The organism is Kitasatospora sp. MAA4 (assembly GCF_029893355.1).
In the GTDB taxonomy this organism is placed as follows: Bacteria; Actinomycetota; Actinomycetes; order Streptomycetales; family Streptomycetaceae; genus Kitasatospora.
Genome location: NZ_JARZAI010000025.1, coordinates 57,672 through 113,068 on the forward strand (window position 1 = coordinate 57,672; position 55,397 = coordinate 113,068).

The 55,397-nt window shown below is 73.7% G+C and carries 53 protein-coding genes, 1 tRNA gene and 1 riboswitch (1 of these 55 only partly in view); of the genes, 29 read left to right on the forward strand and 25 right to left on the reverse strand.

All coding sequences use genetic code 11. The features are described 5' to 3' along the window. From P3T37_RS28230 to P3T37_RS28255, 6 genes are all read left to right on the forward strand, one after another. On the forward strand, positions 1-1,108 hold the 3' portion of the coding sequence (locus P3T37_RS28230) for a non-ribosomal peptide synthetase (RefSeq protein ID WP_280726730.1). Its footprint begins 5,885 nt before the window's first position; 1,108 of the gene's 6,993 nt are visible here — the last part of the coding sequence; the start codon falls outside the window, past its left edge; the stop codon is at positions 1,106-1,108. A 4-nt stretch (positions 1,109-1,112) separates the two neighbouring features. Beyond that, positions 1,113-2,399 carry an MFS transporter gene (locus P3T37_RS28235; RefSeq protein ID WP_280726731.1) on the forward strand — a complete coding sequence of 429 codons (1,287 nt, stop codon included), beginning with the start codon at positions 1,113-1,115 and terminating at the stop codon, positions 2,397-2,399. 37 nt (positions 2,400-2,436) lie between these two features. Then, positions 2,437-3,267, forward strand: a complete 831-nt coding sequence (gene ddaH / locus P3T37_RS28240; protein ID WP_280726732.1) for a dimethylargininase — start codon at positions 2,437-2,439, stop codon at positions 3,265-3,267. A gap of 62 nt (positions 3,268-3,329) precedes the next feature. Further along, on the forward strand, positions 3,330-4,067 hold the full coding sequence (locus P3T37_RS28245; protein WP_280726733.1) for a 4'-phosphopantetheinyl transferase superfamily protein: 738 nt from the start codon (positions 3,330-3,332) through the stop codon (positions 4,065-4,067). 180 nt (positions 4,068-4,247) lie between these two features. Continuing rightward, the gene (locus P3T37_RS28250) at positions 4,248-5,306 is read left to right on the forward strand and encodes a hypothetical protein (RefSeq protein WP_280726734.1); all 1,059 of its coding nucleotides are present in this window, start codon (positions 4,248-4,250) and stop codon (positions 5,304-5,306) included. Positions 5,307-5,442: 136 nt separating this feature from the next. Further along, entirely contained in the window at positions 5,443-8,427 is a 2,985-nt protein-coding gene (locus P3T37_RS28255) for a BTAD domain-containing putative transcriptional regulator (protein WP_280726735.1), read from the forward strand. Between the two features lie 8 nt (positions 8,428-8,435). Here P3T37_RS28255 and P3T37_RS28260 read toward each other — a convergent pair whose 3' ends face one another. The 3 genes from P3T37_RS28260 to P3T37_RS28270 all read right to left on the reverse strand — a co-directional run bounded on the left by P3T37_RS28260 (position 8,436) and on the right by P3T37_RS28270 (position 10,104). Next, positions 8,436-8,660: a hypothetical protein gene (locus tag P3T37_RS28260; protein WP_280726736.1), complete on the reverse strand. Its 225-nt coding sequence runs from the start codon at positions 8,658-8,660 to the stop codon at positions 8,436-8,438. A 148-nt stretch (positions 8,661-8,808) separates the two neighbouring features. Beyond that, on the reverse strand, positions 8,809-8,973 hold the full coding sequence (locus tag P3T37_RS28265) for a hypothetical protein (protein ID WP_280726737.1): 165 nt from the start codon (positions 8,971-8,973) through the stop codon (positions 8,809-8,811). 303 nt (positions 8,974-9,276) lie between these two features. Then, positions 9,277-10,104, reverse strand: a complete 828-nt coding sequence (locus P3T37_RS28270) for a PhzF family phenazine biosynthesis protein (protein ID WP_280726738.1) — start codon at positions 10,102-10,104, stop codon at positions 9,277-9,279. A 132-nt stretch (positions 10,105-10,236) separates the two neighbouring features. Between P3T37_RS28270 and P3T37_RS28275 the strand changes: the two genes are divergently transcribed. The 4 genes from P3T37_RS28275 to P3T37_RS28290 all read left to right on the forward strand — a co-directional run bounded on the left by P3T37_RS28275 (position 10,237) and on the right by P3T37_RS28290 (position 12,884). Then, the gene (locus tag P3T37_RS28275; protein ID WP_280726739.1) at positions 10,237-10,875 is read left to right on the forward strand and encodes a methyltransferase; all 639 of its coding nucleotides are present in this window, start codon (positions 10,237-10,239) and stop codon (positions 10,873-10,875) included. Then, positions 10,872-11,462, forward strand: coding sequence for a TrmH family RNA methyltransferase (locus P3T37_RS28280; RefSeq protein ID WP_280726740.1), 591 nt, complete (start codon positions 10,872-10,874; stop codon positions 11,460-11,462). Before P3T37_RS28275 ends, P3T37_RS28280 begins: the two co-directional genes overlap by 4 nt. A gap of 44 nt (positions 11,463-11,506) precedes the next feature. Then, positions 11,507-12,280, forward strand: coding sequence for a glucose 1-dehydrogenase (locus tag P3T37_RS28285; RefSeq protein ID WP_280726741.1), 774 nt, complete (start codon positions 11,507-11,509; stop codon positions 12,278-12,280). A 148-nt stretch (positions 12,281-12,428) separates the two neighbouring features. Then, entirely contained in the window at positions 12,429-12,884 is a 456-nt protein-coding gene (locus tag P3T37_RS28290; protein ID WP_280726742.1) for a helix-turn-helix domain-containing protein, read from the forward strand. A gap of 10 nt (positions 12,885-12,894) precedes the next feature. On the opposite strand, the gene P3T37_RS28295 is transcribed toward P3T37_RS28290, so the two are convergent. Further along, entirely contained in the window at positions 12,895-13,956 is a 1,062-nt protein-coding gene (locus P3T37_RS28295; RefSeq protein WP_280726743.1) for an enoyl-CoA hydratase/isomerase family protein, read from the reverse strand. A gap of 104 nt (positions 13,957-14,060) precedes the next feature. On the opposite strand from P3T37_RS28295, the gene P3T37_RS28300 reads away from it, so the two are divergent. The 3 genes from P3T37_RS28300 (at position 14,061) to P3T37_RS28310 (ending at position 18,778) form a co-directional block, all read left to right on the forward strand. Then, positions 14,061-14,810, forward strand: a complete 750-nt coding sequence (locus tag P3T37_RS28300; RefSeq protein ID WP_280726744.1) for a beta-phosphoglucomutase family hydrolase — start codon at positions 14,061-14,063, stop codon at positions 14,808-14,810. Next, on the forward strand, positions 14,807-17,218 hold the full coding sequence (locus P3T37_RS28305; RefSeq protein WP_280726745.1) for a glycosyl hydrolase family 65 protein: 2,412 nt from the start codon (positions 14,807-14,809) through the stop codon (positions 17,216-17,218). The genes P3T37_RS28300 and P3T37_RS28305 overlap by 4 nt, the downstream gene beginning before the upstream one ends. 318 nt (positions 17,219-17,536) lie before the next feature. Next, positions 17,537-18,778, forward strand: a complete 1,242-nt coding sequence (locus P3T37_RS28310) for a S53 family peptidase (RefSeq protein ID WP_280726746.1) — start codon at positions 17,537-17,539, stop codon at positions 18,776-18,778. Between the two features lie 53 nt (positions 18,779-18,831). On the opposite strand, the gene P3T37_RS28315 is transcribed toward P3T37_RS28310, so the two are convergent. Next, positions 18,832-19,707 (reverse strand): hypothetical protein, encoded by an 876-nt coding sequence (locus P3T37_RS28315; RefSeq protein ID WP_280726747.1) that lies wholly within the window; start codon positions 19,705-19,707, stop codon positions 18,832-18,834. Between the two features lie 42 nt (positions 19,708-19,749). Between P3T37_RS28315 and P3T37_RS28320 the strand changes: the two genes are divergently transcribed. Further along, on the forward strand, positions 19,750-20,442 hold the full coding sequence (locus P3T37_RS28320; RefSeq protein ID WP_280726785.1) for a terpene synthase family protein: 693 nt from the start codon (positions 19,750-19,752) through the stop codon (positions 20,440-20,442). Positions 20,443-20,487: 45 nt separating this feature from the next. Here the strand turns inward: P3T37_RS28320 and P3T37_RS28325 are convergent, their stop codons facing one another. From P3T37_RS28325 to P3T37_RS28335, 3 genes are read right to left on the reverse strand one after another with little or no spacing between them, the layout of a single operon-like run. Next, positions 20,488-21,219 carry an HAD family hydrolase gene (locus P3T37_RS28325; RefSeq protein WP_280726748.1) on the reverse strand — a complete coding sequence of 244 codons (732 nt, stop codon included), beginning with the start codon at positions 21,217-21,219 and terminating at the stop codon, positions 20,488-20,490. Positions 21,220-21,267: 48 nt separating this feature from the next. Further along, positions 21,268-22,029, reverse strand: a complete 762-nt coding sequence (locus tag P3T37_RS28330; RefSeq protein ID WP_280726749.1) for a hypothetical protein — start codon at positions 22,027-22,029, stop codon at positions 21,268-21,270. Positions 22,030-22,086: 57 nt separating this feature from the next. Continuing rightward, positions 22,087-22,731: a hypothetical protein gene (locus tag P3T37_RS28335; protein ID WP_280726750.1), complete on the reverse strand. Its 645-nt coding sequence runs from the start codon at positions 22,729-22,731 to the stop codon at positions 22,087-22,089. 98 nt (positions 22,732-22,829) lie between these two features. On the opposite strand from P3T37_RS28335, the gene P3T37_RS28340 reads away from it, so the two are divergent. Continuing rightward, a complete protein-coding gene (locus P3T37_RS28340) occupies positions 22,830-23,459 on the forward strand; it encodes an XRE family transcriptional regulator (RefSeq protein ID WP_280726751.1) in 630 nt (209 codons plus the stop codon). Positions 23,460-23,476: 17 nt separating this feature from the next. Next, entirely contained in the window at positions 23,477-23,644 is a 168-nt protein-coding gene (locus P3T37_RS28345; protein ID WP_280726752.1) for a DUF6126 family protein, read from the forward strand. Between the two features lie 5 nt (positions 23,645-23,649). Here the strand turns inward: P3T37_RS28345 and P3T37_RS28350 are convergent, their stop codons facing one another. Further along, a complete protein-coding gene (locus P3T37_RS28350) occupies positions 23,650-25,107 on the reverse strand; it encodes a PLP-dependent aminotransferase family protein (RefSeq protein WP_280726753.1) in 1,458 nt (485 codons plus the stop codon). 50 nt (positions 25,108-25,157) lie between these two features. Here P3T37_RS28350 and P3T37_RS28355 point away from each other — a divergent pair, with 50 nt between their 5' ends. Genes P3T37_RS28355 through P3T37_RS28365 form a run of 3 tightly spaced genes read left to right on the forward strand, consistent with a single transcriptional unit; the run spans position 25,158 to position 27,230 of the window. Beyond that, entirely contained in the window at positions 25,158-25,643 is a 486-nt protein-coding gene (locus P3T37_RS28355) for a carboxymuconolactone decarboxylase family protein (protein WP_280726754.1), read from the forward strand. Continuing rightward, on the forward strand, positions 25,640-26,479 hold the full coding sequence (locus tag P3T37_RS28360) for an isocitrate lyase/phosphoenolpyruvate mutase family protein (protein ID WP_280726755.1): 840 nt from the start codon (positions 25,640-25,642) through the stop codon (positions 26,477-26,479). The genes P3T37_RS28355 and P3T37_RS28360 overlap by 4 nt, the downstream gene beginning before the upstream one ends. Before the next feature lie 22 nt (positions 26,480-26,501). Continuing rightward, complete coding sequence (locus P3T37_RS28365; protein ID WP_280726756.1) at positions 26,502-27,230, forward strand: MgtC/SapB family protein; 729 nt, start codon at positions 26,502-26,504, stop codon at positions 27,228-27,230. An 86-nt stretch (positions 27,231-27,316) separates the two neighbouring features. On the opposite strand, the gene P3T37_RS28370 is transcribed toward P3T37_RS28365, so the two are convergent. The 7 genes from P3T37_RS28370 to P3T37_RS28400 all read right to left on the reverse strand — a co-directional run bounded on the left by P3T37_RS28370 (position 27,317) and on the right by P3T37_RS28400 (position 33,321). Next, complete coding sequence (locus P3T37_RS28370) at positions 27,317-27,481, reverse strand: hypothetical protein (RefSeq protein WP_280726757.1); 165 nt, start codon at positions 27,479-27,481, stop codon at positions 27,317-27,319. A 51-nt stretch (positions 27,482-27,532) separates the two neighbouring features. After that, positions 27,533-28,504, reverse strand: coding sequence for a hypothetical protein (locus P3T37_RS28375; protein WP_280726758.1), 972 nt, complete (start codon positions 28,502-28,504; stop codon positions 27,533-27,535). 146 nt (positions 28,505-28,650) lie between these two features. After that, complete coding sequence (locus tag P3T37_RS28380; RefSeq protein ID WP_280726759.1) at positions 28,651-30,915, reverse strand: SpoIIE family protein phosphatase; 2,265 nt, start codon at positions 30,913-30,915, stop codon at positions 28,651-28,653. 127 nt (positions 30,916-31,042) lie between these two features. Continuing rightward, positions 31,043-31,285 (reverse strand): hypothetical protein, encoded by a 243-nt coding sequence (locus P3T37_RS28385; protein WP_280726760.1) that lies wholly within the window; start codon positions 31,283-31,285, stop codon positions 31,043-31,045. A gap of 242 nt (positions 31,286-31,527) precedes the next feature. Continuing rightward, positions 31,528-32,100, reverse strand: a complete 573-nt coding sequence (locus tag P3T37_RS28390; protein WP_280726761.1) for a TetR-like C-terminal domain-containing protein — start codon at positions 32,098-32,100, stop codon at positions 31,528-31,530. Then, the gene (locus P3T37_RS28395; protein ID WP_280726762.1) at positions 32,100-32,978 is read right to left on the reverse strand and encodes an alpha/beta hydrolase; all 879 of its coding nucleotides are present in this window, start codon (positions 32,976-32,978) and stop codon (positions 32,100-32,102) included. Before P3T37_RS28395 ends, P3T37_RS28390 begins: the two co-directional genes overlap by 1 nt. A 52-nt stretch (positions 32,979-33,030) precedes the next feature. Then, the gene (locus P3T37_RS28400; protein ID WP_280726763.1) at positions 33,031-33,321 is read right to left on the reverse strand and encodes a YiaA/YiaB family inner membrane protein; all 291 of its coding nucleotides are present in this window, start codon (positions 33,319-33,321) and stop codon (positions 33,031-33,033) included. A gap of 250 nt (positions 33,322-33,571) precedes the next feature. Continuing rightward, positions 33,572-33,734, forward strand: a riboswitch (cyclic di-AMP (ydaO/yuaA leader). Between the two features lie 11 nt (positions 33,735-33,745). On the opposite strand from P3T37_RS28400, the gene P3T37_RS28405 reads away from it, so the two are divergent. Further along, positions 33,746-34,747: a M23 family metallopeptidase gene (locus P3T37_RS28405; protein ID WP_280726764.1), complete on the forward strand. Its 1,002-nt coding sequence runs from the start codon at positions 33,746-33,748 to the stop codon at positions 34,745-34,747. Here P3T37_RS28405 and P3T37_RS28410 read toward each other — a convergent pair. Next, positions 34,744-35,655, reverse strand: coding sequence for a hypothetical protein (locus P3T37_RS28410; protein WP_280726765.1), 912 nt, complete (start codon positions 35,653-35,655; stop codon positions 34,744-34,746). The two genes, P3T37_RS28405 and P3T37_RS28410, sit on opposite strands and share 4 nt — an antisense overlap. Positions 35,656-35,706: 51 nt before the next feature. Between P3T37_RS28410 and P3T37_RS28415 the strand changes: the two genes are divergently transcribed. The 5 genes from P3T37_RS28415 (at position 35,707) to P3T37_RS28435 (ending at position 39,120) form a co-directional block, all read left to right on the forward strand. Next, positions 35,707-36,282, forward strand: a complete 576-nt coding sequence (locus P3T37_RS28415; protein ID WP_280726766.1) for a GNAT family protein — start codon at positions 35,707-35,709, stop codon at positions 36,280-36,282. Between the two features lie 65 nt (positions 36,283-36,347). Beyond that, entirely contained in the window at positions 36,348-37,007 is a 660-nt protein-coding gene (locus P3T37_RS28420) for a sensor domain-containing protein (protein ID WP_280726767.1), read from the forward strand. Positions 37,008-37,057: 50 nt separating this feature from the next. Next, entirely contained in the window at positions 37,058-37,765 is a 708-nt protein-coding gene (locus tag P3T37_RS28425) for a hypothetical protein (protein ID WP_280726768.1), read from the forward strand. Then, on the forward strand, positions 37,750-38,451 hold the full coding sequence (locus tag P3T37_RS28430) for a tyrosine-protein phosphatase (RefSeq protein WP_280726769.1): 702 nt from the start codon (positions 37,750-37,752) through the stop codon (positions 38,449-38,451). The genes P3T37_RS28425 and P3T37_RS28430 overlap by 16 nt, the downstream gene beginning before the upstream one ends. Positions 38,452-38,478: 27 nt before the next feature. Next, positions 38,479-39,120 carry a TNT domain-containing protein gene (locus tag P3T37_RS28435; protein ID WP_280726770.1) on the forward strand — a complete coding sequence of 214 codons (642 nt, stop codon included), beginning with the start codon at positions 38,479-38,481 and terminating at the stop codon, positions 39,118-39,120. Between the two features lie 4 nt (positions 39,121-39,124). On the opposite strand, the gene P3T37_RS28440 is transcribed toward P3T37_RS28435, so the two are convergent. The 6 genes from P3T37_RS28440 to P3T37_RS28465 all read right to left on the reverse strand — a co-directional run bounded on the left by P3T37_RS28440 (position 39,125) and on the right by P3T37_RS28465 (position 45,550). Beyond that, positions 39,125-40,195: a hypothetical protein gene (locus tag P3T37_RS28440; protein ID WP_280726771.1), complete on the reverse strand. Its 1,071-nt coding sequence runs from the start codon at positions 40,193-40,195 to the stop codon at positions 39,125-39,127. Positions 40,196-40,591: 396 nt separating this feature from the next. Continuing rightward, positions 40,592-40,665: transfer RNA gene (locus P3T37_RS28445), tRNA-Met, on the reverse strand. A gap of 54 nt (positions 40,666-40,719) precedes the next feature. Then, complete coding sequence (locus P3T37_RS28450) at positions 40,720-41,676, reverse strand: PrsW family intramembrane metalloprotease (protein WP_280726772.1); 957 nt, start codon at positions 41,674-41,676, stop codon at positions 40,720-40,722. An 85-nt stretch (positions 41,677-41,761) separates the two neighbouring features. Beyond that, positions 41,762-42,661 (reverse strand): tRNA (guanosine(46)-N7)-methyltransferase TrmB, encoded by a 900-nt coding sequence (trmB, locus tag P3T37_RS28455; RefSeq protein WP_280726773.1) that lies wholly within the window; start codon positions 42,659-42,661, stop codon positions 41,762-41,764. Between the two features lie 44 nt (positions 42,662-42,705). Continuing rightward, complete coding sequence (gene lhgO / locus P3T37_RS28460; RefSeq protein ID WP_280726774.1) at positions 42,706-43,941, reverse strand: L-2-hydroxyglutarate oxidase; 1,236 nt, start codon at positions 43,939-43,941, stop codon at positions 42,706-42,708. Between the two features lie 73 nt (positions 43,942-44,014). Beyond that, on the reverse strand, positions 44,015-45,550 hold the full coding sequence (locus P3T37_RS28465) for an MFS transporter (RefSeq protein WP_280726775.1): 1,536 nt from the start codon (positions 45,548-45,550) through the stop codon (positions 44,015-44,017). A gap of 854 nt (positions 45,551-46,404) precedes the next feature. On the opposite strand from P3T37_RS28465, the gene P3T37_RS28470 reads away from it, so the two are divergent. The 3 genes from P3T37_RS28470 to P3T37_RS28480 all read left to right on the forward strand — a co-directional run bounded on the left by P3T37_RS28470 (position 46,405) and on the right by P3T37_RS28480 (position 50,195). Then, on the forward strand, positions 46,405-48,747 hold the full coding sequence (locus P3T37_RS28470; protein ID WP_280726776.1) for an asparagine synthase-related protein: 2,343 nt from the start codon (positions 46,405-46,407) through the stop codon (positions 48,745-48,747). 120 nt (positions 48,748-48,867) lie between these two features. Next, positions 48,868-49,431, forward strand: coding sequence for a universal stress protein (locus P3T37_RS28475; protein ID WP_280726777.1), 564 nt, complete (start codon positions 48,868-48,870; stop codon positions 49,429-49,431). Positions 49,432-49,511: 80 nt separating this feature from the next. Continuing rightward, complete coding sequence (locus tag P3T37_RS28480; RefSeq protein WP_280726778.1) at positions 49,512-50,195, forward strand: DsbA family oxidoreductase; 684 nt, start codon at positions 49,512-49,514, stop codon at positions 50,193-50,195. Between the two features lie 21 nt (positions 50,196-50,216). Here the strand turns inward: P3T37_RS28480 and P3T37_RS28485 are convergent, their stop codons facing one another. Then, positions 50,217-52,394 (reverse strand): sigma-70 family RNA polymerase sigma factor, encoded by a 2,178-nt coding sequence (locus tag P3T37_RS28485; RefSeq protein ID WP_280726779.1) that lies wholly within the window; start codon positions 52,392-52,394, stop codon positions 50,217-50,219. 351 nt (positions 52,395-52,745) lie between these two features. Continuing rightward, positions 52,746-53,591 (reverse strand): helix-turn-helix domain-containing protein, encoded by an 846-nt coding sequence (locus P3T37_RS28490; RefSeq protein WP_280726780.1) that lies wholly within the window; start codon positions 53,589-53,591, stop codon positions 52,746-52,748. Positions 53,592-53,996: 405 nt separating this feature from the next. Here P3T37_RS28490 and P3T37_RS28495 point away from each other — a divergent pair, with 405 nt between their 5' ends. Continuing rightward, complete coding sequence (locus P3T37_RS28495) at positions 53,997-55,361, forward strand: FAD-dependent oxidoreductase (protein ID WP_280726781.1); 1,365 nt, start codon at positions 53,997-53,999, stop codon at positions 55,359-55,361. The last annotated feature ends 36 nt before the right edge of the window (positions 55,362-55,397 follow it).

Genomic DNA, 55,397 nt, shown 5'->3' on the forward strand with positions numbered 1-55,397 from the left:
GGCCGAGGAACTGCCCGGCTACATGGTGCCGGCCGCCGTCGTGGTGCTGGACGCGATGCCGCTGAGCGTGAACGGCAAGGTGGACCGCAAGGCGCTTCCGGCGCCGGACTACGCGGCCGTGTCCTCGGGCCGGGCCGCCAGGACCCCGCGCGAGGAGCTCCTGTGCGGGCTGTTCGCCGAGGTGCTCGGGCTCGACTCGGTCGGGATCGACGACAGCTTCTTCGGTCTCGGCGGCCACTCGCTGCTCGCCACCCGGCTGCTCAGCCGGGTGCGTTCGGTGCTCGGCGCCGAGCTGGGTATCCGCGAGCTGTTCGAGTCGCCCACGGTGGCGGAGCTGCTGGAGCAACTGGACGCGGGCGGCTCGGGAGACCCGCTCGACGTACTGCTGCCGCTGCGGCCGGGAGGCACGGGTGCACCGCTGTTCTGCGTGCACCCGGCCGCCGGGATCAGCTGGGTCTACTCCGGCCTGCTGCGGCACGTCGACGCCGCGCACCCGGTCTACGGCCTTCAGGCCAGGGGCCTGAAGGGGGCGCCCCCGGCGAGCGTCGAGGAGATGGCCGACGACTACCTGCGGCAGATCCGCTCGGTGCAGCCGCAGGGCCCCTACCACCTGCTCGGCTGGTCCTTCGGAGGCGTGGTCGCCCACGCGATGGCGGTCCGGCTGCAGGCCGACGGCCAGCAGGTGGCGCTGCTCGCCCTGCTGGACGGCTACCCCGCCGTAGCGGCGGAGGTCCGCCAGGACCTCGCGGACGAGCCCTCGGACAGCCTGGCCGCCCTGCTGACCTCGCTGGGCCACGACCCCGCCGCATCGCGGGGATTCGCCGGCCTGGAGGCCATGCTGGGCGAGGCGGCGCACTCGCTGCCCGGCGTCTTCACCGACAACCACCGACTGCTGAACGAGCACGTCCCCGGGCGCTACCAGGGTGAGGCCGTGTTCTTCGGCGCCACCTCGGACAAGCCCGCCGACTGGCCCTACGAGGAGGCCTGGCGGCCCTACCTCACCGGCCGGATCGAGAGCCACCGACTCGCCTGTGACCACGGCGCGATGACCCAGCCGGACCAGATCGGCCTGATCGGGTCCGTCCTCGCCGAGAAGTTCGGAGCGTAGTGCGATGACACAACTGTCCGTAGCACCGGCCGTGGCGAAACCGGTGGCCGCACGCGGCCGTTGGGGCCTGTGGGCCGAGCACGACTTCCGCAGGCTGTGGATCGGCGAGACGACGAGCGGTCTGGGGACCGCCGTCGGCCATGTCTCGCTCTCCCTGGTGGCCGTGGTCGTCCTGAACGCGAGCCCGGTCATGATGGGAGTCCTGACGGCGGCAGCCTGGATACCGTGGCTGCTCATCGGCCTGCCGGCCGGCGCCTGGGTCGACCGGTGGCCGCGGCGCCGGGTGATGCTGGTCAGCGACCTGGCCCTGATGCTGCTCTTCGCCAGCGTGCCGCTGGCCGCCTGGCTGGGCGTCCTGACGATGACTCAACTGCTGCTCGTGGCGGTGGCGGCCGGTACGGCGAAGGTGTTCTTCACCACCGCCTACGGCGCAGTCGTCCCCTCCCTGGTCGCCGAGTCGGACCTGCTGGAGGCGAACACCAAGCTGCGCAGCGGCGAGTCGGCCGCGGACGTGGCCGGCCCCGGCGTCGCGGGCGTGCTCTCGCAGGTGTTCGGAGCGGTCAGCGGGCTGCTGCTGGACTCCGTCACGTACCTGGTCTCCGCGCTCTGCCTGCGCTCGATCACGGCGGTCGAGGAGCAGCGGGCGCCCGCCGAGCGGCGCGGGATCGGCGGCGAGATCGCCGAGGGCATCCGGTTCGTCGCCCGCGATCCGTACCTGCGCACGCTCACCTGCTTCGCCACGCTGGCGAACCTGGGCCTGAACGGCATCCAGGCCGTGCAGGTGGTGTTCCTGGTCCGCAGCGTCGGCCTGCAACCGAGCGCTGTCGGCGCGGTGTTCGCGGTGGTCAGCGTCGGCGGGCTGGCCGGGGCGATGTTCGCCCGCAAGGTCGCCCGCCGATTCGGCACCGCCCGCGGACTGCTGCTCTGCCAGCTGGTCATCGCGCCCTTCATCGTCCTGCTGCCGTGCGCCGGGCGGGGCCTGCCGCTGCCGCTGAGCGTGCTCGCCTGGGCGGTCGCGGTCGGTGGCGTGGTCTGCGCCAACGTCATCGCCGGGAGCTTCTACCAGAGTTACTGCCCGCCGGAGATGCTCGGCCGGATCCGGGCGAGTGCCTCGACCGTCAACTACGGGTCGATCCCGTTCGGCGCCCTGCTGGGCGGCTATCTGGGAGAGCTCATCGACAGCAGGAACACGATCTGGGTGATGTCCCTGGTCCTGCTGACCGCCGGCCTCGTCCTGCTGGCCGGCCCGATCCGCACCCTGCGGGACTTCCCGCGCCGCACCGAGGCGTGAGTCCTTCTCCATCCGTACCTATCTTGGGAGTTGTTCTATGAGCCAGACCACGCAGGTCCGGACCCCCCGTCCGCGCCGCTACCTGATGTGCCGCCCGACCTACTTCGACGTGACGTACTCGATCAACCCCTGGATGGACCCCGCCAAGCCGGTGGACTCCGGCCTCGCGGTCGCCCAGTGGGAGAGACTCCGGGCGCTGTACCAGGAGTTGGGCTACCAGATCGACCTGATCGACCCGCTGCCCGGCCTGCCCGACATGGTGTACGCGGCGAACGGCGCGACGGTGGTGGACGGCAAGGTGCTCGGCGCCCGGTTCCGCAACCCGGAGCGCGCCGCCGAAGGCCCCGCCTACCTGGAGTGGTTCCGCGAGCAGGGCTACCAGGTGACGCACGACCCGATCCACGTGAACGAGGGCGAGGGTGACTTCCTCACCACCGCGAGCTGGCTGCTGGCCGGCAAGGGCTTCCGCAGCGTTCCCGACGGACACGCCGAGGCCCAGGAGCTGTTCGGGCGCCCGGTGGTCGGGCTGGAGCTGGTGGACCCGCGCTTCTACCACCTCGACACGGCGCTGACCGTGCTGGACGGCGACGAGATCATGTACTACCCGGAGGCGTTCTCGCCGGGCAGCCAGGCCGTTCTGCGCCGGCTCTTCCCCGACGCGATCCTGGTGGCCGAGGAGGACGCCGAGGTGTTCGGGCTCAACGCGGTCAGCGACGGCTTCCACGTGGTGCTGCCCGAGGCCGCCACCGGTGTGATGGAGCAGCTGCGCGAGCGCGGCTTCCAGCCGATCGGGATGGACCTGTCCGAACTGCTCAAGGGCGGCGGCAGCGTGAAGTGCTGCACCCTCGAAATCCGCGACCGCGCCTGAGTGTTGACCCGCACCACCTGACCAGCTCGACCCGTGAACCCGTGTACCGACCGCGAGGCCTGATGTCCACAACGCTCCGGCGAGACCATGCACCAGGACATGGATCGCTCACCCCGCTCACCCCGCTCACCCTCGGCACCGCCCCGCTTCCGGCGGGGCTCGCCGTGCCCAGCGGCGGCCCGCACCTCTGGCAGTTGTGGGCCTCCGAGCACCGCGCGTCGATCGCCGACGGGTACCGGACGCTCGACGCCGCCGAGCGCGCCCGGTACGCCGCGTACCGCAAGACCGCGGACCGGGAGCTCTACGCCAGCGCCCACATCGGCCTGCGGCGGCTGCTCAGCGGGTACCTCGGCACGGACCCGGCAGCCGTCGTCTTCGGCCGGGAGCCCTGCCCGCTCTGCGCCGGACCGCACGGCCGGCCCGCCGTGCCCGGCGCCGACCTGCACTTCTCGCTCGCGCACAGCGGCGACCTCGTGCTCTTCGCCTTCGCCGCGACTCCGGTGGGGGTCGACGTCGAGCGTCTGATCGAGGTCGAGGTGGCCGACGAGATCAGCACCGCCCTGCACCCGCGCGAGCGCCTCGAACTGGCCGCGCTCGCGGACGCCGAGCGGCCCGCGGCCTTCGGCCGGTGCTGGTGCCGCAAGGAGGCCTACCTCAAGGGCACCGGCACGGGACTGGCCGTCCCGGCCGCCGAGGACTACGTCGGAGCCGGACCCTGGCCGGCCTACCTGCCCGGGTGGACGCTGACGGACATCACCGCACCGCCCGGCTACGCGGCGGCCGTCGCCGTCGCCACGTAGGACCGTCGCAGCGCAGCGCCGTCGCCACGTAACGCCGTCGCCACGTAACGCCGTTGCCGCGGCATAGAGCCGGGGGATATCGGGCGTGGATCCCGTGCGTATCCCTTTCCTCTTTCCTTGACCCAGGAGGCTTCTGCCACCCGTCCATGTACTTCCGCCCAGCTGAAACAGGAGCACCGCATGCGTGTGCGGCCGAGTGACGACATCTGCCGGACCGGCGCCGCAGCGACCTGTGCGCAGACCGAGGCCGAGGCCCGTGCCGCCTTCCTGTCGCGCGCCAGCGGCGCCGAGCTGGACGCCGCGGAACTGCTCGACCGCGTCGTGGCGGCGCCGGCCCCCCGCACCGGGCCGCTCGGGCCGCTCGGGCTGCTCGGGCCGCTCGGCTCGCTGGGCGAGGGCGGGCTCGCCCAGTTCCCGCTCCGGGCCTGCCAGGCCACCGTGGCCGACCCCGACCTTCCCGCCGGGGCGCCGACCGCCGCGGTGACCGGCTACGGAGGCGACCGCGACGCGGCCCGCCTGGCGGCGGCGCTCGCGGGTCTCGCCGCGTACGGGACGCTCGCCGCCGACCGCAGCCGGCCGGCGCAGGCCGAGGGCGAGCCCACCGTGTGGGGGATGGACCTGGTCACCGGGGCCCTGCGCCGGGTGCCCGCCCGGGAGGCCTTCCCGGCCCCGGACCGTCGGACGCCGTACCGGGCGCCGATCGGAGCGGCAGCCGGACTGACCTGGGTGGACGCGCTGGAGTCCGCGCTGGCCCAGCACGTCGAAGCGCTGCTCGCGCGGCGGCTCGCCGACCCCGGGACCCGGGTGCCCCGCCTCGACCTGCGGGCCTGCGACGCCGACGACCGCGGCGCCCAGGTCCTGGGGATGCTGCACTCGGCGGGCGAGATGGCCGCCCATGACCTGTCCGGGCTGCTCTCCGTCCCCGCCTGCGCGATCCGGATCGGCCCGCACACGGTCATCGCGACGGGTGCCACCCCCGCCGGGGCCGTCCACACCGCCACCGAGCGGGCGCTGGCCGCCTGGCAGTCCCACACCGCGCTGCCCATCGCGAAGATCACACCGGAGCAGGAGTCCCCGGCGGTCGCGCACCAGGATCCGGCCGACCCGGTCCGCTGGGCGCACCCCCACGAAGCGCTGCGGGGTCAGGGCAGGACACCGGTCGCGGTCCTGCTCGACCATGATCCGCGGGTCGTGCGGATCATGCCGTATCTGGTGCAGGTGGTGCTGATCGACGAATAGGGACGTCTCCAAATCTCCACCACCTTCTCTTCACCCAGCTCGCAGGCCATGTCACAATCGGTTTTCGGTCGCCAAGATGTCGAACAGTGCAGCTGTCTGCGGGCGCCACAACCGGGGCGAAGAGAAAGCAGGGGGCATGAGCGCGGAGATCCGGTTCAGCGTGCTCGGAGCCGTGCGCGTCTATCGGGGCGAGACCGTGCTCCCCACCAGGTCTCCACAGCAGCAGGCGCTGCTCGCCGCGCTGCTGCTGCGCTCCGGCCGGGCGGCGTCCGCCCATGACCTGATCGCCGCGATCTGGGGTGTCGACGCACCGGACTCCGCCCTCGCGAGCCTTCGGACCTACGCGTGGCGGCTGCGCCAGACCATGGAGGAGGACCGCGCCGCTCCCAAGATCCTGGTGTCGCTGCGCGACGGCTACCAACTGCTGGTCCCGCCGCTCTCCGTGGACGTGCACCTCGCCGAGCAGCTGGCCGCCGATGCCGGACGGGCCCGCGCGGCGGGCCAGGACGACGAGTGCGGCCGGCTGCTGACCGAGGCCGTCAACCTCTGGCAGGGCGAACCGCTGGCCGGGGTGCCGGGGCCGTTCGCCGAGCAGCAGCGCTCCCGGCTCACCGAGATGCGTCTCGGGCTGCTGGAGGAGCGCTTCGAGCACGACCTGCGGCGCGGGCGGCACGTGTACGTCATCCCGGACCTCACCGCGTTCACCCAGGAGTACCCGCTTCAGGAGCGGCCCTACGGCTTCCTGATGCGGGCGCTGTACGCCTCGGGCCGGCAGGCCGACGCGCTCGCGGTGTTCACCCGGGCCCGCCACGTGCTGGCCGAGGAGCTGGGCGTCGATCCCGGCCCGGAGCTGACCACGCTGCACGAACGGGTGCTGGCCGGCGACCCGCTGCTGTCCGTCCCGACGCAGCCGCGCGACACCGGTTCGGCGCGGCCGAGCGCTGCGAGCGAGCTCGAGCCGGCTGCTCCCGCCGCCCCGCCCGCTGCTCCTAGACCGGCCCAACTCCCTGCGGACACCGCTGACTTCACGGGCCGGGCGAGCGCCGTGGAGCGACTCTGCGAGGCGCTCACCAGCCCCGGGCGCACCTCACTGCCGGTGGCGTCGGTCACCGGCATGGGCGGAATCGGCAAGACCACGCTGGCCCTGCGGGTCGCCCACCAGGCCAAGCAGGAGTTCTCCGACGGTCAGCTCTACGCCGACCTGCGCGGCAACGGACTGGACCCGGCCGACCCCGGCACCGTGCTGGGCAGCCTGCTCACCGCGCTGGGCGTCCAGGGGCATGCCCTCCCCACCATGACGGAGGACCGCGCACGGCTCTTCCGCTCGATGCTCGACGGCCGCCGCATCCTGCTCCTGCTGGACAACGCCAGGGATCCCGCGCAGGTCAGACCCCTGCTGCCGGGATCCGCCGACTGCGCGGTGATCATCACCAGCCGGGCCAGACTCGTCGGGCTGACCACCTCCGTCCGGGCCGACCTGGACGTCTTCGCCACCGACGAGGCGATCGCCCTGCTCACCGCGATCGTCGGCGAGGCGCGGGTCGCCGAGGAGCCCGAGGCAGCGGTCGAGCTGGTCACCGCCTGCGGGCACCTGCCGCTCGCGGTGCGGATCGTGGCCGCCCGGCTCTCCGCCCGGCCGCAGTGGCGCGTCGAGACCATGACCGGCCGGCTGGCCGACGAACGCCGTCGCATCGGCGAGCTGCGCGCCGGCGACCTGGCGGTGGCCGCCGCGTTCGAACTCGGCTACCACCAGCTGACCGAGGAGCAGGCCCGCGCGTTCCGGCTGCTCGCCCCGGTGACCCAGCCGAGCATCGGGCTGGTCGCCGCGGCGGCGGCGCTCGACCTCAGCGAGGACGACGCCGAGGACCTGCTCGAATCGCTGGTCGACGCCGCCATGCTGGAAGCCCCGATGCCCGGCCGGTACCGGTACCACAACCTGGTCAGGGCCTTCGCGCTCCAGCTCGGCGGGGACGTCGCGGCCGGCACCCGGGCGCTGGGGCGGTTCCTGGACTTCCTGCTGGCCGGCGGGTGTTCGGCCTTCCAGCACATGGTGCCGGGCGATCCGGCCGGCGCCTTCCTCACCGTCAGCCCCGTTCCCGGCCCGCGCCTGATCGACCTGGCCGACGCACGCGCCTGGGTGACCGCGGAGTTCGACTGCGTCGCCAACGCGGTGATGCTGGCCGCCAGGACCCCGATGGCCGGCGACTCCCGGATGCTGCGCGCGGCCACCGACCTGCTCATCGCGCTCAGCCCCTTCGGCAAGGACATCCCGTACGGGCAACTCGCGGCGGCCGCCCGGACGGTGGCCGAGGCGGCGGCGCTGCGCGGCGACGACCACGCGGAGGGGCGGGCCCGCTTCGTCTGCGGCAACGCCGCGCTGCAGAACACCCGGCTGGCGGAGGCCGAGACGCAGTCCAGGCTGGCGGCGCAGGCGTCCCAGCGGGCCGGCGACACCGTCATCCTGCGGCAGACCCTCAACGACCGCGGTCTGATCGCGCAGTTCCAGCACCGCCACGAGGACGCGGTCCGCTACTACGACCAGGCGATCGTGCTGGCCAGGGAGTTGGGCCAGCGGTCCGGTGAGCTGGCGACCATGCTGAACGCCGCGCAGGCCAGGCTCAGGAGCGGGCGCGCCGAAGAGGCGCTGAAGGTCTGCGAGGAGGCGCTCGCGGCACTGCGCGAGATCACCAGCCAGCACGGCATCGCGTACGCGCTCTATGTGCAGGGCCTGGCCCTGCACCAGCTGGATCGCCACGCGGAGGCCCTCACGAGCTATCGGCAGTGCCTGAACATCTGCGCGGCCGCGAACATCCGGGGCCAGGAGGCGCAGGCTCGGATCCGTCTGGCGGAGACACTGCGGGTCATCGGCGAGGCCGATGAGGCACTGGAACAGGCCGGGCTGGCGCTGGTCCTGTGCGAGGAGTTGGGCGCCGAACGGGACCAGGGGTACTCCCTGCTCGCTCTGGGGCGCGCGCTGTCGGATCTGGGCCGCCACGAGGCGGCACTGGGCCGGGCCCGCCAGTCGTACGCGGTCTTCACCCGGCTCGGGCTTCCCGACGCCGCACAGGCGAAGGAACTGATGGCGGTTCTGGAGCCGGCCGAAGAGACCGAGGCCGGCTGAGCCTCGTCTCAGCCGCCCGTGCTGTTCCACTCGTCGAGGCCCTGGGTGCCGCCGCTCGTCTGAGCCGGCGGGAGCACCGTGCCGGACGCCAGCGCACTCACGGTCGTACCGGTCGGCCGGGCCTCGACCTCGGCCGCTGCCACGGTGATGACGCCGGCCAGCGCGGCGGCGCATCCGACGGCGGCCACGGCGGCGGCGGTGCGGACGATCAGGGACTGGAGGGAGAGCTTCATGGGGAGACGCCGTTTCACTCGGTGGGCTCTGTTGAGTGAGACTCTTGCAACCGTCGATCTACGCTCGATAGACAGCCGATCAGTCCGTAGTGGGGCAGTGCGGAAAGCCCAGGCCAGAGAGTCTCTGACCTGGGCTTTTCGCTGCGTGCTACTGCTGGGCTCGGGAGAGGAGCACCCAGAGCGTGACAACCTCCACGCAGGCCAACGCCCACAGGGCGATCTGGGACGGACCGTGGCTGCGGCCCGCGAACGCGCCGGTCGCCAGGATGACGACGGAGAGCAGGGTGAGGTAGGCGGCGTTGCGTTGTGTCATATCTGGTGCGAGGTGGCGATTACCGGGCGCATTGCAGCCCTGTCCGCACCCCGTCCCCCCCTTTGGAATCGGATTGAGTGGTGCCCGGGAAATCGATGCGCGCGGCTGTCCGGCACCCCCGTCCCCCGCATCCCCCGCAGCGTCTCCCGACAGGGTTTCCGCTGCTCAGAACAGGGTGCACCGCCCGGTCGCAGCGCGTCAACCCCGGATCGGCGGACTGTGAAATGGTCCATGAACTGCGTCGGGCGAGGGATTTCCGAAGCCTGTTTTAGATATTTCGACAATGCCGCCGGAATCCCGCCGTCAGGCGTGCGGCTCGGCGTGCAGGGTGCCGGTCAGGACGGTGGTGGCGCGGCCGGTGATGACCACGCGCTCGGGGTGGACGGTGGCGTGGACGAGTCCGGTACGCGCGGAGGCCTGTAGGCCGGTGAGGCTGTCGGTGGCCAGGCGGGCGCCCCAGAAGGGGGCCAGCACGGTGAAGGCGCTGCCGGTGACCGGGTCTTCGGGGATGCCGGCGGCGGGGTCGAAGACCCGGCAGACGAACTGGTGGGGTGCGCCGGGGTCGGCGCCGCGCGCGGTGACGATCGCGCCTCGGGGGGCGGTGCGGGCGATCGCGGGGAGGTCGGGGCGCAGCTCGCGTACGGTCCGCTCGTCCGCCAGCTCCACCAGGAGGTCGCCCAGCGTGCCGGTGTCGTGGACCGAGACGGGGTCGGCCCCGAGCGCCGCGGCGAGGCCGTCGGGCGGCGGGATCTCGGTGAGGCGCGGGCGGGGCAGGTCCAGGCCGATGGTGCCGTCGGGGCGCGCGTCGGCGAGCAGCAGGCCGCTGCGGGAGGAGAACCGGATCGTGCCGGCGGCGGCGGCGCCGGTGGAGCCGAGCAGGTGCGCGGCGGCCAGGGTGGCGTGTCCGCACAGGCCGACCTCGCGCAGCGGGCTGAACCAGCGCAGCGCCCAGTCGGCCGCGACCGGGTCGTCGGCGCGGCGCACGAAGACCGTCTCGGAGAGGTTCAGCTCGGCGGCGACCTGCTGCATCCAGCTCTCGTCGGGCCACCGGTCCCCGGGGACCAGGCAGACGGCGGCCGGGTTGCCGGTGAAGGGCCGGTCGGCAAAGGCGTCGATGATCTGCAGCTGCATGCGGCGAGCCTAGGGGCGGAGGGAAGCAGGCGGGCACCGGTGCGAGGGTACGATCGGGGGTGAACATCCAGGATTCGGCCATCGGTTCCTCCTGATCAAGACCCCCGAACCCGATCGACCACGAGGGAACGCATGTCCGGCTCGCACTACTTCACCAGTGATCCCGACGCCGTCAGCGAGCGCCGCGAGATCACCGTGACCCTGCCCGACATCTCCCTCGAACTGACCACTGACGCCGGTGTCTTCTCGCGCGGCAAGCTGGACCCGGGGACCAGGGTCCTGCTGGAGCACGCGCCGCCGCCGCGGGTGCGCGGGCCGATCCTGGACCTCGGGTGCGGGTACGGCCCGATCGCGCTGACCTGGGCCTCGCGCCGCAAGCGCAGCGCGGTGTGGGGCGTCGACGTGAACAGCCGCGCGCTGGACCTGCTCACCCTGAACGCGCAGAACCTGAAGCTCGGCAACGTGCAGGCGGCGCTGCCCGACGACGTTCCGCAGGACCTGGTCTTCGGCTCGATCTACTCGAACCCGCCGATCCGGGTCGGCAAGGCCGTGATGCACGAGATGATGCACCGCTGGCTCGGGCGCCTGGCGCCGGAGGGCTCGGCCTTCCTGGTCGTGCAGCGCAACCTGGGCGCCGACTCCTTCATGAAGTGGCTGAACGACCAGGGCTACCCGACCACGCGTTTCACGTCGGTCAACGGGTTCCGCATTCTTGAAGCACATCCCCGTCCCGACGGCGCGGGGTCAGACACTGGACGAGGTACATCGTGAAGCAGCTCCGCGGGACCGACCTGAAGCGCCAGCACCGGGTGTGGCGCCGGGCGAACGACTTCCGGCTCGCCATCATCATGGAGAACCTCCAGTCGCCGTTCAACGTGGGGTCGATCGTCCGTACGGCGGCCGCGATGGGGGTGGAGCAGCTCTACCTGACCGGTGACACCCCCTCGATCAGGTCCTCCGGCGCGCAGAAGGCCGCGATGGGCACCGACCGGTACCTCAAGGCGCAGCACTTCGAGACGATCGCCGAGGCGGTCGCCAAGGCCCGGGCCGACGGCTACCGGATCGTGGGGCTGGAGCTGGCGGACGACGCGGTGCCGCTGTTCGGCGCCGAACTGACCCCGGCAGCCTGCCTGATGGTCGGTCACGAGGACCGCGGCATCACGCCCGAGGGCCTGGCGCTCTGCGATGTCGTCGCGTTCGTCCCGCAGTTGGGCCGGGTCGGCTCGCTGAACGTCTCCTCGGCGACGGCGGTCGGCTGCTACGAGGCCCGTCGGCAGGGCTACGCGATCACGGGCCTGCCGGACGGCGTGGACGCCGGAGAGCTGGACGGCGACCTGGGGTTCGACGACGTCGAATAGGTCCGGTATAGAGCGCAGATGATCTTGCGTGGCACACTGCCGCCATGGATGCTAAGAGCGGGATTCTGGCCGACCGGATTGCACTTGTCACAGGCGCGAGCAGCGGTATCGGCGCCGCCGCCGCACGGGTCTTCGCCAAGGAGGGCGCGACGGTCGTCCTGATCGCGCGCCGGGAGGCCGAGTTGGCCGCCCTGGTCGAGGAGATCGAGGCCGCCGGCGGTCAAGCAGCCTACCTGGTAGGCGATGTGTCGAAGCCTCAGGACGCCGCCCGGGCGGTCGACTTCACCGTCGAGCGCTTCGGGCGCCTGGACGCCGCCTTCAACAACGCGGGGATCGGCGGCGACCAGACCCCGATGCACCTGATGGGCGACGACGTCTACGACGCCATCATGGACACCAACGTGCGCGGGGTGTGGAACTGTCTGCGCCACGAGATCCGGGCGATGCTGGAGACCGGGACCGGCGGCGCCATCGTCAACAACGCCAGTGTGGGCGGGCTGGTGGCGATACCGGCGGCCGCGCCGTACATCGCCTCCAAGCACGCGGTGGTCGGGCTGACCCGGGCGGCCGCCGCCGAGTACGCCCGCCAGGGCATCCGCGTCAACGCGGTGGCGCCCGGGACGACGCGCAGCGAGATCACCGTCGACTGGTTCGCGCGCAACCCCGGGCTCGAGGAGATGGTCCACGGGATGACCCCGCAGGGGCGCACCGCCGCGCCCGAGGAGATCGCCGAGGCGGCCGCCTGGCTGTGCAGCGACCGGTCCTCGTTCGTCACCGGGGTCGCGATGCCGGTGGACGGCGGCTTCTGCAACCAGTGACGTCCTCGGCGGGCCGCCATGCGCGCGGGAGCTGCACGGGTCTTCCACCAGTGGTCTGCATCCGACGCGGGAGTGGCAACTACTATGGCCCAAGCGGCGAGGACCATCCGTCTGAGCTGCTCCGACGCGGAGCGGAAGGAGCGAGCGGATGACCGACACGGCCGAGCCGTCGGCACTCTCGGAGAAGATCGACGCGCTGTTCCGGACCGTCCGCCGCCCCAACCGCGAGCAGTACAGCCACGAGGAGGTGGCGAAGGCCTGTCGCGAGGTCACCGGCGAGAGCTTCTCCGCCACCTACCTCTGGCAGCTGCGCACCGGCCGCCGCAACAATCCGACCAAGCGTCACCTCGAAGCCCTGGCCCAGTTCTTCCAGGTGCCGCCGGCCTACTTCTTCGACGAGGAGCAGGGCGGCGAAATCGCCAAGGAGATCGCCCTGTTGGGCGCGCTGCGGGACGCTGGGGTGCGCAGCCTGGCGCTGCGGGCGATCAACCTCTCGCCCGAGGGGCTGGACACCGTGAGCGACCTCATCGACTCCATCGCGCGCCGGGAGGCCTCTCGCGAGGCCTCCCGCGAATCCTCGAAGGGCCGCCGCGAGGAGTCCTAGCGCACTGCGCTCAGACCCCTGCGGCCAGGCCCAGTTCGGCCTCGCCGAGCTCGGCGAAGTGCCGCTCGACCTCGGCGGGGGAGACCTCGGCGAGGGTGGCCGGGGACCAGCGCGGGTTGCGGTCCTTGTCGACGACCTGGGCCCGGACGCCCTCGACCAGGTCGGGCGATTCCAGGCCCGCCCAGGAGACCCGGTACTCCTGGTCCAGCACGGCCTCCAGCGAGGGCAGCCGGCGCGCCCGGCGCAGCGCGGCCAGCGTGACCTTCAGCGCGGTCGGCGACTTCGCGAGGATCTGCTCGGCCGCCTCCTTCGCCTGCGGCAGCCCGCAGTCCAGCAGCCGCTCCAGGATCTCCTCGACGGTGTCGGCGGCGTAGCAGTGGTCGATCCACTCGCGCTCGGCGGCGATCGCGGACTCGGACGGTTCGACCGGCACAGCGAACTCGCCGACGGCGTCGGCCGGTTCGACGGACGCCAGGGCCCGGGTGAAGGCCGCCAGCCGGTCCGAGGGCACCAGGTGGTCGGCGAAGCCGCAGTACACCGCGTCCGCGCCGGTCAGCCGTCCGGCGGTGAGCGCGAGGTGGGTGCCGAGCTCGCCGGGAGCAAGCGCCAGCAGCCGGCTGCCGCCGACGTCCGGCACGAACCCGATGGCGGTCTCCGGCATCCCCAGCGCGGTGCGCTCGGTGACGACCCGCACCGAGCCGTGCGCCGAGACGCCGACCCCGCCGCCCAGCACCAGCCCGTCCATCACGGCGACGTACGGCTTGGGGTAGCGGGCGATCCGGTGGTTGAGCAGGTACTCGTCGCGGAAGAAGGCGCGCGCGCCGGCGCCGCCGAGCTTGGCGTCGTCGTGGAAGAACCGGATGTCCCCGCCCGCACACAGTCCGCGCTCACCGGCACCGGTGACCACCACGGCGGCCACCTCCTGGTCCACCGCCCAGTCGGCCAGCACGGCGTCCAGCCGGCGGACCATGGCGTGGTCGAGCGCGTTGATCGCGCGCGGCCGGTTGAGGGTGAGGCGGCCCACCCGCCCGTCCTTGCGGGCCAGGACGGAGTCGTCGGGCTGCGTGCTCATCGGGTGCTCCTCGCGGGTTGGGCCGTGCCGCTGCCACGGTAACCGTCAGCGGCGCGCCGGGCCGAATCGAGTACAGGAGCCGGATTCTGGGTGAGACTGCACTCATGCTGGGGCTACCGGACCACATCCACGCGTACCTCTTCGATCTCGACGGGGTGCTGACGCAGACCGCCAAAGTCCATGCCGCCGCCTGGAAGTCGATGTTCGACGGCTTCCTGCGCGAGGAAGCGCGGCGCACCGACGAGGAGTTCGTCCCCTTCGACCCGGTCGAGGACTACGACCGCTACGTCGACGGCAAGCCGCGCCTGGACGGCACCCGCTCCTTCCTCGCCGCGCGGGAGATCGAGCTGCCCGAGGGCAGCGCCGCCGACCCGCCCGGCACCCGCAGCGTCTACGGGCTGAGCACCGCCAAGAACGACACCGTGCTGCGGCTGATCCGCGAGCAGGGCGTCCAGCCGTACCCGGGCTCGGTGGAGTACCTGCACCGGCTGCGGGTGCTGGGCCTGCCGCGCGCGGTGGTCTCCTCCAGCGCCAACTGCCGGGACGTGCTGCGCGCGGCCGGCATCGACGGGCTGTTCGACGTGGTGATCGACGGCGAGACGGCCCGCCGGGAGGGGCTGCCCGGCAAGCCGGCGCCGGACACCTACCTGGCCGCCGCCCGGGCGCTGAAGACCGAGCCGAAGCACGCGGCCGTCTTCGAGGACGCCCTCGCGGGGGTGGCCTCCGGCCGGGCCGGCGGCTTCGGCGCGGTGGTCGGCGTCAACCGGACCGGACAGGCCGCCGCGCTGCTGGCCAACGGCGCCGACCTGGTGGTGGACGACCTGTCCGACCTGATCGAGGGGGAGGCCGAATGACCAGCCAGGAGGGATTCGCCGTCGATCCCTGGGGGTTGACCGAGCACCGGGTCGACACGCTCGGCCTGGCCCGGGCCGAGTCGCTCTTCGCGCTCTCCAACGGGCACATCGGCCTGCGCGCCAACCTGGACGAGGGGGAGCCGCACGGCCTGCCGGGGACGTACCTGAACGGCGTCTTCGAGCTGCGCCCGCTGCCCTACCCGGAGGGCGGCTACGGCTTCCCGGAGTCCAGCCAGAGCGTCATCAACGTCACCAACGGCAAGATCATCCGCCTCCTGGTGGACGACGAGCCCTTCGACCTGCGCTACGGCGACGCGCGCGACCACCGCCGCTCGCTGGACTTCCGCGAGGGCGTGCTGCGCCGCGAGGCCGAGTGGACCTCACCGGCCGGGCGGACCGTCAAGGTCCGCTCCAAGCGACTGGTCTCGCTCACCCAGCGGGCGATCGCGGCGATCGAGTACGAGGTCGAGGCGGTCGACGACACGGTCCGCATCGTGCTCCAGTCCGAGCTGGTCGCCAACGAGCAACTCCCGGGCTCGGACGGCGATCCGCGCGCCTCGGCGGTGCTCGAGGCGCCGCTCATCGCGGAGAGCCACCACGCCGCCGGCACCACCGCCTCGCTGGTGCACCGCACCCGGTACAGCGAGTTGCGGGTGGCGGCGGGTATGGACCACCTGATCGAGGGCCCGGCGGGCGTCAGCGTCACCGCCGAGAGTCGCGACGACCAGGCCCGGATCAGCGTGACCACCGTGCTGCACCCCGGCGAGACGTTGCGGCTGGTCAAGTTCATCTCCTACGGCTGGTCGGCGACCCGCTCGCTGCCGGCCGTCCAGGACCAGGTGGAGGCCGCGCTGACCGCCGCCCGGTACTCCGGCTGGGAGGGCCTGGTGGACGAGCAGAAGGCGTACCTGGTCGCCTTCTGGGACACCTGCGACATCGAGATCGACGGCGACGTCGAACTCCAGCAGGCCATCCGCTTCGCCCAGTTCCACGTCCTGCAGTCGGCAGCCCGCAGCGAGGAACGCGCCATCCCCGCCAAGGGGTTGACCGGCCCGGGCTACGACGGGCACAGCTTCTGGGACACCGAGGCCTTCGTGCTGCCGGTGCTCACCTACGCGCTGCCTGCCGCGGTCGCCCAGGCGCTGCGCTGGCGCCACAGCACGCTTCCGCTGGCCCGCGAGCGAGCGGCCCAACTCGGTCTGGCCGGAGCGGTGTTCCCCTGGCGGACGATCCGCGGCGAGGAGTGCTCCGGCTACTGGCCGGCCGGTACCGCGGCCTTCCACATCGGCGCCGACATCGCGGCCGCGGTCGCCCGCTACATCCGCGCCACCAGCGACGTCGAGTTCGAACGGTCCTACGGGGTGGAGCTGTTGGTCGAAACAGCGCGGATGTGGCGCTCGCTGGGCCACCACGACTCGGTCGGCCGGTTCCGGATCGAGGGCGTCACCGGACCGGACGAGTACAGCGCGGTGGCCGACAACAACGTCTACACCAACCTGATGGCGCAGACGAACCTGCGCGAGGCTGCCGAGGCCGCCACCCGGCACCCGCTGGTCGCCGCCGCGCTCGGCGTGGACACCGAGGAGACCGCGGCCTGGCGCGACGCGGCGTCCGCGATGTACATCCCGTACGACGCCAAGCTCGGCGTGCACCCGCAGGCGGACGGCTTCACCGACCACCAGCTCTGGGACTTCGAGGCCACCCCGCCCGAGAAGTACCCGCTGCTGCTGCACTACCCGTACTTCGACCTGTACCGCAAGCAGGTGGTCAAGCAGGCGGACCTGGTGCTGGCGATGCAGTGGCGCGGCGACGCGTTCAGTCACGAGCAGAAGGTCCGCAACTTCTCCTACTACGAGCGGCTGACGGTCCGGGACTCCTCGCTCTCGGCCTGCACCCAGGCGGTGATAGCGGCCGAGGTGGGCCAGTTGGACCTCGCGTACGACTACACCGCCGAGGCCGCCATGATGGATCTGCACGACCTGGGCGGCAACACCCGCGACGGCCTGCACATGGCCTCGCTGGCCGGCTCCTGCCTCGCCCTGGTCGGGGGATTCGGCGGCCTGCGCGACCACGGCGACGTCCTCGCCTTCCAACCCCGGCTGCCCGCCGGGCTGGTGCGCCTCGCCTTCTCGATGAAGGTCCGTCATCAGCAGCTGCTGCGCGTCGAGATCACCCACCAGTCGACCACCTACACGCTGCGCGAGGGCACCCGGCTGCGCCTGTCGCACGACGGCGAGGACCTGACGGTCGCCGTCGGCAAGCCGGTGCAGCGCCCCACCGCCACGCCCGTGGCGGGCGAGCGTCCGAGCCAGCCGCCCGGCCGCGAGCCGGCCCGCCGCCACGCGCAGACCGGTCCGGCCACCGGCTCGGTGATCGGCGGGGCCGCGGACCATCTGACGGCCGAATAGCCCGCTTTTCTCAACGGCGTGTCCGACTTGCCTGGTCAGGCAAGTTTGGGCACGCCGTTGTTGCGTCCGGGTGACCGCGAAGTGACGGTCAGTCGGTTCACAACCCCCTCCAGGTAACGGGCGGATGGAGATCCGACTCAGCTCTTGTTGACCGGGGCATGCCTCACTAGCCTCATCGCAAGCCGGTCGAACCCGACCCAGGGAAGGCCTGGCGCACAGCACTGGCACGCCCCGGCACGTGGACCACGCATGTCCATGTGGCGGTCCCCCACACCCTTTTCCGCCCCCGGTTCACCCCAGACCAAAGGGAGCAGTCCGTTGCGCGTCACCCCGTCCTCCCCCACCACCCGCCGCATCGCCACCGCCCTGGTGGGCTCGGCCTCACTGGCGCTCTCCGCCCTCGCGGTGGCCGCCCCGGCCGGTGCGGCCGCGCCGCAGACCGATCGTCACAACGGCACGTCCTGGGTGCACTCCTGCGACGCCCCGACCGCCGGTCTGATGGCCTGTAACGCACTGCGGGTCACCAGCGTCGCCGAGCACGCCAACGCGCTGACGCCGAACGCGACGCCGTCCGGCTTCGGCCCGAGCGACCTGCTCAGCGCGTACAACCTCCCGGCGAACGGCGGCGCGGGCCAGACCGTGGCCATCGTGGACGCGTACAACGACCCCAACGCCGAGTCCGACCTGGCCGTCTACCGCGCCCAGTACGGCCTGCCGGCCTGCACCACCGCCAACGGCTGCTTCAAGAAGGTCAGCCAGACCGGCAGCACCACCAGCCTGCCGGCCAGCAACTCCGGCTGGGCGGGCGAGATATCGCTCGACGTCGACATGGTCTCGGCGATCGCCCCGAACGCGCACATCATCCTGGTCGAGGCGAAGACCGCGAGCACCGCCAACCTGGGCACCTCGGTCAACGAGGCCGTGAAGCTCGGCGCCAAGTTCGTCTCCAACAGCTACGGCGGCAGCGAGTCCTCCTCGGACCCGAGCTACGACACCTCGTACTACAACCACCCGGGCGTGGCGATCACCGCCAGCTCCGGTGACGGCGGCTACGGCGTGGAGTACCCGGCGGCCTCCCGGTACGTCACCGCCGTCGGCGGCACCGCGCTGACCCGCAACTCCAGCGCCCGTGGCTGGACCGAGTCGGTGTGGTCGACCAGCAGCACCGAGGGCGCCGGCTCCGGCTGCTCGGTGTACGACGCCAAGCCCACCTGGCAGAAGGACACCGGCTGCTCCAAGCGCACCGTCGCGGACGTGTCGGCCGTCGCCGACCCGGCCACCGGTGTCGCGGTCTACCAGACCTACGGCGGCTCGGGCTGGAACGTCTACGGCGGCACCAGCGTCGCCTCGCCGATCATCGCCTCGGTCTACGCCGACGCGGGCACCCCGTCCGCGGCCATCCCGGCCGCCGACCTCTACGCCCACACCAGCTCGCTGAACGACGTCACCACCGGCTCCACCACCACCTGCTCGCCCGCCTACCTCTGCACCGCCGAGGTCGGCTACGACGGCCCGACGGGCCTCGGCACCCCGAACGGCCTGGCCGCCTTCACCGGCTGACCGTGCGCCTGTGACGCTGCCCCGCACCCGGCCAGGGGTGCGGGGCAGCGTCGTCAGTTCCTCTCTCCGGCCGACCGCATCGCGGGCGGGAACAGCTCTGCGATGAGCTGTGCGCGTCGCCGTCCGGTCCCCAAGTCGTAGACGGAGAACGGGAGTCCGGCCGCCCGCACGACCGGCCCGACGGAGTGCAGCGGGCAGCGCATCTCGTGCACGGTGAGGAGACTGTAGCCACTGGCGTCCAGCAGCAGCAGGGCACCGCCGGACCCGTCCTCCCCGGCCCGGGAGGCGAGGACCCACACCGCCTCGCGGGGCTCCAAGGAGCTGTCGCGGTGGCCGCGGTCGGAGTGGCCGAGCACATGCAGCCGGCTTCCGTCCCAGCTCAGCGACCTGTTGCTGACGGACTTGGCCGAGGGCAGACCGCCCGGCTGCCGGGACTGCGGCTTCGGCAGCCCGTGTGCACCGCTGTCCTCGTCGAAGTCCAGCGGCACCCGGGAGAGCCCCCGCGCCTTCGCGATCTCCTGCGCCAACTCCGCGCTGCGGGCCGCCCGCACCACCTGACCGGGCCACGCCCGCCACACCAGCTGCTCGGCCAACCGAGGCAGCGGCGCACACCAGAACAGCCCAACGGCCAACCCCGCACTCGCATCGACAAACGCGAGCACCCCGCCCACAGCCAGCCCGACACTGCCCCACCGCCCGACCACGCGATGCCACTCACGCAACCGCAGCGCATCCGGCAGCCCCTCCTCGGGCACCCGCAACAGGTGCAGGCCGGCGGCTAGGCCGAAGCAGACGATCACGGAGACCACCCGCAGCCCACTACCAGCAGGCCCGGGCGCGCGCACAGCCAGCACCAGCCCCGCCCCGGCGACCACCGCCCGCGCTATCCGCATCCGGTACCGGGCGAGGACCCGCCAGGGCCCTCTCATCAGCGCTGCTGTCATCGTCGCCCCCGAAGTCGTCCCCCGACGATACGGGAGGTACAGGGACGGCAACAGCACTCAGACGCTGCCGAACGCGTCGACGGCCTCCGCCGACTCCGGAAGGCATTCGTGCACGCGCTCGCCGGCCTGGTCCAGCAGACCCGGGAGATCATGCCGGACCACTGGTGGCACCGGTACCGCGAGCAGTTGGCCGCCTGGATCCGCGCGGCAGCCGAGAAGTTGTTGACCTACGTGCAGCCGGGGCGCACCCCGACGCTGCGCCAGTACCTGGCGATCCGCCCGGCCGACGGCGGGATGCTGCTGGCCGCGATGTGGTGCGAGATCGCCGAGCAGTGCGTCACACCCGACTGGAACACGCCGCTCGTGCAGGGCCTGCTGCACTCGTTCAGCGCGTGCGGGTACCTCGCGAACGATCTCGCCGCCGGCCCTGACGAGACCTTCACCGCAGTCGCCGCACTGGTCCGAACTGCCGACCTCTCGCCCCGAGATGCCCGGCAGCGCGCGCAGTCGCTGCTGAGCGCGGAGGAGCAGCGCTTCTGGTGGGCGCACACCGCACTGCGCGACTCCGACGAATCGCGGCCTCACCACCGAACCGGGCTGCTCCGAGCCACTACCCGGTTCGCCCTGCACCTCGACCGGTTCCGGCTCGCCCTGCACGAGTGGACCGGCGCCAGCTCCCGCTACGCGTCGGCAGGTGATCAATCCCCAGGACCGACGTGATCATGCCGACTTCTGCTGCCAGCGCCTGCCCGCGTTGCGCCGCGCCTACCGACGGGAGGCGATGAAGAGCGGCAGCAACTCCGTCAGCGAGGCGATCACCGTGACCCCGGCGTCCGCCTCCGAACGCCCCCCGCTGCGGTTGAGCCAGATCCCCGTCAGGCCGGCGTCCCGCGCGCCCTGCGCGTCGACGTCGTGCCGGTCGCCGACGTACGCGACCTGCTCCGGCGGCAGCCCCAACTCCCCACACGCGGCGTGGAAGATGGACGCGGCGGGCTTGGCCTCGCCGTGTTCCTCCGAGCAGATCAGCGGCCCGTCGGAGAAGAAGTCGGCCAGGCCGATCTCCTGCATCTTGGGCCGCTGGTTCGCCTCGCTGGCGTTGGAGATCAGCCCGAGCCGCAGCCCGTGCGCGGCCAGCGCCTCCAGCGTCGGCGCGGCGTCCGGGAACGGCTGCCATGATGCGCGGTAGTGCCGCCGGTAGCTCTCGAACCACTCGGCCGCCGCCGTGTCGTCCAGCAGCTCGCCGCCCGGATGTACGGCGGCGACGAAGGCCCGGGCGCGGGCCAGTTGCTGTCCCCGGAACGTCAACTCCCCGTCCAGGAACCGCTGGTACGAGGCTGCCATCAGCTCGCTCCAGAGCTGCGCCGCCTCACCCGCCGAGGCCAGCGCACCGAGCCCGCCCTCCTCGCTCACCTGGGCGACGATGGCCGCCCGTTCGGCCCCGGTGTAGTCGAAGAGCGTGTCATCGATGTCGAAGAGAACGGCCCGGACGTGTCTCATGGCTCCCCCAGTGGACGAAGACGAAGTGGATCTCCTGCAACTCTAGGGTCAACTTCTCCGAGCCGTAGGGGGCTTCACGGAGCTGTCCGCCGGCGAGGAGAGTCGGTAGGCCGCGTACAGCAGCACCGCGGTGAGCGCGTCCTTCAGCGCACCGCCCAGGGCGGCTGCCACCTGGACCAGGACAGCGTGGGGCGGCGCCGGAAAGGTTCCCAGCGTGGTGGTCTGCCAGTACTGCAGGCCGCTGGACGCGACGGAGCCGATCAGCACCACGGGCAGTACGCGCAGGACGGTGGACCAGCCACCGTGGGACAGCCGGAAGGCCCGGCGGAAGCCCCGTCCCTCCAGCAGGATCGCCATCGGCAGCAGTGCCGCGGCGAACAGCAGGTACACGGAACCCAGAAGAACCGCCTTCATCATGGGCGAGAAGGCGATATCGACATAGGCGTTGACGTCGATATCGCAGAGCAGCCTCAGCAGGCCGAAGACATCCAGTGCCACCAGCCAGCCCGCCAGTCGCCAGACCCGCCGCAGGTCAGGTCGCAGCGCCGACAGGATCCCGTGGCCGCCGTCCAGGATCCGCAGCACCGCGGACCAGCTCCAGGCAGCCGTGAGGCCGTTGGCGGCCAGCAGGAACAGGTCGCCCGCCATCCGCAGGCCGGAGCCGTCGAGCGCCACGCTCAGCCTCAGCTCGGCCACCACGGCGCCCGCGAACAGCACCTGCACCGCCAGCAGCTGCCACCAGCAGGCTGCCAGCTTTCCCCGTATGAGCGCCCACCAGGTGTTCCCGGCCCGCTCGGTCGATTCGATCACCGAGGGACCATAGCCTGTCACCTGCGCTTTTTGCATGGCCTTTAGGTAGACGCAGATTCAGTCCCGCGGCCTGCCGTCCCACCGCCAGGTCTCCAGACGCTCCCGCCCCGGAAGCGTCCCGCGCCCGGTGGCCCAGAGCAGCGTGGCCCAAGGGTCGCTCCCCTGCGGGGCGTCGGGGAACAGCCGTCGCAGCACCCGCGCGCACAGGTCGGCGGGCGGCGCCCAGGCGAAGCCCAGGCCGCCGGCGATGTCGTGGCCGTGGGCCAGCACCTCCACCACGCCCATGGCGGCGAAGCCCTCGGGGTCCGCGACGCCGAAGATGTGGTGCGCCCGAACGTCCGGTGACGAGGTACGCACGATCGCGGTCAGGAAGGCGCGGCAGGTGTCCAGAACCTGGATCAGCCCGGCCTGCCCGCCCTTCGGGTCGGCGAAGATCGTGCCGGGCGGGCCGCCGACCCGCCGGGCCTGGTACGCGATCGGCACGTGGGTGTCCAACGGCGGCCGCTTCGGGGCGAGTTGGCCCGCGTAGGCGAACAGGTCGTCGCAGATGTGCTCGACGGCCTCCCAGCAGTCCCAGTCCGAGCCGTCCGCCGGGACGTGCCAGTCCTGCGGGAGGGCGGCGGTCAGCGTGTCGATGAGGGCGTCGACGGCGAGATCCACGTCGTCGGCGGTGACCGGTCCTACCGGTGATGAGGTGATCATCCGGCTGAAACTAGCGGGTCAGCCGTGGCCGCGCACCGGCATTTTGCCTCTGAGGCACTTTTCTTGCCTCATGGGCAACGCGGGTGTCCACTGAAGCCATGACCACGAGCCACCCGGACCCCGCCCCCGACGAAGCGAGTGGCCCGGACACCGCCGAGGTGCCCGGCCTCGGCGCCCGGCTGCGCGAGCAGCGGCAGGCGAACCGGCTCACCCTGGAAGCCGCGGCCGCCCGCGTCGGACTCTCGCCAGCCTATCTCTCCCGGCTGGAGACCGGCAGGAGGCAGCCGTCCCTGCCCGTCCTGCTCGGCCTGGCCCGCGCGTACGGCGGCACCGTCGCCGGACTGCTCGGCGAGCAGCCCGGCGAGCCCGATCCGGTGGTCCGGGGCGGCGCGATCGAACCGGGCCGGGCCGGCGGCTGGGGCTACCGCCGCGCGGGCGTGCCGGGGCGGGCGATGCAGGCCCTGCGCGTGCACGTGCCGCCCGGCGTCCAGGACGAGGTGGTCCGGGTCCACCCAGGAGAGGAATGGCTCTACGTCCTCCAGGGGCGGCTGCGGCTCACCCTGGGCGACACCGTCCACCTGCTCGAACCGGGCGACAGCGCGCAGTTCGACTCGCTCACCCCGCACTGCATTGCCGCCGACACCGCCGGCGCCCACGCGGGCGTCGAACTGCTCTTCATGCACACCCTCCTCCAGACCCCGGGCAGCAACCTCTGCCTGGGCTCGTGAACCGGGAAGGACCCGCGATGTCCGCTCACCCCGTACACCCGCCGACGTACGCCCCGACCACCGACGCCGGCAAGCGCACCGACCACCGGGTGCTGATCCGCGTCCTCATCTACATGGCCGCCGCCCACCTCTTCGGCGGCTTCCTCTACCTGCTCTTCTTCCTCGGCGCGCACACCCACCACTGACTCACTTACTCACCGCCCAACAGCCCGCCCAGCACCTCCAACCCCCTCCCGAACGCCCGATCCGGCGGCGTGCCGAAGCCGATCACCAGCGACGGCGGCAGCGCGTCCGGCCCGTCCGGCGCGGTGAGCGGATGGCGGAACGAGTCCAGCGCCTCCAGCCCGAGCCCGCGCCGGTACGCCCGCTCGACCAGCACCTCCTCCGCCGGAAGGCCGCCCGGAAGGCCGTCCGGCAGCCGCAGGACGGCGTGCAGCCCGGCGGAGATCCCGGTCACCCGGACCTCCGGCGCACGCTCGGCGAGCAGCGCGGCCACCCGGTCGCGGCGCCGCCGGTAGTGCAGCCGGGCCCGGCGCACCTGGCGGTCGTAACCGCCGGAGCGGATCAACTCGGCGAGCGCCAGCTGCTCCAGGACCCCCGACTGCCCGTCGGCGGCCGCCTTCCGCGCCCGCATCGGCTCGACGAGCGCGACCGGCAGAGCGAGCCAACCGAGCCGCAGGCCGGGGGCCAGGCTCTTGCTGGCGGAGCCGGCGTACACCACCCGCTCCGGGTCGAGCGCCTGCATCGCGCCGACCGCCTGCCGGTCGTAGCGGAACTCGCCGTCGTAGTCGTCCTCGATCACCAGGCCGCCGGTCTCCCGGGCCCAGTCGACGGCGGCGGCCCGGCGGGCGGGGTGCAGCAGTGCGCCGGTGGGGAACTGGTGGGCAGGGGTGAGCAGGACGGCCCCGGCCCCGCTGCGCGCCAGCAGGTCGGTGCGCGCGCCGTCCTCGTCCACCGGGAGCGGCACGGTGGCCGGCCCGGCGGCGGTGATCACCGCGCGGTGCGGCGCGAGCCCGTACGCCTCGACGGCCAGCGGCCGCCCGCCTCGGGCGCTCCCGTCGCGCGCGTGCAGCTCGGCGCTGAGCAGGCTCAGGCCCTGGGCGTAGCCGGAGGTGAGCAGCAGCCGCTCGGGGTCGGTCCGCACGCCGCGGACCCGGCCCAGGTAGTCGGCCAGCGCCTGGCGCAGCTCGATCCGGCCGCGCGGGTCGGAGTAGCCGAGCGCGTCGCGCGGGGCCGACGCCAGGGCGCGGCGGGTGGCGGCGAGCCACTCCGCGTGCGGGAAGAGGTCGAGGTCGGGGCGGCCGGCCCGCAGGTCGTAGCGCAGCGCCGCGTCGGGCGAACGCGGCGCCGGCGCGCTGCCGCCGCGGCGCACCGCGCGGTCCGCCACCGTCGTCCCGCTGCCCTGACGGGAGGTCAGCCACCCTTCGGCGGCGAGCTGGGCGTACGCCTCGGCGACCGTGTTGCGCGCGATCCCGAGGTCGGCCGCGAGCACCCGGGAGGACGGCAGCCGGGTGCCCGGCGCCAGGCTCGCGCCGGCCGCGGCCTCGCGTAGCGCGTCCTCCAGGGCGGCCCGCAGGCCGAGGCCGCGGGCCCGTCGTTCGGAGAGGTCGAGGTGCAGGTCCTGACCCCAAGTGGCCCAAGAATTCATACTGGAAATGAACCACGAGGGCGGTCCACTTACTCCCTAGGGTTGGCGTCATGACCAAGACCGAAGAACTCGGGACCGTGCCCGCCCCCAAGCTGCGACTGCCGCTTCCGCAGATCGTCCCGGACGTCTACCGCGCCATGGTCGGGCTGAACAAGGCGGCCGAGGCCGGCTTCGACCCGGTGCTCGCCGAGCTGGTGAAGATCCACGCCTCGATGATCAACGGCTGCGCCTTCTGCATCGACATGCACAGCACGGACGCGCTCAAGGGTGGCGAGTCCCAGCACCGGATCTTCGCACTCCCGGCCTGGCGCGAGACGCCGTTCTTCACGGCAAAGGAACAGGCCGCGCTGGCCCTGACCGAGGCGGTCACCCTGGTCACCCAGGGCCATGTTCCGGACGCGGTCTACGAGGAGGCGGCCCGCCACTTCGAGCAGGAGGAGCTCGCGCAGCTCATCTCCCTGATCGTCACCATCAACGCCTGGAACCGCTTCGCCATCACCACCCGGATGAGCCCGGCTCCGCGGGCCGCCGAATGAGCCAGCGCGACAGGGCCCTCGCCTTCGCCCAACTCCACGTAGCCGGGCAGCCGTTGGTACTTGCCAACGTCTGGGACCCGGGCACCGCCCGGGTGGTGGCGAGCGCCGGGGCCGCTGCCCTGGCCACCACCAGCGCCGGCGTCTCCTGGGCGCTCGGCGCGCCGGACGGCGAGGGCCTGGGCCGCGAGCGCACCGTCGAGCTGACCGCCAAGGTGGCCGCCGCCGTCGACCTGCCGGTCACCGCGGACCTGGAGGGCGGCTACGGCGCCACGCCGGACGAGGTGGCACTGACCGTCGAGCAGATCCTCGGCGCGGGCGCGGTCGGGATCAACCTGGAGGACGGCCTGCACGGCGGCGACCCGCTCTACCGGGACGGCACGACGCTGCGCACCGCCGAGGACGCGGCGGCCAGGATCGCCGCCGCCCGCGCGGCCGCCGACGCCGCCGGCATCCCGCTCTTCATCAACGCCCGCACCGACGTCTACCTGCGCCAGGTCGGCGACCCGGACGGCTGGTTGGGGCAGACGCTGGCCCGCGCCGCCGCCTACGCCGAGGCCGGCGCGGACGGCATCTTCGTCCCGCTGGCCCGGCCCCAGGACATCGCGGCGCTCGCCGCCGGCCTCCCGCTGCCGCTGAACGTCATGGTCGGCCCGGGCGCACCGAGCGTCCCGGAGCTGGCCGCGCTCGGCGTCGCCAGGGTCAGCGTCGGAGCGGGCCTCGCACTCGCGGCCTTCGACACGGTCCGACGCGCGGCCGCCGAACTGTTCGGCGCCGGCACGTACCACTCCCTCACCGGCGCCCTGACCTACCCGGAACTGAACACCCTGCTCGCCTGAACCATCGAAGGACGTGTGCCCCGTGGCCACCCTGAGCACCCTGGACTTCCTCACCCGGCTGGCCGTGGGGGTCGGCTGCGGTGCGCTGATCGGCGTCGAACGCCAGTGGCGGGCACGGATGGCGGGCCTGCGCACCAACGCACTGGTCGCCGCCGGGGCCACGCTCTTCGTCCTCTACAGCGAAGCCGTCCTCGACCCCGGTAGCACCACCCGGGTCGCCTCCTACGTGGTCTCCGGCATCGGCTTCCTCGGCGGCGGCGTCATCCTGCGCGACGGCGCCAGCGTGCGCGGGCTCAACACCGCCGCCACGCTGTGGTGTTCGGCCGCCGTCGGCGTGATGGCGGCGTCCGGGCACCTGCTCTTCGCGTTCCTCGGCACGGTGGGCGTCCTGGTGGTCCACCTGGTGCTGCGCCCGGCGGGCCGCCTGATCGACCGGGTACCGCAGGACGACCCGGACATCGAGGGCGTCCGGGCCAGCATCCACCTGCTCTGCGACCGCAAGGCCGAACCCCAGGTCAGAGCCGTCCTGTTGCAGGCCATGGGCACCTCAGGCCTCACCCCCACCGGCCTACGCGCCCGCCGCGAGGACGAACACACCACCAGGATCCGCGCCACCGTCGCCATCACCGGCGACCCGACCCGCGCCCTGGAACAGCTGATCACCCGCCTCTCCCTGGAGCCCGGCATCCGCGACCTCCACTGGCACCTCACCGAAGAACGCCAGGAACCGGAGGCCGAGGCCCTGGCATAGCCGGGAACGACAGTGGGACCAGACCCGAACGGGCCTGGTCCCACTGGTCGTTCAGGGGTGGCGGGTAGATGTCACCGCGTCCCGGTCTACGGGGTGGTGTCCGCGGCGCCCTTGACTGTCAGCCCGGGGTCCGGTGCGGCGAAGAAGGACCCGTACAGGGCCAGGTCGGCGACGACGTCGGCGGTGCCGGCGAAGTTGGAGATGCCGATCAGGCCGTTGGTGCCGACCGGGACGGTGACCAGGTTCGCCACGGTCTGGCCCCCTGGCTGGCCTCCCAGGCCGACCGGCGATCGCTTCCGGGGTCACGCACGCTTCGTGCGGCGGGCCCGGAGCGCGACCAGGGAGACGATCCCGCCGAGCGCGGTGAAGAGCCCGAGGCCGAGGAGCACGCCGCTACCGGCCGAGCCGGAAGGGGAGTTGCTCGCGACCGCGGCGACGGGGGCGAGCTGCACGACGGTCGGCGCGGCCGAGGTCGCCGGAGCAGTCGGCGCAACCGGAGCCGCCGGAGCCGCCTGAACGGGTGCGGCGGTCGTGGGCGCAGCCGAAGGCACGGCGGCCGCCTGGGCCGGGGCCGCAGCCCGGTTGCTCGGCGCGGCCGGGTGCGGCGTGGTCGGCTTGGTCGGCGTGCTGGGTGCGGCCGGCACCGCGACCGCGGCCGGGCGGATGATCTTGACGACCGTCAGCTGGCCCAAGTCCTGCGGGGTGCCGTCCGCGAAGGCGCTGTTGAAGAACTGGAAGGACGTCAGCTTGCTGGTGACGCCGGCGTCGACGGTCACCCGGAAGGTCTGCTTCCAGTGGGCGCCCGCCGGCAGGGCGTGGTCCACCAGGGTGCTGTTGGGCGACAGCGTCGGGTCGCAGCCGGTCTGCATGGGCACGTTCTTCCACCGGCCGTTGACCAGGGTCTGAAGGTGGGTGTTCTGCGTGGTCATCCCGCCCAGGCGCCGGTCGGCGACCTCGGTCCAGCCGAAGAAGCTCGGGGTGACCGCGACATTGCGGTAGTCGGCTCCGGTCCCGTTGTACTCGTCGAGGGTGAACTCCCAGGGCTTGCCGATGGTCAGCGCCATGTTCGAGGTCAGGAGTCCCATGGAGATAGTGCCGTGGTGGGTCGGGGCGTTCGCGACGGGGTGCTCGCCCGGGCGGTCGTAGATCGTCTGCCCGGTGCAGTTGGGCTGGTCGTCGGCCGCCGCGGTGCCGGCCGTGGCACCGGCGACGACGAGCGCGGCGACGGCGACGGTGATGTTCTTCGCGAAACGGGACGAAAGGTGCGTGCGCATGACGGAGTCTCCCCTGGATACGGCTGTGCTGGTGATGAAGGCGGCCCGCGTCTGACACTCCCCGGCCCCGCGGGTCCCTCCCCGCGCCTTCAAACCTAAAGACGTCCATCCCCCCGCGAGGTTGCAGGTGGTTTCGAAGTTCTTCTTCAGAGCGTCCGGTGCAGGAGCAGCAGGGCGACGTCGTCCGGACGGGAGTTGCGCTCGGTCACGCTCAGGGTCAGCAGGTCGGCCAGCCGTTCCAGGGCCGCCGCCGGGCCGACCCGGCTGGGTCCGGTCTGCCGGCTCCACAGCTCCAGCCCGCCGAGCATCCGCTGCACCGACTCGTCGTAGTCCTCGGCGCGGTCCTCGACCAGGCCGTCGGTGTAGCTGAGCAGCGTCTCGCCGAGGCCGAGGCGTTCGACGGCCAGCGGGTAGGCGGCATTCGGGTCCACGCCGAGCGGCGGCCCGCCGGGCAGCTCCAACTCGGCGGCCTTGCCGTCCGAGATCCGCACCGGCGCGGGGTGGCCGGCCCGGGCGCCGTGCAGGGTGCCGTCGGCGAGGTCCAGCGTGAGGTAGAGGCAGGTGGCGAACAGCTCGGTGTCCAGCTCGGCGAGCAGCCGGCCGGCCCGGGCCAGCGTGGCGGCCGGATCGTGCCCGTCCGTCGCGTAGGCCCGTAGGCCGCTGCGGAGTTGGCCCATCACCGCGGTGGCCTCGGCGTTGTGCCCCTGGACGTCGCCGATCACCATGCCGACCTTGCCGGCGGAGAGCTTGAACAGGTCGTACCAGTCGCCGCCGATCTGCATGCCCTCGGTGCTCGGCAGGTAGCGGGCCGCGGAGGTGAGCCCGGGCAGCTGCGGCAGGCTGCGCGGCAGCATCGCGCGTTGCAGCTCGGTGGCGCGGTGGTGGTGGGTGTCGTAGAGCCGCGCTCGTTCCAGGGACTGCGCGAGGATGCCGGCGAAGGCCGAGTAGAGCGTGCGGTCCTCCCGACTGAAGGCCCGCTCGGCCGCGAAGGTGATCAGGCAGGAGCCGACCTGCCGTCCGGAGGCGACCAGCGGCAGCACCGCCCAGGACGCCGGCCGCGCGGGACCCGCTCCCGCGCCCGCCCCCGGGCCCGCTCCCGTCGCTCCGCCCGGCTCGCCCGCCGCTCCCGTCGCTCCGCCCGGCTCGCCCGCCGCTCCCGTCGCTCCGCCCGGCTCGCTGAACAGCGGGGTGGCCCGGGCCGGTGAGTGCTCCATCGCGCCGCTGGACAGCTCGTGCAGCCGGTTCAACTCGCCGCGGCGCGAGCCGCCGTAGACGGAGGGCGAGACCGGCAGCAGCCGCCCCTCGTCCACCAGGTCGAGGACCAGACCGACGGCGCCGAGCGCCGGGCGGGCGATGTCGGTCATCGCCTCGGTGACGTCCCGGACCGTGACGGCCCGCGAGAGCGCCCTGGTCAGCGCGAGCAGCAGCGCCGAACGGGCGTCGGCCTGCGGGGCGTCGGCCGGCTCGGGGCCGGTCGGCGCCGACCCGGCGCGGTGGCGCTCCACGAGCAGCCCGGCGATCCGCACCGGCCGGCTGTGCACGTCGAGCAGCACCTCGCCGTGCTCCTCCACCCGTCCGGTCGAGCCGTCCGGCCGGATCACCCGGTACTCCAGCCGGTACGGTCCGCCGCCGGCCAACGCGTCCACCAGGGCGGCCTGGACCTCGGCGAGATCCTCGGGGTGCACCAGGCTGGACAGGTCGGGCGCGGGGAACGGTCCGCCGTCGGCGGGCGGCACTCGGCCGACCACCCGGTAGGCGCAGGCGTCCCAGGCGGTCTCGCCGGTGACCAGGTCCCGTTCGAAGGCGCCCGCCCCGGCCGCCCGGACAGCCCCGGCGAGCAGCGGTTGGGCGAGCGCGGACTCGGACCGCTCGGCGTGCGTGCGGACCTCGCCGCGCGCGTCGCCGCCGTCCGCGGGCCCGCGGTCGACCAGGTGGGCGAGCCGCTGGGCGCAGGTCTCCGCGATGACCGCCAGCGCGTTCAGGTCGCGGCGCGGCACGGTGCCGCGGTGGGCCAGCGAGAGGGCGAGGACGCCGAGATCCCGGTCGTCCACCACCAGCGGGAGGGCGGCGACGGCGACCAGGCCGGTGCCGAGCCCGGCCACCGTTTCGGGGTAGTCGGCGCTGGTCCGCTCGGGGCTGAGCAGCACCGGCTCCCGGCGGCGCAGGGCGACCGCGGCGGGCAGGTCCCCGGCCGGGTCGATGGTGCCGTAGCGCTCGTGCGCCCACTCGGGCAGCCCGCTGGAGACGGTCAGCCGCAGCAGGCCCGCGTCGTCCAGCAGGTAGATCGCGGAACCCTCGCCGGTGATCCAGCCGGGCCCGTCGGCGAGCACCGTGCCGAGCATCTCGGCGGCGCTGGTGCAGCGAAGCAGGGCCCGCAGGCAGTTCACGGTGGACCGGCCGGCCGACTCCATCGCGAGCCCCCTCACTGAGTCCCGGGGCCCTCCCCGTTCGGGGCGGTCCACTGCCGCACATATCGCTGAATATCCTATTTGGTCCCGTCCGAATTGGCGGGTATTCAGCGTGCGGACGGGTTGGGAGCTACTGCCCGTCGCACTCGCCGTACGAGGCCTGCGGCCGGGCGGGGACGGTGGCGAGCGAGCGCAGGCCGCGGACGATCGCGAAGGCCCGGCGGGCCTCGGCGGCCCAGCCCAGCGACGCGCCGCCGCCGGAGTCCGCGGCGCGGGCGGCTGTCGTCGCGGACCGGAGGGCGGTGCGCTGCGCGGGGATCGGGTCGGAGGCGGTCAGCGGCCCACTGTCGCGGGCGGTGCTGGGCTGTGTCATGGGCCTCGTCCTCTGCTGCTACCTGGGCCTTGGCCCTCTCCAGGTCAGTCTGACCGGAGTCCGGAGACGAATCGATCTCGGTACCCGCCCGAATCGATACCGGTTGGTACTGACTTCCTATCGGATCAACCCATCACCTGGCTAGACCGGACGGGGCGGCGGGCGCTGAGAAAACACTGAGATCTGACGTCTGACGTCTGACGTCTGACGTCTGACGTCTGACGTCTGAAATCTGTCAGCTGTCACCCCTTCGGCCACTGCCGCAGCCCGCCGGTGAGCATCGCGATCAGCCGCTCCTGGGTCACCTCCAGATCCTCCCGGAGCTGGAAGGCACCGGCGATCGTCAGCGAGGCGAAGCCGTGCGAGAGCGAGCGCACGGTGCGCGCCGCGTGGATCGCCTCGGAGTCCTCGATGCCGTAGTCGCGCAGCACCTCGATGATCGCCCCCACCACCCGCGTGCCGGCCTGCACCAGCTCGTCGTCGGCCTCGGTGTACGCCTGCGGCAGCGCCGCGTAGCGCCGCGGGAACTCGGTCGCGTAGCCGTGGTAGGCCCGCAGCAGCGCGGTGACCGCCGCGTCCCCGCTCAGGCCCGCGCTCTCCTCGCCCAGCCGGTCGGCGAGATCGTCCGTCACCCGGATCGCGATCATGCGGCGCAGCGCGCCCACCCCGCCCGGCACGTGCTTGTAGAGGGAGGGAGTGGCGACGCCCGCGCGCGCCGCGACCGCGGCCAGCGTGAGGGTGTCGGGACCCTCCTCGTCGATCAGCGCCAGGGCGTGGTCCACCACGGCGTCGGGGGTCAGTCCGGCCCTGGGCATCAGGCCACCTCGGCGAGGAACGGGAGCAGGGCGTCGGCGGTGGCCTGCGGGAACTCCGCGGCCGGGTAGTGCCCGGCACCCTCGATCATCACCTTGCGGGCCTTCAGCGCGGCGGCCTGGCGGTCGGCCACCACCTCCGGCTTCGGGAAGTCGGGGTCCTTGGAGCCCATCAGGACCAGCGCGGGGCAGCTGACGTGCCGGCTCCACCCGATCGGCGAGGCGTCGCCGTGGACGTGGCCGCGGGTGGCGGTCTTGCGCCCAGGGGTGCGCAGCGCGGCGACCAGGCCGGCCACGTAGGCGTCGAAGTCGGCGGGCTTGGCGGTCGGGTAGGCCATCTTCTTCAGGTACAGGCCCCAGAACGAGGGCACCTGGACCAGCAGTGCGCCGAGGGCCTTCACCAGGGCGCGCTGCACGGCGTTCTGCGGGAGGTTCTCGATGAAGGCGTCCAGCAGGACGATCCCGGCGACCCGCTCGGGCGCGGTGCCGGCCGCCTTCACGACGCTGGCGCCGGTGTAGGAGCAGCCGGCCAGCACGGCCCGCTCGATGCCCAGGTGGTCGAGCAGGGCGAGGGCGTCGGTGGCCATCGCGGCGGGGGAGTAGTCGGACCAGGTGATCGAGGACTCGCCGAAGCCGCGCAGGTCCATGGTGATCACGCGGTGGCCGGCGGCGGTGAGCAGCGGGTGCAGGTGCCGGAAGACCGTCCGGCTGTCGAGCATCCCCGGCAGCAGGAGGACGGGGAGGCCTTCGCCGAGGCTGTCGTCGAAGGCGATCCGGCCGCCGGGGAGTTCGAGGTACTGGGTCTGCGGGGCGTAGGTGCTGGTCATGGCGGCCTCCTTGGCCTGGCTGGCGGTGCGCCGTGCGGCGCTTCCGACATCCACAAAGCTAAGGCTAATAGCCTTAGCCGTCAAGGGGTCCATGTGGTGTGGTCGCTCAGACCCCCTCCACCTTGAAGGGGTCGTGCTCGGCGAGCAGCTTCTCCAGCCGCGCCTGGTCGACCCGGGTGACGATCTCGGTGCTCTCCTGGCGGTCGCGGATCACCTTGGCGAGCGTGAATGCCGAGGTGGTCACGTACAGCAGGCCGAGTGCGAGGAAGGCGCGCATCCACGCACTCACCGGCAGATAGGCGATGCCGATCGCGAGCGAACCGCCGGAGAGCGCGAACGAGGCGATGGCCTGGACGTAGTAGGCGGACGTGGTCCGCGGCTGAACCGAGGTGGTCATACCTGAAGGATCGCCAACTCCCTTTCCCGGCGCCTGAGTACGCGTACTCAGGCGCAGGTCACAAGTGTGCGACCGGCGTCGCGGCGGTAATTTCTCACGCAGCGTGACGGCGAATCGGATATCCACGACAAACCGTCCACCCGGTCTCGGAACCAGGTGACATTCCCGCCCGATCGGCTTGGAATCAGAGCCTCCTAGGATTAACGTTTGATAACGCAGCGCGGTCGGCAACGCCGTACCCGATCGGCACCGTGCGCCGTCGCCAAATCCTCAGGATCCAGCCCCAGGGCCGGGTCCGGGAGCCGGGGAACCACCGTTCCTTGGGGTGAATCGGTTCGGCCCCGGCCGGACCGTAGGAGACCTTCCTGCTCCGAACCCGTCAGCTAACCCGGTAGGCGAGAAGGAAGGAAAGGAGCGCGCCCCCGTGGCGTTGTCGCAGTCCCAGCAGAGCCCTACCCGGCTGCTCGACCACTCCACCGACCCGGCCGCGACCACCGCGCCCGACGCAGCGGCCCGGCACCGCATCCCCAAGCAGTCCCGCAGCGGCGGCCCGGTCCTCGGCGTCACGGCGATGGCCGCCGCGCTCGGCGCCACCGGCCTCTCCGCCGCCACGGCCGCCGCCGCAGCCGCGCCGCCCGCCCCGGCACCGTCCGTCAGCGCTCCTGACGGCGCGTCGGACGCCGTCCACCAGGACGCCGCGCTCAGCTCGCTCGCGTCGCACACGTCGACCGCCGCCGACCCGGGCCTCGCGCTGGCCGCCCGGATCCAGCAGCAGGCCGACAGCCGCCGCACCGCCGCCGAGGAGAGCGCCCGCCTGGAGGCCGCCCAGGAGGCCGCCGCCAAGCGCGCCGCCCAGGCCGAGGCCGCAGCGCACGAGGCCGCGGCTCAGGAGGCCGCAGCTCGGGCCGCCGCCGAGGCCGCCGCCGCGCAGGCCGCCGCCGAAGCCACCGCCCAGGCCGCCGCGCAGCCCGTCGAGCCGTCGGTCCAGCAGCCGCCGGTGCAGGGCGAGTTCACGCTCCCCACCAGCAAGTACACGCTCACCGCGCAGTACGGCCAGTCCACCTCGCACTGGGGTCACCTGCACGCCGGCCTCGACTTCGCCGCCCCCACCGGCACCCCGGTGACCGCCGTCGGCGCCGGCGCCGTCACCTCCGCCGGCTGGTCCGGCGCGTACGGCTACCGGGTGATCCAGACCCTGCCGGACGGTACCGAGGTCTGGTACTGCCACCTCTCCTCGATCGCCGTGGCCTCCGGCCCGGTGGCGACGAGCACCGTGCTCGGCAAGGTCGGCGCCACCGGCAACGCCCCGGCCCTGCTGCCGGGCGGCGCCCCCTCCGGCCCGCACCTGCACCTTGAGATCCGCCCGGGCGGCGCCGCCCCCGTCGACCCGCAGCCCTGGCTCCAGCAGCGCGGCGTCACGGCCTAACCAAAGGTTTCGTCCTCGGGGTCCAGCCCGGCGAGGTACTGGTCCGCGAAGCCCTGCTCGATCAGGTAGCGGTCGATCTCGGTCGAGCCGGGCTCCGGGGCGAGGTCGCGGTACTCCGTGAGCAGCAGCGCCGGCAGCCCCGGGACCGTCCACTCGCCGTACAGCCGCAGGGCCTCCGCCTCCACCGCCGCCTCGAAGGCGGGGAAGTCGCCGGCCAGCTCCTGCGGCATCGGCAGGCCCAGCGCGTTGAGGCCGGCCAGGTTGCGGTAGCTGCGCTGCATCAGCCGGTTCTCCAGCAGCAGCCGCGCGCCGTCCGTGGCCATCCCGACCGAGAGCAGCACGCCGGGACCCCAGCCGTCCACGCCCTCCGGCTGGTCCAGCGCCTCCAGCGCCGCGAAGGCCTCGATCCGCTGCTCCTCGTCCAGCGCGCGGAACTCCTCCAGCCACGCCCGGACGGCGTCCAGGTCGGCGCTGTCCACGCCGTCGGCCCGCAGCAGCAGGGTGTAGAGCCGCGGCCAGGTGACCAGATGCGGCTGGCGCAGCAGCCCGACGAGCAGCTCGCCCTGCCACTCGGCCTCCTCGTGCAGCCGCTGCTGACGCTTGGCGTTCAGCCGTTTGGCCGCTCGCTGATGATCGATCAGCAACCGCACCGCCGCGCCGTAGGCGAGCGGCGACACCTCCTCGGGCGGCTGGACGTAGAGGTGGATCCTTTCGTAGAGCAGCTGCTGGAGCAGCGGGGAGCTGAGCTCGGGAAAGCCGTCGTACACCTGCCCGTCGCCCAGTTCCAGCAACGTCAGCACCGCGTCCACCGCGGCCTCGGCCACTGGTTCCAGGCCCTGCTCCTCGGCCCATCGCAGCAGGTCGGCGGTGCGCGGGCGCGGGGCGAGCTGCAGGTCGTCGTCGTTCATGTCCGTTACGGTAACCGCCCGCGTGGCCGGCCCGGCGCTACGGTACGCAGCATGAATCCCGTACAGCTCACCGGACCGCGGGTCACCATCCGCGAGTTCCACCACGTGCCGCGCGACATCGACGCGCTGCACGCGATCTTCGGCGATGCCGAGACCGCCCGGTACCTGCCGTTCGAGCCGCGTGACCGGGAGGACTGCGCGGACCAGATCGCGCTGTACATCGATGAGGCCGAGAAGCAGCCGCGCGCCGTCTACCGGCTGGCGGTGGTGCTGACCGCCGACGGCGAGGACGCGGTGCCGATCGGCAACGCGGTGCTCGGCACCGAGGGACAGCGCGCGGCCTTCGTCGGGTACGCGCTGCGCAAGGACGTCTGGGGGCTGGGCTACGCCACCGAGATCACCCGGCTGCTCTGCGAGTTCGGCTTCGAGACCCTGGGCCTGCACCGCCTCGCCGCCCGCCTCGACCCGGAGAACCTCGCCTCCGCCCGGGTGCTGCGCAAGCTGGGCTTCCAGCTGGAGGGCCGGATCCGGCACGACCTCTTCCTGCGGGACACCTGGTACGACGCGCTGCAGTACTCGCTGCTGGAGGAGGAGTGGCGCGCGGCTCGGGAGGGCATCGGGGGATAACCCCACCCCGGGTTCGCCGGGTGACCGGATACCGGCGCGGGGCCGCTGTCCGGAACCATGGCGGTATGACGAACAGCACTGCCATCCGGATCACGCGGCTCACGCCGTTCTCGCCCGCGACCTACCGCCTGTACGGCTACGCGCTCGGCGGGTTCCCGGTGGCGGTCGCCGGCTTCGTCTGGAGCGTCACGCTCTTCTCCTTCGGCGTCGGCACGGTGTTCACCGCGCTGGGCGTGCCGGTGCTGGCGCTGCTGCTGACCGGCGCACGCGGCTTCGGCGCGGTCGAGCGCGGCCGGGCGCGCCGGATGCTCGGGGACGAGGTCGCCGGGCCCGGGCCGGTCGTGCCGCGGCGGCCGGGCTGGTGGGGCGCGGTCACCGCGCGGCTGGCCGACCCGGCGGGGTGGAAGGCCGTCGCCTACCTGATGCTGATGTTCCCGTGGCAGCTGCTGACCTTCGTGGTGCTGGTGGTCTGCCTGGCCACCGGCTGGGCGATGGCGCTCTACCCCTGCTACGCCTGGGTCTACCCGCGCTACCTGGGATGGCGCGGGATGCGGCTCTTCGAATACAGCGGCGGCAACGGGGTGCACCACGTCTACGAGCTCGCCTCGCCCTGGCAGATCGGGGCGGCCTCGCTGGTCGGCATCGGACTGCTGCTGCTCACTCCGCACCTGATCAGGGCCCTGACCGCGGTCCCGCGCGCCGCTACCCGCAGCCTCCTGGGCTGAGAACCCGTCCCCCGGATGCGCGGCGCGCGCGGGCGTGGTGCGATGCGGTCATGCTGATCACCTCGCGGCCGCTCGACGAGTACTGCCAGCTGTTCGGCCTCAGCCGGGCCGCGCTGCGGGCCACGCCCGGCCCGGTGCTCGACTGCCCGGGCGGCGCGGCGGGCCTGGTCGCCGAGGCCCGCCGGCTCGGCTGCCGCGTGGTCGCCACCGATCCCGCGTACGCGCTCCCGCTGCCCGCCGTGCTCTCCCGCGCCGAGGCCGCCCGGCGCCGGATGGCCACCGCGATGCCCGCTGCCCCCAACCGCTACCTCGCCCCGCGCTACCGCCCGTACGACAAGTACCTGCGCAGCTGGGACCGCGCCCGCACGCTCTTCGCTGCCGACGCCGTCGCCCACCCCGACGGCTACGTGGCCGCCGCGCTGCCCCGGCTGCCGTTCGCGGACGACACCTTCGCCCTCACCCTCAGCTCCTACCTGCTCTTCGCCTACCCGGACCTCTTCTCCCCGCGCGCCCAGCTCGCCGCGCTGCTGGAGCTGGCCCGGGTCACCGCGCCGGGCGGCGAGGTGCTCGTCCATCCCGTGCACGACAACCACAGCGTCCGCTGCCCGCACCTGGACGAGCTGCGCTTCGCGCTCGGCGCCCGCCGCGTCTCCAGCGAGCTGCGCACCCTGCGCCGTCCCGGCGACGGCCGCCGCCGCTACGTCCTCGCCCTCTCACGGCATCCCCGCTACGGTGCTGCCCCATGGACGAATCCCTGACGGACAGTCGCCTGCTACCGATATCCGGTCTGCGCAACGCCCGTGACGCGGGCGGCTGCGGCGCGGTCCGCACCGGCCTGCTCTACCGCTCGGCCCGGCTCGCCGAGCTGACGCCCGAGGGGGCCCGGGGGCTGGCCGAGCTGGGGCTGCGGACCGTGGTCGACCTGCGCGACCCGATCGAACTCAGCAGCTTCCCCAACCGCACCCACGGCTGGGAAGTCGATCTGGCCAACTTCCCACTCCTACCCCAGGACGGCACCTACCACGGCGCCACCCCGCTGCCCGAGGTGTACCCGCTGATCACGGACACCGCCGGGGCGACCGTGGTGGCCATCCTGCGTCGGCTGCTCGAACCGGGCGCGCTGCCCGCCCTGGTGCACTGCGCCGTAGGCCGCGACCGGACGGGCATCGTGATCGCGCTCGTGCTGGCGCTGCTGGACGTCCCGGACGAGGAGATCGTCGCCGACTACCTGCTCTCCAACGAGGGGCTCGACCTGCTGGAAGGCCCGCAGGAGTACGTGGACGCGCACGGCACGGTCCGGCTCTCGCACCCGGTCACGGCCGAGCTGATCACCGGGGTGCTGGCGCGGGTCCGCGAGCGGTACGGCAGCGTCTCCGGCTATCTGGCCGATCATGGTCTGACTCCCGAGGAGGAGGCGGCGCTGTGCTCTATGCTCCGTGACTGATCGTCAGTCACCCAGTACGGAGGGCACATGAAGGTTCGCCGGATCCTCGTCGCGCTGATATCCGGGGCGGCCCTGCTCACCGCCGCCCCGGTGGCGCAGGCCGCCGCCCCGGCCGGTACGCCGTCCGACCAGTGCTCGGCCGCCTATCAGCAGGGCGACCCCCGGCTCGGCCCGGACCAGCTTCCCCGCAGCGGCCCGGTCGGCCGTGAACTGATCGGCTACCGGCGCACCGGCGGCCGTTCCGAGCAGGACTTCCTGGCCACCTACTACGACTCCACCGCCAAGTCCTGGCGCTACCCGCCGTCCAACGGCTACCTGCTCGGCTTCGACGGGCAGCCGATCGAGCTGAACCAGACGCTCGTCCCCGGCCAGGACATCGACCGCTTCGGCAGCGAGTACGGCTCCTTCCTCGCCCCCGAGGGCCTGCCGTACGCCAGCCGCGCCATCCCGCCGCAGAGCCTGGACGGCAACCCGGCGGCCGGCTGCAACTACCACGACTACCGCGTCCTCAAGGCGTTCACCGTGCACGCGGGCCCGATCGCGCCGTGGTTCGACCAGATCGGCCTCGGCTGGCAGTACCAGCTCGACGCGAGCCTGGTCGCGGGCGCCCCGGCGCAGATCAACGTCGGCTGGCTGGTCAGCAACGGCTACCTGCAGCGCCTCGTCTAGTCGCTCAGACCCCGGACGGCCGCGGGGCCGGCAGTTGGCCGACCGCGTCCAGCGTCGCCAGGATCCGCTCGCCGACCCAGCGGCGGTCCGAGGCCTCCGGAATGCCGTCCGGGGCGAGCAGTTGGCCCACCACCGCGGCGCGCAGCCGGGTCCGCTGGTCGCGGCCGAGCCGGGGGATCAGGCCGTGCGCCGCGAGCAGCGCGTGGTAGTGCTCGAAGGCCGAGCGCGGGTGCTCGACGTACTCCAGCAGGCTCTCGAAGTCGCCCAGCCCGGAGTTGCCCTGGGTCAGTGCCAGCGCCTGGATGCGCAGCCCCGGGTCGTCCGAGGCGAAGAGCCCGCGCACCTCCTCCGGCGTGGCCGCGGAGTTCTTCGCGCCCGCCCGGACGTCGGCGACCTGGCTCGCGGCCGGCTGCTGGGCGCCGGCCGGCGCTGCCGTCGGGGTCAACTGGCCGAGGTGGCCCATCGCCTGGACCCGCGAGTCCTCCGCGCCGACCGTGTCGCCCTCGCGCTGCTGCTGCTGGGCCTGGCTGAACAGCGCCAGCGCGTTCCCGTCGGCCTGGGTCAGTGCGCCGGCCAGCAGCAGGCGGGTGAGCAGCCAGCCGCCGAGGAAGCCGAGCACCACGAAGTAGAGCACCAGCGAGGCGGCGAACGGCTGGCTGTCCGCACGGCCGCCGAGTGCGGGGGCCAGCGCGCGGGCCAGCTGGTGGAAGTGCTGCCAGATGCTGCCGAGCTGGGTGAGGCCGACGCCGAGCAGGATCTTGGTCAGCCAGTCGGAGACCTGTTCGAGATTGGTGTTGGGGGAGTACTCCCCGCCCGAGCCCCCGCCCGAGCCCGAGCCCGTCGCCGCGCTGGACCCCTTGCCCACCAGCTGCGGGATGCCGAACAGGAACCCGAGGGCCCCGCCGGTCACCACCGTCGCACAGGAGATCATCAGCCCGGCGCCGAGCGAACTCACCGGATGCTCGCCGCCGGCGGTGTAGAGCAGCAGCCCGAGCAACCCGAGCCCGAGCAGCGATCCGATCCCGACGGCCTGCCACCGTCGGACCTCCGCGGAGTGCCCGCCTGTCCGTGCCATACCCGCCCCCTACCGCGTCCGGTACGCCCGAGGCCCGCGCCCCGGCGGGAGGAACTGTAGCGGTCCGGACACGCAGACGGCCCGTGGGCGCTCTCCTCGGTGGCGAACCACCGAGGCACCGGGGATGTACCGGTGAGCCCACGGGCCGGGTGACTGCTGGGAATTCGCCTCGGCCGCCGACCATAGGCTGGCTAAGGCTGGGGCGGCTCTAGCGAGCAGCCACCTCACACATCCTGACGGTACTCAACCAGGATCACCTCCTTTCAGTGTGCTGCCACGATAGGCAGGCCACCGGGAGAGAGGCAACGGGATTTTTCGGCGAGCGGCAGGCGAGCGGCATCGGGAACGGCAAAAGGCCCGGCGGAGAGTCTCTGCCGGGCCTTCTGTGCTACTGAGTAGCGGGGACAGGATTTGAACCTGCGACCTCTGGGTTATGAGCCCAGCGAGCTACCGAGCTGCTCCACCCCGCGTCGGTAAACCCCACACTACGGGAAGGCCACCGCGAAGGGAAATCACTTGTCGCTTCACCCCGAGCGAGGCGGGCAGCGCCGGGCCCAGAAGGCCAGCGCGGCGAGGGCGACGAAGCAGGGCACCATCAGCGCGCAGTAGACCAGCAGGAACCCGTGGGTGCCCAGGCCGGCGGCGGCGTTCCAGCCGCCGTGCAGGGCCATCGCCAGCAGCAGCCCGGCCGGTGCCGCCACCCGGGCCAGCCAGCGGCGGCCGGTGGTCAGGGCGACGGCCAGGCCGAGCCCGGTCATCGAGGTGAAGAGCGGGTGGGCGAACGGCGAGAGCAGGGCGCGCAGCACGAAGGTGTGCACGGTGCCGTCGTAGTCGCGCAGGCTGGGGGCGTCGCCCAGGCCGATCGAGTCGAGCCGCTGCTGCTGGTCGTCGGTGAAGGCACGGCCCAGGTAGAGGACGTTCTCGGTGAAGGCGAAGCCGGCGGCGGTGATGCCGGCGAGCACGATCCCGGTGGCGGCCACCCGGTGCCGCGAGCGTGCGCGCAGCCCGGGGTCGGCACGCAGTCGGTGGCGCAGCGGCAGCATGGTCAGCAGCAGCACGGCGCCCTTGGCGGACTCCTCGATCAGCGGGGTGGCGAACTCGGTGCCGAGCGTCTGGCCGCGGGCGCTGCCCTGCGCGGCGATCAGGTACGCGCCGGCCCAGCCGTTGGCCAGCACGGCCACCGCCGTCGCCGCGCAGGAGCCCCAGGCCAGGCAGAGCGCGAGGCGGCGGGTGGGCACCTGGGCGCTCTGGTTGAGCCAGAGCAGCGCGCCCAGCACGAAGGGCATCGGCAGCACGGCGAGCCCGAGTCCGACCAGCAGGCCGACCGTGCCGGTCTGGCGCTGCACCTGCTGGACGACCAGCACTCCGCAACCGGTCAGCAGCAGGGTCGCGGCGGCCGGACCGGCGAGCGGATGGCGCGCGGGCCGCTCCGCACTCGGAACCTCGGGTGCGGGCGGTCCGTGGCTGGACGGACTGCTCACCCGAAAAGACTAGGTGAAGGTCCGGCCGCGCGGGAGTGGAGTGGCACATTCCGTGCCGTTCAGCGCACGGAAAGTGACAGTGGCGTCAAACCTTGCGGAACAGCAGGTCGTGCACCACGTGGCCCTTGGCTATCCCGGCGCGCTCGAACTTGGTGACCGGCCGCCAGTCGGGCCGCGGCGCGTAGCCGGGGATGGTGCCGTCCTCGCGGCCGTCCGTCCACGGGCTGCCGTCGCCCTCCGGGTGCAGGTTGACCAGCTCGGGGCGGGCCGACAGGACGTCCGCCATCTGCTCGGCGTACGGCTCCCAGTCGGTCGCGCAGTGCACCAGGGCGCCGGGCGCGAGCCGCGGCAGCACCAGGTCCAGGAAGGACGGCTGGACGAGCCGGCGCTTGTGGTGCTTGGGCTTGGGCCACGGGTCGGCGAAGTAGACCCGCAGGCCGGCCAGGCTGGAGTCCGGCAGCATGTCGCGCAGCAGGATCACGGCGTCGCCGGCCGCGAGCCGGACGTTCTCGGCGCCGCTGCGCTCCAGCATGCTCAGCAGGTTGCCGTGCCCGGGGGTGTGCACGTCCACCGCGAGGATGCCGGTGGACGGGTCCGCGGCGGCCATCGCGGCGGTGGTCTCGCCCATCCCGAAGCCGATCTCCAGGGTGACCGGGAGCTCGCCGAAGAGCTCCGGCAGCGAGAGCGGGGTGCCGTCGATCGCCAGGCCCCAGCGCTCCCAGTTCCGATCCAGGGCCCCGGCCTGGGCGGGGGTCATCCGGCCGCGGCGCGGCTGGAAGCTGCGGATCCGGCGCTCGTTGTGCTGTTCCTCGGTGGCCCGGTGCGGATACATCGGCGCCGGGTAGCCGGCCGGGGCCGCGGAGAGCCGGGCGGAGGGCGATCCCGGAGGCCGGCTGGTCGGGCGGCCGCCCTGGCCGAGGACCTGCGGGGTCTCGTCCTGCTGAGGGGCGGGGGCCTGCTGGGGGAGGGGGGCAGTCGCAGTCACAATGCCGTCGAGTGTAAAGGAGCTGCCCCCGGGCCATCCCTCGGCTATCCCCCGGCGGCCAGTGCGGCCAGCGCCCGCCGGGCCACCTCGCGGCCGATCGGCAGCGAGGCCGTCGCGGCGGGTGAGGGCGCGTTGAGCACGTGCACCAGGCGGCGGGTGGAACCGGGCTCGGCGGGGTCGAAGCCGGCGAAGGCGAAGTCGTCCAGCAGTGAGCCGTCCTTCCCCACCGCCTGGGCCCGGACCCCGGCGGTGGCCGGGACCAGGTCGTCGGCGGTGACGGCGGGCAGCAGCCGCTGCACGGCCGCGGTGAACGCCCGCTTGGAGAGCGAGCGGTGCAGCTCGCCGCACTCGTAGCGCCAGTGCCGCCGGGCCAGTTGCCAGGTACCGGGGAAGCACAGCGTCTCGGCCAGGTCGCGCGGTCGCACGGTGCGCCAGTCGTAGCCCTCGCGGGCCAGCGCGGGGACGGCGTTGGGGCCCACGTGGACGTCCTGATGGACGCCGCGGGTGAGGTGCACGCCGAGGAACGGGAAGGCCGGGTTCGGCACCGGGTAGACCAGGCCGCGCACCAACCCCCGCCTGGCCGGCACGAGTTCGTAGTACTCCCCGCGGAACGGGACGATCCGCACCCCCGGGTCGTCACCGGCCATCCGGGCCAGCCGGTCGCTGTGCAGGCCGGCGCAGTTGACCAGAACCGAGCAGCGCAGCTCGCCGGCCGCGGTCTGCACCGTGACGCCGTCGGCGCGCCGGTCGACGGCCCGCACCTCGCTGCCGGTGTGCAGCGCGGCGCCCTTGTCCCGGGCGAGTTCGGCGTAGGTCCGGGCCACCGCTGCGAAGTCGCAGATGCCGGTGCTGCCGATCCGCAGGGCCGCCACGCCCGCGACCTCCGGCTCGTAGTCGGCGATCCGGGCAGCCGTCAGCTCCTCGACCGGGATCTCGTTCCGGCGCCCGCGCAGCGCCAGCGCGGCCAGGCCCGGCAGCTCCTCGCGCCGGGTGGCGACGATCAGCTTGCCGGTCACCTCGTACGGCAGCCCGTACTCGCGGCAGAACGCCACCATCGAGGCCGCGCCCTCGGTGGCGTAGCGGGCCTTGAGCGAGCCGGGTCGGTAGTAGACGCCGCTGTGGATCACCCCGCTGTTGCGGCCGGTCTGGTGGGAGGCGAGCGAGCGCTCCTTCTCCAGCACGCCGACCCGCAGCCCAGGGCGGGCGTTGGTCAGGGCGAGGGCGGTGGACAGGCCGACGATGCCGCCGCCCACCACCAGGACGTCGTAGTCGTACGCCACCTGAGCCTCCTGAGCCTCCGGCCCCCCGCCGTCGCATGGTGTCACGGGCCGGCGGGGCGCGTCAGCCCCCTGGCTACGCCGGTGCGGCCAGCACCGCCCGGGCGCGCTCGGTCAACTCCCGGACCCGGCGCTCGCCCTGGAACGGCTCCAGCTGGCGGAGCATCTCCAGCACGTACTCCCGGCTGCGCTGCGAGGAGATCCGGCCGGCCACCTCCACCGCGCGCGAGCCCGCCTCGACGGCGGCGTCCAGGTTGCCCGCCTCCGCCTCGGCCATCGCGGAGACCACCAGCCGCAGGCCGTGCGAGCGGACGAAGCCCTCCGTGGGCCGGGCCAGCGCCTCCCGGGTGAAGTGGCGGACCTTGGCCGGCACGCCGAGGTCGCGGAAGCACTCCGCGGCGTCGGCGGCCAGCCGGTCGTAGGCGTAGAAGTCGATCCAGGCCGGGTCCGGGTCCCCGGCGCGCGAGCGCCCCAGAGCGTTCTCGGCGGCGGTGAGCGCCGTCGAGCAGGCGGCGGCGTTGCCCGCGCGGGCCTGCGCCCGCGCCTCCACGAGGTGGAAGAAGCTCATCGTGCGCGCCGTCGCCAGACCGCGGTTGCGCTCCAGCGCGGCCTGCGCCAGGTCGACCGCCTCCTCGGCGAAGCCGCGGTAGCAGGCCTGAAGGCTCATCGAGGCCAGCACATAGCCGCCGAGCGGCACGTCGGCGGCCGCCCGGGCCAGCCGGAGCGCCTGGATGTAGTAGCGCTGGGCCGCCTCGTGCTGGCCGGTGTCGAAGGCCATCCAGCCGGCCAGCCTGGTCAGTTCGGCCGTGGCACCGAACAGCGCGCGGCCCACCGTGTCGCTGTACGAGGCCAGCAGCAGCGGGGCCGCCTCGACCCGCAGGCACTCCGGCACCATGGACGAGCGCCAGTCCCCGCCGCCGTACTTGGAGTCCCAGCGGCGGGCCTCCTGGGCCGCCTCGCGGAGCTTGGTGGCGTCCGACTGGCCGACCCGGTAGGAGCGTTCGCCGCCGGTCAGCGAGTCCGCCGCCCGGGAGCCGGCCGTCGGCGCCGCGACCCGCGGCTCGGGGACCCGCGGGTCGGCAGCCGGTGGCTCGGGCTTCTCCGGTGGCTCGGGCTTCTCCGAGACCCCCTCGCCGCGCGCCACCGAACCGTCCGCCGGGGTGATCAGCCAGCGCGACACCGGGGTCGCGTACGCGGCCACCGAGAACGTGCCCGACAGGCTGTCGCTCCACCGCCCGCCGCCGGGCGAGCGGCGCAGCTCCAGGTCCACCCGCCACAGGTCGGTCGCCGACCGCACCGCGGCCGCGACCTCGCGCGGGAAGGCCAGCCCCAACTCCGGTGTGGGGTCGGTGTCGCCGAGCCCGATCTCGTCCAGCGGGACGGGCCGGCCCAGCTTGCCGCCGATCGCGGTGGCGATCAGGTGCGGCACCGGGCCCTGCGGCACCATGCCCTTGCTGACCCAGCGGGCCACCGAGGTCTTGTCGTAGCGCAGCGTCAGGCCGCGCTGGGCGCCGAGGTCGTTGACCCGGCGGGCCAGGCCGGCATTGCTGATCTGGGCCAACGACAGCAAGGCACCGAGCCGTTCGTTCGGTCCTCGTGGGCTGATGCTCATGGCGGCGGCGGCACCCCCTGGCGGTGTTCTGCGCGGTGTTCTCACGGTGCGGCGTCCTGCTGTTGGCACCTAGCGTAGTCGTCCGGGTTCCCAGGGTTAAGAGTCGGCATTCCGGTTGGCGGGATCGCGCACTCCCGCGGCGCCCGATCCGGCGGCCCGGCGGCGTGCGAGCGGGTCCCGCGGCGGGGTGGAACGGGGGTGGCGCCACCGCGTGGCGCGGGTCGGGGCGGCCGCCGTCCGCGGTCGGTCCGGCCGCTGGACGGCCGTGCTCCGGTCCAGTGTTGACGTGCGCCCACCTGTGCCCCCTGGCTCCGGGGGCACGGCCGCAGTTCGCTATGGGCTGTGGGTCGGCCCGCCGTCGAGGACCCGGCGGGCCGGGGGATGCCGCTGCCACAGTTCCCCGCGGGTGGCGGCCGGAGTCCGGGAGGGCATGCGGATGCCCTCCCGGTCTTTGCGCCGCTTTTTGGCCATATGGGCATGGCCATGCCGCATGAGGGGCAGGCGGTCGCGGCGGACGAACCGGGTCGTCGCTGGGCCCGGGCGGGTGGTGCCGCGATCGGACGCGCGGCGCCGTCCGTCCGGGCGGCCCGGTCCGCTTCGGCGGGTGCCGTTGGGTGCGGCCCGGCCGCCCACGCCGCGCGGCCCGGGCCATGGAGGGGGAGGCCCGGCCCGCGCGCCCACCCTCCTCACGTGTGTCCTGGTGTCCGAAATCGGCGGAGACCACACGAAATCGCCCGACCCTGCCCGGAATCACCCGACCCCGCGCATGGTCGCCTTCACCGCCTCCGGTGGCACGATGTCCCCGGGAGCCGCCTTTGCCGGGCTCCCGGACGTCCACACCCGGTGGAGGCACGATGCGGTGGCTTGCGGGCTGGAGCGGCGGGGTGGCCGGTTCCCGGAACCTGACGCGCCGTCGATTCGCCCCCGACCCGGCGCGCGCGGCCACGCGCGCCCCCCGGCAGCCTCTCGCGCCGCCCGCAGGCCCCGGCGCGTCCACCGTCCCGAGCGCCCCCACCGCGCACGACGCGCTGGCTGCCCTCGCCGCTGTCCGCCCGCTGGCCGCCACCACCCTCTGGGACGGCCCCGACCCGCTCTGGGCCGTCGGCGACTGGCGCCCGGAGGAGATCCGGCAGGCCGTGCTGCGCCCCGGCGCCGCACCCGAGGTCAGCACCGGGCCCGCCACTCTGGACCTGCGCGAGGACGGCGAGGCCGTGCTGCGCCTCGCGGTCCTGGGTCACTGCGGCGCCGACGACGAGGAGCTCGCCGCCGGCCTCGCCGCAGCTCGCGGCGGCGCGGTGCGGCACCTGACGGCCTGGCCGGGCAGCTACACCGTGCTGCTGCGGATCGGTACCCGCAGCACCCTGCTGCTCGGCGACCTGGCCGGCGCGCAGCCGCTCTTCCACACCCCCTGGTGCGGCGGCACCGCCTACGCCACCGCCGGACTCCCGCTCGCCGACCTGATCGGCGCGCCGGTCGACACCGGCCACCTCGCAGCCCGGCTCGCCTGCCCCGAGTCGCCCGAGGCGCTGGGCACCGGCACCCCGTACGTCGGGGTCCGGCGGGTGCCGCCCGGGCACACCCTGGCGATCCGCGGCGGCCGCCCGCACGTCACCGCGTACGACGACGAGGGCGCGCCCGGCACCGGGCCCGGGGCCGGCGGTGAGGCCCCGGCGGTACGGGAGTTGACGCGCAGTCTGCTGGAGGCGGTGCGCTCCCGGGTGCGCAGCTCGCCGGCCGAGCCGGGGCCGGGGCCGCTCCGTCCGCGGATCGGCGCCGACCTCTCGTACGGCACGGCCTCGACCACGGTCGCGCTGCTCGCCGCCGCCGTCCCGATCGGCCGGGCCGCCGCGTCGGCCGAGCCGCGCACCGCGCCGTCGGGCGGTGCGGCGCTGCCGGCCCCCCGCAACGGCGCGGTGAAGGGCTCCTGGGCCCGCCCGGCCGACGCCGACGTGCCGCCCCCCGAGCCCGAGCTGCTGGCCGCCGTCACCTACCGCGAGGCCGCCCCGGCGGAGCCCGCCACGGTCGTCGGCGCGGTCGCCGCTCGTACCCCGCGGCTGCGGCACACCGTGCTGGCGGCCACGCCGCAGACCCTCCCGTACGCGGACCTGGACGATCCGCTGGCCGGACCGCTCACCGACGAGCCCGGCCGCTCCCTGGTGAGCGCCGCCGCCGTCGCCGCCCGGCTCGCCGCCGGCGGCGCCGACCACCTCACCGGGTACGGCGCGCGGCAGGCCCTGGACGGCCATCCGGCCCGGCTCGCCGACCTGATCCGGGACGGCCGCCCGCGCGAGCTGCTGCCGCCCGTCGCCGCGCTGGCGGGCGCCGACCGCGCCCTGGCCGGGACGCTGACCGGCGCCGTCCGCACCCCCGTCACGGTGCTGCGGGCGGCCCGCCGGCTGGCCAGGGCGGGCTACGCCGAGGCGCTGGACGATGTCGCGGTGCAGCTGTCGGCCCGCAGAGGGCCCCTTCGGCCGGGCGCCCGAACCGGCGCACGCTCCGGCGTGCAGCTCACCGCAGGGGCGTACTCGGCGGCCGACCTCGCCTGGTGCGTCCCCGGCCCGGCCGCCCGCTGGCTCTCCGACGACGCGCTCTCCGCCGTCGCACTGCGCCTGCGGATCGCGGCCCGCGGACCCGAACCCGAGCAACACCCCGGCGTACGCCGCGCACGGCTCGCGCTGCACCACCACGCCGCCGGCTTCCGCACCCTGCTCCAGGCCGCCGAGCAGCACGGCCAGCGCCTGCACGCGCCCTTCCTGGACAACCGGGTCCTGCGGGCCACCCGGCTGCTGCCGATCGACGTACGGCTTCAGCCGGGCGCCCGGCACGCGCTGCTGCGCGCCGTACTGGCGGGGGCCGGCCGCGCCGACCTGCCCGCCGACTGGGGACGGGTCGCCCGCCCGGACCGCGCCGCCGCCGCTCGGGCCGGCCTGCGGCTGGCCGCCGACCCGCTGACCGAGCTGTTCCGTGAGCCGCTGCTCGCCGAGGCAGGCCTGATCGATCTCCCGGCCGTCCGCCAGGCGCTCACCCGCGCAGCCGACCCGCACGCCGAACTCCCGCCGGGCACCCTGGACGGGCTGGCCGACCTGGTCTCCACCGAACTCTGGCTGCGCCGCCTCCAGGCCCGCCGGCACGGCTCCTGCTGGACCGGCCTCCCGCTGCCCGAACGCCGCGCGGTGGCCGCCGCCCGCTTCGCGTAGGGCCTGCCCGTGGCGTTGCCGGGCGGCGGCCACCGCGCGATGGATCATGGCCTGCGGGAGGGTGCGCCCCGGCCGGACCGGACCCGCCGCGCCCGCCTCGCAGACCCACCGGAGGCCTTGGTGACCAGCACCGATCCGCCAGCCGTCCCCCCGTCGGCGCCGGCCGTCCCGCCACTCCCGCCCGCCGTGGTGCCCGCCGGCATCTCCGTCGAGCTGCCGGGCCCGCCGCACCCGCCCGGGATCCTGGCGGCCTGCGACGGCTCGGACGGTTCGCTCTGGGCGCTGGATCGGGCGATGACCGAGGCCGAGCTGTTCGGCCTGCCGCTCTACGTGCTCGCCGTCGTCAACCCGTCCCCCGGCGGCTACCCGCCCGGGATGGCCGAGCTGGTCCAGGAGAGCGTGGAGCGGCTGACATCGAGCATGGCGGACGGCCTGCACCGGGCGGTGGCGGCCGTGGAGCGCGGGCGCGGCCGGCCGTTCGGCGGCGGGATCTCCCTGCACGTGGTGCTCGGCCGGGTGGTGGAGGTGCTGCTCGCCGCCAGCGTCGGCCAGCACACCCTGGTGGTCGGCACCCGCGGCAACGGGGGGTTCAGCCGCCTGCTGCTCGGCTCGGTGAGCACGGCCGCCGTGCACCACGCGGCCTGCCCGGTGCTGGTGGTCCCGGCGCCGCCCGCGCGGCGCTGAGGAGGCGGGCCGGGAATGCGAAGCCGGACATTTCGGTTCACTCTTCCGGCCCACCCCCCCTTTGACAGGAGCCAGCCCCCATGAAGGTCGAGATCTACTCCGACATCGCCTGCCCCTGGTGCTGGATCGGCAAGCGCCGGTTCGACCGGGCCCTGGAGCGTTTCGCCGGGCGCGACGACGTCGAGGTGATCTACCGGCCGTACCAGCTGGTGCCGGACGCCCCGGCGACCGCGAGCCCGCACCGCGCCTGGCTGGCCGAGCGCTACGGGCCGCAGTCCCGCGCGATGGACGACCGGGTGACCGAGCTGGGCCGCGCCGAGGGCCTGACCTACGACTTCGACGCGGCGCTGCACGTCAACACCTTCCTCGGCCACCGGCTGCTGCACCTCGCCGAGACCGAGTACGGCACGGCCGTGCAGGGCGTCCTCAAGGAGCTGCTGCTCAAGGCGCACTTCACCGACGGCGTGGACGTCGGCGACCGCGCCGCGCTCACCGAGATCGCGGTGGCGGCCGGGCTGGAGCGCGGGCGGGTCGCCGAGTACCTGGCCGGCGACGAGGGTGCCGACGAGGTGAGCGCGCTGCTCGCGGAGGCCCGCGACCTGGGCATCAGCGCGGTGCCCACCTTCGTCTTCGAGGGGCAGTGGGCCGTCCAGGGCGGCCAGGAGACGGACACCTTCGTGAAGGTTCTGGAGCAGGTGAGCGCCGACATGGCGGCCGCCGCCGCCCCTGCCGAGTCCTGCGCCGACGGGGCCTGCGCCATCTGAGAAGCCTCACCCGAGAAAGCCTCAGCAGGTGAAGCGGGCGTCGGCCCAGTCCCCGAGATCGGCCGCCCACCAGCGACCGTCGGCCGAGCTCACCATCAGCCGGATCGAGTGCTGTCCGGCCAGCGGCACGTGCACCGCCACCGGCGTCGCCCCGGCCGCCAGCCGCGGTGAACTCCACAGCGTCCGGTCGCCGTCCCCGCGCACCGAGAAGACCACGCCACCCGTGGCCGGGGTGAGGTCGTCCACCCCCGCGACCGCCTCGTAGGCGGTGCACGGCCGGTTGAGGTCGAGCGTTACGGACGACGGGACGACCATCGAGATGCCGCGCCGGTAGTCGGTGCCGCCCATCGTGAGGCCCTGGCGCTGCCAGAGCCAGTCGCTGGCCGCGGCGTCGATGCTCGGTCCGGTCGGCGCGACCCGGTGGGTGCCCTTGCTGAACGGCAGGCTGTCCAGCCAGTAGCTGGTCAGCGGTACGGGCGCGGGCGGCACGGGCACCGTCGGCGTCGGGACGACGGGCGTGGGCACCGGCGGCGGGGTGGGCCTCGGCGGGGGCGTCGGGGTCGGGACCACCGGCGGCGTCGGGGTGGGCGTGGGGGACGGGCTGGGCGTCGGCCTCGCCGAGGGGGTGGGGCTCGGCTTGGGCGCGCGGGGATGGGTCGGGACGGGCTTCGGCGGCGGCGGGGTGGGCGCAGGCGTCGGTACGGGCGCCGGGACCGGGGCGGCCGGGACCGGCGCCGGGGTGGCCGGCGCGCTGCTCATCGGCGGGGCGGCGGCCGGCGGCCGGGCCTCCGGGGTGGCGGTCAGGGCGTAGGCGACGGCCGCTGCCGCGGCCACCGCCACGGCGGCGGCGATCCCGGCCTTGGCCACCGTGCCGAGTCCCTCGCCGGCCGCTGCGGCCGCACCGCCGCCACCCGAGCCGCCGGCCGTGCCACCGGCCCCGGCCGCAGCCCCACCGGCCGCGGCGGTACCGCCTACCGCCGTACTTCCGCCCGCAGCCGCGCCGCTTCCCGCTGCCGCAGCGCCACCAGCCGCAGCGCCGCCGGCCAGCGCACCCGCGCCGAGCGCGGCCGCGGCGGCCGAGAAGGCCCCGGACCCGACCCAGAGCAGTGCGCCGCCGGGCAGCACCACCCGCAGGCCGTGGTTGATGTCGGCCAGCTCCAGATACGCGGTCGTGCACCGGTCGCACTCCTGGAGGTGCCGCCCGACCTCGGTGGACGCCCGCTTGCGCAGCGCCCCCCGGGCGTACAGCCCCAGCCGGTTGGCGTACTCCTCGCACCCCTGCTGCTGGGTCCCCGAGACGTGGGCCTGCAGGAACCCGGCCGCCAGCCGGGAGCGGGCCCGGTGCGCCTGCACCGCCGTGGCGTTGGCGGTCTTGCCGAGCAGCACCGCGACGGTCTTCGGCGACTCCTGCTCGACCTCGGTGTGCCAGAGCAGCACCCGGTCGTCCTCGGGCAGTTCGACGAAGGCGCGCATCACCATCCGCTGGTCGGCCTGCGCGATGGCCCAGGCGTCCGCACCGGGGTCGGCGAGGTCGTACTCCACCGCGCCGCCGGCCGCGGACTGCGCGAAGACGCTGAAGTCGTCGACCAGTTGCTCGCGCCGCTCGCTGCGGGCCCAGGCCGCGGCGACGTTGCGGACGGCGGTCAGCAGGTAGGCCCGGACGGCGAACTCCGGTCCCTTGCCGGCCTTCAGTGCCTGAAGCGTGCGGGCGAAGACCTCGCCCGCCAGGTCCTCGGCGGTGAAGCTGTCCCGACAGCAGGTCCGGGCGTAGCGCCGGACCGGGACAGCGTGCCGCCGGTAGATCTCCTCGTAGGCGCTGTCGTCGCCGGCCCGCACCAGCGCCGTCAACTCGGCGTCGGAGGGCGGCCGGTCGCCGTCCACCGGGTCGGCGGGCGGCGGCACCTTGCCGACCGCCGGCGCCTCCGCGCCGCCGGCCGGGCGGGCGCCGACGAAGGCCGCGGGCGTCACGCCGCCCTGGCCGGCGTTGGCCTGCCCGGGCACCCGACCGGTCGCCGGTCCGACGCCGTACGCGGAGTCGGCGAGCGACTCGCGCGGCGGCGCGCCGCCCTGGCCGGGCACCTGCCCGACGGACGGCTCGCCGTGTTCGGCACCGCGGTCGCCGCCGCGGTCCGTTCCCCGCTCGGTGCCGAAGCCCGCACCGAAGTCGTAGTCGTGCTCGTTCTGCTCCTCTGCGCTCACGAGCCCACTCTGCCGTTCCCGGCACGTCCGTTGACACCCTTGACGACGGTTGGTGCGGCGCACGGCGCCGATTCGCGCCGCGCCGGCGCTCGGCGCGCCGGTCTGCGACAGGCCCGGGCAGCGACCGCAGCACCACGAAGGGTATGCACTGGGACATTGGCTCCAACCACGGCCAAAGAATGGCATAGCGGAGAGGGCTCCGGTAGCCGGACGTCCCTTGACCCACTCTTCCGGGGAAGCCGACCGGTGCCCGTTCGGCTTTCCCGTCCACGCAAGTTGACGCCGGGCCATGTGCCAGCTGCCGGCTGCCGGGCGGACGCCTCCGCCCGTCCGCCCGGCAGCCGGTACCGCTCAGCCCACCCGCAGCCCGTCCAACAGGATGCGCAGCAGCCGTTCGGCGGGCTCCGCGCTGTCCACCCCGGCACCCCGCCCGATCGAGGGCGGTACCGCGGCGGTCAGCACCAGCACGATCTCCGACACCGTCACCCCGGCCCGCAGTTCACCGGCTGCCGCCGCCCGGGCGACCAGTGCGTCCAGCAGCCGCAGCAGTTGCCGCGGATCCGCGTCCGGCTCGGGTTCGCACCCGGGCGTCTGCGCGAGCTCGGCGGCAACTCCGGTGCCCGCGCCGGACTCCGGCGACAGACCCGGTTCGGGCGCCGCCGGGGCGTCGTCCGGGGAGAGCCGCTGCTCGGGCACCCGCGCCAGTTCCTCCGCGTACCGGAACGCCTCGGGCGGCAGCAGCCGTCCGGCCCCGGTGCCGACGGCGGTGGCCAGATAGGCGGCCAGCGCCTCCCACGGACCGGCGAGCCCGTACAGGGCCTCCTTGGCCCGGGCGGTCAGCCAGGCAACCTCCTCGGCGGCGATCCGCTGGACCAGCACCTCCTTGCTGGGGAAGCGCCGGTACACCGTGCCGACACCGACCCCGGCTCGCCGGGCGACCTCCTCCATCGGTGCGTCGTAACCGAGTTCGCCGAAAACCTCGCGCGCCGCCCGCAGCACGCTCTCCAGATTGCGCCGGGCGTCGACCCGCAGCCTGCTCCCGCCCGGGCGCCGCTCCTCGGCCGGGGCGGCGGGCGGTTCGTGCTCCGGTCCGGCCCGGTACGGGACGGACAGCGGGGTGCGTTGTTCGGGCACCGTGTTCGCCCCGATCTGCGGCCCGGTCGGCTCGCCCAGCAGAAGATGCTCCTGTTCCATCATCCCAACCCTCCCCCGCAGGGGCCCTGTTCCAGGCCCCTGTGCGTAGTCGCAGCAGCCGGCCGTGGGGCGCCCGCCGTCCATCCCCACCACTCGGCCCCCATGAGTGCCCGGCCCAGGTGTAGCAGCCGGGCTCCCGGGCCGCCCGGCGATCGTCCGGCGATCGGGGTCGGCGCGCCCGGGCGAGGATCGCCTGCGGACTACCCTTCCCCGTTTCAGCGTGCGCCAGTCGGCCTGGACGGCCAACGGTAAATCAGGCCGTAATGGATTCACCACCCGGGGTGACGAATTGATGCTCCATGATGACCTGGAATCGGCCCCGGGGTGCTCCCGGCCGCCGAAAATCCGTCTCACCGGATCCGGTACGCACTGTGGACAAGAGGCACCCCGGCAGGGCGTCATGGTTGCGTGAACCAGGTCACATCGACAGGGGGTGCCGTCATCCGGATCCTGATCGTGGGTGGCGGCTGCGCCGGACTGACCGCGGCAGCCCGTCTCCAGCAGGGCCTGCGGGCCGAACTGCGTTCCGGCGCGGTGGAGATCACCGTGGTCGAGAACAGGTCCTACCTGACCTACCAGCCTCTGCTGGCCGAGGTCGCGGCGGGCTCGATCGATCCCCGGCACGTGGTCGTGCCGCTGCGCCGGGCGCTGCCCGCGTGCCGCGTGCTCACCGCGCGGATCGCCCGGATCGACCATGCGCGCAGACTGGCCTGGATCGTGCCCGAGACCGGCCCGGAGGTCGAACTCCCGTACGACCAACTGGTACTGACGGCCGGTTCGGTCTCCCGCACGCTGCCGATCCCCGGCCTCGCCGAGCACGGCCTGGGCTTCGGGACGGTCGGCGAGGCCGTCGGCCTGCGCAACCACATCCTGGAGCAGCTCGACATCGCCTCCTCCACCCGCGACCCCGAACTGCGGCAGTCCGCCCTGACCTTCGTCTTCGTCGGCGGCGGCTACGCGGGGGTCGGCGCGCTCGCCGAGCTGGAGGACATGGCCAGGTACGCGCTGCGCGGCTACCCCAACATCCAGCCCAGCGACCTGCGGTGGGTGCTGGTGGAGTCGAGCGACCGGATCCTGGCCGAGGCCGATCCGGTGCTGGCCGGGCACACCCTCGTCCAGCTGCGCGAACGCGGCGTGGACGTCCGGCTGTCCACCGCCCTGGAGTCCGCGCAGGGGCGCGTGACGGTCCTCTCGGACGGCAGTCGGTTCGCGGGCCGGACGCTGGTCTGGACGGCCGGGGTCCGCCCGGCGCCGCTGCTGGGCGCCACCGACCTCCCGTTGGACGACGGCGGCCGGGTGCGCTGCCTGGCGACCCTGCGGGTGGCCGGGCCGGACGGCGGCCCGCTCGCGGACGCCTGGGCGGCCGGCGACTGCGCGGCGGTGCCGGATCCGGGCGCGGACGGCGCGCCGTGCGCACCGAACGCCCAGCACGCGCTGGGGCAGGCGGAGCTACTGGCCGACAATCTGATCGCCTCGCTCGCCGGTGGCAGCGGCGCCGAGGGGGAGTACCGGCCCGAGCGCCCCTGCTCGTCCGCCTCGCTCGGGCTGGGCCGCGGCGTCGCCCACACCCGTCGGCGCAGCCTCACCGGCCGCCGGGCCTGGCTGCTGCACCGCGCCCGCACGCTGCGCGGCCTGCCCAGCCCGGACCGCCGGGTGCGGATCCTCGCGGACTGGATCCTCGCCGGCCTCTTCACCCGCGAGGTCGTATCGCTGGGATCACTGGAACATCCGCGAGCCGAGTTCGAGGCGGCCGTCGACTCCTGCGAGAGCTGATCGCCCCCGGGCGGGCCGTACAACACGACCAACACA

Excerpts from the sequence above, each read along its gene's own strand:
- P3T37_RS28235 (WP_280726731.1), top strand. The coding sequence starts at position 1,113 with ATGACACAACTGTCCGTAGCACCGGCCGTGGCGAAACCGGTGGCCGCA.
- ddaH (WP_280726732.1), top strand. The coding sequence starts at position 2,437 with ATGAGCCAGACCACGCAGGTCCGGACCCCCCGTCCGCGCCGCTACCTG.
- P3T37_RS28245 (WP_280726733.1), top strand. The coding sequence starts at position 3,330 with ATGTCCACAACGCTCCGGCGAGACCATGCACCAGGACATGGATCGCTC.
- P3T37_RS28250 (WP_280726734.1), top strand. The coding sequence starts at position 4,248 with ATGCGTGTGCGGCCGAGTGACGACATCTGCCGGACCGGCGCCGCAGCG.
- P3T37_RS28255 (WP_280726735.1), top strand. The coding sequence starts at position 5,443 with ATGAGCGCGGAGATCCGGTTCAGCGTGCTCGGAGCCGTGCGCGTCTAT.
- P3T37_RS28260 (WP_280726736.1), bottom strand. The coding sequence starts at position 8,660 with ATGAAGCTCTCCCTCCAGTCCCTGATCGTCCGCACCGCCGCCGCCGTG.
- P3T37_RS28265 (WP_280726737.1), bottom strand. The coding sequence starts at position 8,973 with ATGACACAACGCAACGCCGCCTACCTCACCCTGCTCTCCGTCGTCATC.
- P3T37_RS28270 (WP_280726738.1), bottom strand. The coding sequence starts at position 10,104 with ATGCAGCTGCAGATCATCGACGCCTTTGCCGACCGGCCCTTCACCGGC.
- P3T37_RS28275 (WP_280726739.1), top strand. The coding sequence starts at position 10,237 with ATGTCCGGCTCGCACTACTTCACCAGTGATCCCGACGCCGTCAGCGAG.
- P3T37_RS28285 (WP_280726741.1), top strand. The coding sequence starts at position 11,507 with ATGGATGCTAAGAGCGGGATTCTGGCCGACCGGATTGCACTTGTCACA.
- P3T37_RS28290 (WP_280726742.1), top strand. The coding sequence starts at position 12,429 with ATGACCGACACGGCCGAGCCGTCGGCACTCTCGGAGAAGATCGACGCG.
- P3T37_RS28295 (WP_280726743.1), bottom strand. The coding sequence starts at position 13,956 with ATGAGCACGCAGCCCGACGACTCCGTCCTGGCCCGCAAGGACGGGCGG.
- P3T37_RS28300 (WP_280726744.1), top strand. The coding sequence starts at position 14,061 with ATGCTGGGGCTACCGGACCACATCCACGCGTACCTCTTCGATCTCGAC.
- P3T37_RS28305 (WP_280726745.1), top strand. The coding sequence starts at position 14,807 with ATGACCAGCCAGGAGGGATTCGCCGTCGATCCCTGGGGGTTGACCGAG.
- P3T37_RS28315 (WP_280726747.1), bottom strand. The coding sequence starts at position 19,707 with ATGAGAGGGCCCTGGCGGGTCCTCGCCCGGTACCGGATGCGGATAGCG.
- P3T37_RS28325 (WP_280726748.1), bottom strand. The coding sequence starts at position 21,219 with ATGAGACACGTCCGGGCCGTTCTCTTCGACATCGATGACACGCTCTTC.
- P3T37_RS28335 (WP_280726750.1), bottom strand. The coding sequence starts at position 22,731 with ATGATCACCTCATCACCGGTAGGACCGGTCACCGCCGACGACGTGGAT.
- P3T37_RS28340 (WP_280726751.1), top strand. The coding sequence starts at position 22,830 with ATGACCACGAGCCACCCGGACCCCGCCCCCGACGAAGCGAGTGGCCCG.
- P3T37_RS28345 (WP_280726752.1), top strand. The coding sequence starts at position 23,477 with ATGTCCGCTCACCCCGTACACCCGCCGACGTACGCCCCGACCACCGAC.
- P3T37_RS28350 (WP_280726753.1), bottom strand. The coding sequence starts at position 25,107 with ATGAATTCTTGGGCCACTTGGGGTCAGGACCTGCACCTCGACCTCTCC.
- P3T37_RS28355 (WP_280726754.1), top strand. The coding sequence starts at position 25,158 with ATGACCAAGACCGAAGAACTCGGGACCGTGCCCGCCCCCAAGCTGCGA.
- P3T37_RS28360 (WP_280726755.1), top strand. The coding sequence starts at position 25,640 with ATGAGCCAGCGCGACAGGGCCCTCGCCTTCGCCCAACTCCACGTAGCC.
- P3T37_RS28375 (WP_280726758.1), bottom strand. The coding sequence starts at position 28,504 with ATGCGCACGCACCTTTCGTCCCGTTTCGCGAAGAACATCACCGTCGCC.
- P3T37_RS28380 (WP_280726759.1), bottom strand. The coding sequence starts at position 30,915 with ATGGAGTCGGCCGGCCGGTCCACCGTGAACTGCCTGCGGGCCCTGCTT.
- P3T37_RS28385 (WP_280726760.1), bottom strand. The coding sequence starts at position 31,285 with ATGACACAGCCCAGCACCGCCCGCGACAGTGGGCCGCTGACCGCCTCC.
- P3T37_RS28390 (WP_280726761.1), bottom strand. The coding sequence starts at position 32,100 with ATGCCCAGGGCCGGACTGACCCCCGACGCCGTGGTGGACCACGCCCTG.
- P3T37_RS28400 (WP_280726763.1), bottom strand. The coding sequence starts at position 33,321 with ATGACCACCTCGGTTCAGCCGCGGACCACGTCCGCCTACTACGTCCAG.
- P3T37_RS28410 (WP_280726765.1), bottom strand. The coding sequence starts at position 35,655 with ATGAACGACGACGACCTGCAGCTCGCCCCGCGCCCGCGCACCGCCGAC.
- P3T37_RS28415 (WP_280726766.1), top strand. The coding sequence starts at position 35,707 with ATGAATCCCGTACAGCTCACCGGACCGCGGGTCACCATCCGCGAGTTC.
- P3T37_RS28420 (WP_280726767.1), top strand. The coding sequence starts at position 36,348 with ATGACGAACAGCACTGCCATCCGGATCACGCGGCTCACGCCGTTCTCG.
- P3T37_RS28425 (WP_280726768.1), top strand. The coding sequence starts at position 37,058 with ATGCTGATCACCTCGCGGCCGCTCGACGAGTACTGCCAGCTGTTCGGC.
- P3T37_RS28430 (WP_280726769.1), top strand. The coding sequence starts at position 37,750 with ATGGACGAATCCCTGACGGACAGTCGCCTGCTACCGATATCCGGTCTG.
- P3T37_RS28435 (WP_280726770.1), top strand. The coding sequence starts at position 38,479 with ATGAAGGTTCGCCGGATCCTCGTCGCGCTGATATCCGGGGCGGCCCTG.
- P3T37_RS28440 (WP_280726771.1), bottom strand. The coding sequence starts at position 40,195 with ATGGCACGGACAGGCGGGCACTCCGCGGAGGTCCGACGGTGGCAGGCC.
- P3T37_RS28465 (WP_280726775.1), bottom strand. The coding sequence starts at position 45,550 with ATGAGCATCAGCCCACGAGGACCGAACGAACGGCTCGGTGCCTTGCTG.
- P3T37_RS28470 (WP_280726776.1), top strand. The coding sequence starts at position 46,405 with ATGCGGTGGCTTGCGGGCTGGAGCGGCGGGGTGGCCGGTTCCCGGAAC.
- P3T37_RS28480 (WP_280726778.1), top strand. The coding sequence starts at position 49,512 with ATGAAGGTCGAGATCTACTCCGACATCGCCTGCCCCTGGTGCTGGATC.
- P3T37_RS28490 (WP_280726780.1), bottom strand. The coding sequence starts at position 53,591 with ATGATGGAACAGGAGCATCTTCTGCTGGGCGAGCCGACCGGGCCGCAG.